At 54.2% G+C, this 57,671-nt stretch carries 43 protein-coding genes; 22 read left to right on the top strand and 21 right to left on the bottom strand.

The window, feature by feature from the left end:
- Nucleotides 1–478: 478 nt before the first annotated feature.
- The gene (locus ACYVGU_RS20815) at nt 479–1,129 is read left to right on the top strand and encodes a hypothetical protein (RefSeq protein WP_460623646.1); all 651 of its coding nucleotides are present in this window, start codon (nt 479–481) and stop codon (nt 1,127–1,129) included.
- Nucleotides 1,130–1,140: 11 nt separating this feature from the next.
- A complete protein-coding gene (locus tag ACYVGU_RS20820; protein ID WP_460623647.1) occupies nt 1,141–2,187 on the top strand; it encodes an alpha/beta hydrolase family protein in 1,047 nt (348 codons plus the stop codon).
- A 543-nt stretch (nt 2,188–2,730) separates the two neighbouring features.
- Here the strand turns inward: ACYVGU_RS20820 and ACYVGU_RS20825 are convergent.
- From ACYVGU_RS20825 to ACYVGU_RS20840, 4 genes are all read right to left on the bottom strand, one after another.
- Nucleotides 2,731–3,414 carry a hypothetical protein gene (locus tag ACYVGU_RS20825; RefSeq protein WP_460623648.1) on the bottom strand — a complete coding sequence of 228 codons (684 nt, stop codon included), beginning with the start codon at nt 3,412–3,414 and terminating at the stop codon, nt 2,731–2,733.
- A 590-nt stretch (nt 3,415–4,004) separates the two neighbouring features.
- Nucleotides 4,005–5,495, bottom strand: a complete 1,491-nt coding sequence (locus ACYVGU_RS20830) for a hypothetical protein (protein ID WP_460623649.1) — start codon at nt 5,493–5,495, stop codon at nt 4,005–4,007.
- 1,424 nt (nt 5,496–6,919) lie between these two features.
- The gene (locus ACYVGU_RS20835; RefSeq protein WP_460623651.1) at nt 6,920–7,723 is read right to left on the bottom strand and encodes a hypothetical protein; all 804 of its coding nucleotides are present in this window, start codon (nt 7,721–7,723) and stop codon (nt 6,920–6,922) included.
- A 332-nt stretch (nt 7,724–8,055) separates the two neighbouring features.
- Nucleotides 8,056–9,639 (bottom strand): hypothetical protein, encoded by a 1,584-nt coding sequence (locus tag ACYVGU_RS20840; protein WP_460623652.1) that lies wholly within the window; start codon nt 9,637–9,639, stop codon nt 8,056–8,058.
- 768 nt (nt 9,640–10,407) lie between these two features.
- Here ACYVGU_RS20840 and ACYVGU_RS20845 point away from each other — a divergent pair.
- The 4 genes from ACYVGU_RS20845 to ACYVGU_RS20860 all read left to right on the top strand — a co-directional run bounded on the left by ACYVGU_RS20845 (nt 10,408) and on the right by ACYVGU_RS20860 (nt 14,247).
- Nucleotides 10,408–11,415 (top strand): metallophosphoesterase family protein, encoded by a 1,008-nt coding sequence (locus ACYVGU_RS20845; RefSeq protein WP_460623653.1) that lies wholly within the window; start codon nt 10,408–10,410, stop codon nt 11,413–11,415.
- An 11-nt stretch (nt 11,416–11,426) separates the two neighbouring features.
- The gene (locus ACYVGU_RS20850; protein WP_460623654.1) at nt 11,427–12,167 is read left to right on the top strand and encodes a hypothetical protein; all 741 of its coding nucleotides are present in this window, start codon (nt 11,427–11,429) and stop codon (nt 12,165–12,167) included.
- A 59-nt stretch (nt 12,168–12,226) separates the two neighbouring features.
- Nucleotides 12,227–13,123: a trypsin-like peptidase domain-containing protein gene (locus ACYVGU_RS20855; RefSeq protein ID WP_460623655.1), complete on the top strand. Its 897-nt coding sequence runs from the start codon at nt 12,227–12,229 to the stop codon at nt 13,121–13,123.
- A 659-nt stretch (nt 13,124–13,782) separates the two neighbouring features.
- Nucleotides 13,783–14,247 (top strand): plasmid mobilization protein, encoded by a 465-nt coding sequence (locus tag ACYVGU_RS20860; RefSeq protein ID WP_460623656.1) that lies wholly within the window; start codon nt 13,783–13,785, stop codon nt 14,245–14,247.
- 507 nt (nt 14,248–14,754) lie between these two features.
- Here ACYVGU_RS20860 and ACYVGU_RS20865 read toward each other — a convergent pair.
- The 4 genes from ACYVGU_RS20865 to ACYVGU_RS20880 all read right to left on the bottom strand — a co-directional run bounded on the left by ACYVGU_RS20865 (nt 14,755) and on the right by ACYVGU_RS20880 (nt 17,733).
- Nucleotides 14,755–15,441, bottom strand: coding sequence for a recombinase family protein (locus ACYVGU_RS20865; RefSeq protein WP_460623657.1), 687 nt, complete (start codon nt 15,439–15,441; stop codon nt 14,755–14,757).
- A gap of 395 nt (nt 15,442–15,836) precedes the next feature.
- Complete coding sequence (locus tag ACYVGU_RS20870; protein WP_460623658.1) at nt 15,837–16,187, bottom strand: hypothetical protein; 351 nt, start codon at nt 16,185–16,187, stop codon at nt 15,837–15,839.
- Between the two features lie 577 nt (nt 16,188–16,764).
- The gene (locus ACYVGU_RS20875) at nt 16,765–17,061 is read right to left on the bottom strand and encodes a hypothetical protein (RefSeq protein ID WP_460623659.1); all 297 of its coding nucleotides are present in this window, start codon (nt 17,059–17,061) and stop codon (nt 16,765–16,767) included.
- A gap of 174 nt (nt 17,062–17,235) precedes the next feature.
- Complete coding sequence (locus tag ACYVGU_RS20880) at nt 17,236–17,733, bottom strand: site-specific integrase (protein WP_460623660.1); 498 nt, start codon at nt 17,731–17,733, stop codon at nt 17,236–17,238.
- A gap of 149 nt (nt 17,734–17,882) precedes the next feature.
- On the opposite strand from ACYVGU_RS20880, the gene ACYVGU_RS20885 reads away from it, so the two are divergent.
- From ACYVGU_RS20885 to ACYVGU_RS20900, 4 genes are all read left to right on the top strand, one after another.
- Nucleotides 17,883–18,230: a hypothetical protein gene (locus ACYVGU_RS20885; RefSeq protein ID WP_460623661.1), complete on the top strand. Its 348-nt coding sequence runs from the start codon at nt 17,883–17,885 to the stop codon at nt 18,228–18,230.
- Nucleotides 18,231–18,471: 241 nt separating this feature from the next.
- Nucleotides 18,472–18,798, top strand: a complete 327-nt coding sequence (locus tag ACYVGU_RS20890) for a site-specific integrase (protein ID WP_460623662.1) — start codon at nt 18,472–18,474, stop codon at nt 18,796–18,798.
- 322 nt (nt 18,799–19,120) lie between these two features.
- Nucleotides 19,121–20,779 (top strand): OmpA family protein, encoded by a 1,659-nt coding sequence (locus ACYVGU_RS20895; RefSeq protein ID WP_460623663.1) that lies wholly within the window; start codon nt 19,121–19,123, stop codon nt 20,777–20,779.
- A gap of 686 nt (nt 20,780–21,465) precedes the next feature.
- A complete protein-coding gene (locus tag ACYVGU_RS20900) occupies nt 21,466–22,110 on the top strand; it encodes a class I SAM-dependent methyltransferase (RefSeq protein ID WP_460623664.1) in 645 nt (214 codons plus the stop codon).
- Between the two features lie 2 nt (nt 22,111–22,112).
- Here the strand turns inward: ACYVGU_RS20900 and ACYVGU_RS20905 are convergent, their stop codons facing one another.
- The 3 genes from ACYVGU_RS20905 to ACYVGU_RS20915 form a co-directional block, all read right to left on the bottom strand.
- Nucleotides 22,113–23,852, bottom strand: a complete 1,740-nt coding sequence (locus tag ACYVGU_RS20905; protein ID WP_460623665.1) for an APC family permease — start codon at nt 23,850–23,852, stop codon at nt 22,113–22,115.
- Between the two features lie 325 nt (nt 23,853–24,177).
- Nucleotides 24,178–24,564 carry a response regulator gene (locus ACYVGU_RS20910; RefSeq protein WP_460623666.1) on the bottom strand — a complete coding sequence of 129 codons (387 nt, stop codon included), beginning with the start codon at nt 24,562–24,564 and terminating at the stop codon, nt 24,178–24,180.
- Nucleotides 24,565–24,570: 6 nt separating this feature from the next.
- Nucleotides 24,571–26,424, bottom strand: coding sequence for a sensor histidine kinase (locus tag ACYVGU_RS20915; protein WP_460623667.1), 1,854 nt, complete (start codon nt 26,422–26,424; stop codon nt 24,571–24,573).
- 529 nt (nt 26,425–26,953) lie between these two features.
- On the opposite strand from ACYVGU_RS20915, the gene ACYVGU_RS20920 reads away from it, so the two are divergent.
- Nucleotides 26,954–28,897 (top strand): LTA synthase family protein, encoded by a 1,944-nt coding sequence (locus ACYVGU_RS20920; protein WP_460623668.1) that lies wholly within the window; start codon nt 26,954–26,956, stop codon nt 28,895–28,897.
- Nucleotides 28,898–28,952: 55 nt separating this feature from the next.
- Here ACYVGU_RS20920 and ACYVGU_RS20925 read toward each other — a convergent pair whose 3' ends face one another.
- The 10 genes from ACYVGU_RS20925 to ACYVGU_RS20970 form a co-directional block, all read right to left on the bottom strand.
- Nucleotides 28,953–29,384 (bottom strand): hypothetical protein, encoded by a 432-nt coding sequence (locus ACYVGU_RS20925; RefSeq protein WP_460623669.1) that lies wholly within the window; start codon nt 29,382–29,384, stop codon nt 28,953–28,955.
- A gap of 240 nt (nt 29,385–29,624) precedes the next feature.
- Complete coding sequence (locus ACYVGU_RS20930; RefSeq protein ID WP_460623670.1) at nt 29,625–30,695, bottom strand: 3-oxoacyl-ACP synthase III family protein; 1,071 nt, start codon at nt 30,693–30,695, stop codon at nt 29,625–29,627.
- A 224-nt stretch (nt 30,696–30,919) separates the two neighbouring features.
- Complete coding sequence (locus ACYVGU_RS20935; RefSeq protein ID WP_460623671.1) at nt 30,920–32,491, bottom strand: OmpA family protein; 1,572 nt, start codon at nt 32,489–32,491, stop codon at nt 30,920–30,922.
- Nucleotides 32,492–32,753: 262 nt separating this feature from the next.
- Entirely contained in the window at nt 32,754–33,986 is a 1,233-nt protein-coding gene (locus ACYVGU_RS20940; protein ID WP_460623672.1) for a replication initiation protein, read from the bottom strand.
- A gap of 1,080 nt (nt 33,987–35,066) precedes the next feature.
- Entirely contained in the window at nt 35,067–35,768 is a 702-nt protein-coding gene (locus ACYVGU_RS20945; RefSeq protein WP_460623673.1) for a hypothetical protein, read from the bottom strand.
- Nucleotides 35,769–35,955: 187 nt separating this feature from the next.
- Nucleotides 35,956–37,068, bottom strand: a complete 1,113-nt coding sequence (locus ACYVGU_RS20950) for an efflux RND transporter periplasmic adaptor subunit (protein ID WP_460623674.1) — start codon at nt 37,066–37,068, stop codon at nt 35,956–35,958.
- A 49-nt stretch (nt 37,069–37,117) separates the two neighbouring features.
- On the bottom strand, nt 37,118–38,359 hold the full coding sequence (locus tag ACYVGU_RS20955) for an ABC transporter permease (protein ID WP_460623675.1): 1,242 nt from the start codon (nt 38,357–38,359) through the stop codon (nt 37,118–37,120).
- Between the two features lie 11 nt (nt 38,360–38,370).
- Nucleotides 38,371–39,612 (bottom strand): ABC transporter permease, encoded by a 1,242-nt coding sequence (locus ACYVGU_RS20960; protein ID WP_460623676.1) that lies wholly within the window; start codon nt 39,610–39,612, stop codon nt 38,371–38,373.
- Between the two features lie 73 nt (nt 39,613–39,685).
- Nucleotides 39,686–40,192: a hypothetical protein gene (locus ACYVGU_RS20965; protein WP_460623677.1), complete on the bottom strand. Its 507-nt coding sequence runs from the start codon at nt 40,190–40,192 to the stop codon at nt 39,686–39,688.
- A 40-nt stretch (nt 40,193–40,232) separates the two neighbouring features.
- Nucleotides 40,233–40,901 carry an ABC transporter ATP-binding protein gene (locus tag ACYVGU_RS20970; RefSeq protein WP_460615600.1) on the bottom strand — a complete coding sequence of 223 codons (669 nt, stop codon included), beginning with the start codon at nt 40,899–40,901 and terminating at the stop codon, nt 40,233–40,235.
- Between the two features lie 459 nt (nt 40,902–41,360).
- Here ACYVGU_RS20970 and ACYVGU_RS20975 point away from each other — a divergent pair, with 459 nt between their 5' ends.
- The 11 genes from ACYVGU_RS20975 (at nt 41,361) to arsB (ending at nt 57,372) form a co-directional block, all read left to right on the top strand.
- Nucleotides 41,361–44,159: a substrate-binding domain-containing protein gene (locus ACYVGU_RS20975; protein ID WP_460623678.1), complete on the top strand. Its 2,799-nt coding sequence runs from the start codon at nt 41,361–41,363 to the stop codon at nt 44,157–44,159.
- Between the two features lie 398 nt (nt 44,160–44,557).
- Nucleotides 44,558–47,725 carry a SusC/RagA family TonB-linked outer membrane protein gene (locus tag ACYVGU_RS20980; protein WP_460623679.1) on the top strand — a complete coding sequence of 1,056 codons (3,168 nt, stop codon included), beginning with the start codon at nt 44,558–44,560 and terminating at the stop codon, nt 47,723–47,725.
- 21 nt (nt 47,726–47,746) lie between these two features.
- Nucleotides 47,747–49,468, top strand: coding sequence for a RagB/SusD family nutrient uptake outer membrane protein (locus ACYVGU_RS20985; RefSeq protein WP_460623680.1), 1,722 nt, complete (start codon nt 47,747–47,749; stop codon nt 49,466–49,468).
- 321 nt (nt 49,469–49,789) lie between these two features.
- On the top strand, nt 49,790–51,115 hold the full coding sequence (locus ACYVGU_RS20990; protein ID WP_460623682.1) for a sugar porter family MFS transporter: 1,326 nt from the start codon (nt 49,790–49,792) through the stop codon (nt 51,113–51,115).
- An 84-nt stretch (nt 51,116–51,199) separates the two neighbouring features.
- Complete coding sequence (locus tag ACYVGU_RS20995) at nt 51,200–52,117, top strand: carbohydrate kinase family protein (RefSeq protein ID WP_460623683.1); 918 nt, start codon at nt 51,200–51,202, stop codon at nt 52,115–52,117.
- 94 nt (nt 52,118–52,211) lie between these two features.
- Nucleotides 52,212–53,744 carry a glycoside hydrolase family 32 protein gene (locus ACYVGU_RS21000; protein ID WP_460623685.1) on the top strand — a complete coding sequence of 511 codons (1,533 nt, stop codon included), beginning with the start codon at nt 52,212–52,214 and terminating at the stop codon, nt 53,742–53,744.
- Between the two features lie 277 nt (nt 53,745–54,021).
- Nucleotides 54,022–54,372 (top strand): ArsR/SmtB family transcription factor, encoded by a 351-nt coding sequence (locus ACYVGU_RS21005; protein ID WP_460623686.1) that lies wholly within the window; start codon nt 54,022–54,024, stop codon nt 54,370–54,372.
- 30 nt (nt 54,373–54,402) lie between these two features.
- Entirely contained in the window at nt 54,403–54,870 is a 468-nt protein-coding gene (locus ACYVGU_RS21010; protein WP_460623687.1) for a DUF6428 family protein, read from the top strand.
- 83 nt (nt 54,871–54,953) lie between these two features.
- Complete coding sequence (locus ACYVGU_RS21015; protein WP_460623688.1) at nt 54,954–55,718, top strand: metallophosphoesterase family protein; 765 nt, start codon at nt 54,954–54,956, stop codon at nt 55,716–55,718.
- A 39-nt stretch (nt 55,719–55,757) separates the two neighbouring features.
- The gene (locus ACYVGU_RS21020; protein ID WP_460623689.1) at nt 55,758–56,312 is read left to right on the top strand and encodes a GNAT family N-acetyltransferase; all 555 of its coding nucleotides are present in this window, start codon (nt 55,758–55,760) and stop codon (nt 56,310–56,312) included.
- Nucleotides 56,299–57,372 (top strand): arsenic resistance protein, encoded by a 1,074-nt coding sequence (arsB, locus tag ACYVGU_RS21025; protein ID WP_460623690.1) that lies wholly within the window; start codon nt 56,299–56,301, stop codon nt 57,370–57,372. Before ACYVGU_RS21020 ends, arsB begins: the two co-directional genes overlap by 14 nt.
- Nucleotides 57,373–57,671 lie beyond the last annotated feature (299 nt).

Raw genomic sequence — 57,671 nt, forward strand, 5'->3', positions numbered from 1 at the left:
CGTACCCTACCAGGCAGATTTTACCTCCAAATTGGTGCTTAATGCTTGACTTTTAACACAGTTCTTGTTTACTGGGGCCTTCCTTTTAGGTTGAAAATTAGGTAGTGACAAGGAGTGATTATCAAGGGCTATCACAACTGTGAGACGAGTAACTTGTTTGTGCTTACCCAGTGAGAAACGTGGTCGCTTTTAACTAGCAAATAGCTGCGGGCTTTGAGTTTTTGGGCGAAAATGTTTTCCGGTCGACGGAATTCTTTCAGTGCCAGCACTGATGTCTATTTTATATAACAAAAGTACTATTGGCCTGCCCGTTGCTTCCCGTTCTGAAGCGGGTGTTCATGTGCTCCATGCTGCCTGGGTTGGAGCCTACTGGCTGGACGAAGCCGTAGAGCATCCGTAACTGACTCGTTTTCTTCAGCTTTGTACCAAAGCCCGTCAATCCAAGACTGTCCCTTTTAACGCTTGCCAACGTAGCTCCATGTCCACACTCAAGGATTTTCGTCACCGCTACAGCGCCGAATTGCTGATGCAGGCCAATACCCAAACTGCCCCGGGGGCCCTTTATGATTGGGTGGGGTTAACACACCGACGGCTGGACCCCCTGGGGCTCAACATTGCGCACGAGTTGCTTGGGCCAGCCGAAGCCAGCGTCATGGTGGACGCCTTGCTCGCCGCTCCGGCAGCCCCGACGCAATTCGCTCATTTGGATTTGACCAACGAGGTAAAGGCCGAAGCCGACCTGCAGTTGCCCAACGTGTTGACCGCCCTGAAGACCTCCTTGGACACGAAGAAGGTCGTGTCTTTCGCCTTCGAAGGAATCACATCACGGTCTATGCCTGCGGAACTGCGCATGCAGGTTCGGGCCCTATTGGCACAGATGCGCGATAAAGAGGCCAAGAAGTACCGGCAACGTATTCGCCCCTACATGGTGGTTGACAACCTATTCTACGCGTCCAAAGTCGTCATCACCCTCAAGGCTGATACCCATTTGACGGCGGAGGCCAAGTTGGCGGCCGAGCAGGCACCGGGCGGGAAAATATCCACGTCCGCCGGATCCGACATTGTCATCAGCTACAACCAGCCCGATTGCCCGTTTGCGGCCGAATTGACCAAAGGAAAAGACCTTTAACCAACAGTCAGATGAAAAGACCTCTTCACCACCGCATTGTTAGGGTGACCGCCTCGCTTTTTGTTGCCAAAATTGTGCTGGGCTTATTCGGCGTATCGCTGGTGATCGGTTGGGTATTCGTGCGGTTCATGAGCGGCGCCTACCAAGCCGACGACCAAGCGTTGGTGATCGTCCAGCGGGACAAGCATGAGCGGTCGGTAACGCAGGTTGCTCGCGGGCAACTCACCGCGGAATTGAACGACCCGGATTATCGGCTGGTGAGCGAAATGGCCATGCTCAGCGCGGTGGTCTACTCAGGCGAGGGAGCCCCCAACCACCTGCCCGATTATGCCGACCAGGCGGATTTGGAGACGTATGCGCTGGAACGTCAATTGCTCCGAGACAGCAGCTGGCGCCCCATAGGAGTACCAGCTAACATCATGCTGGGTTTACAACCCGCCGCTGACCGCAAAAAGCTGGACGGGTTCACGTTTGACGTGTGGATGAAGCGCGCCCCCGGCCACGCGCCACTGGCAGTGTTGGTATTTCGTGGAACGGACGAATTCGCGGATTGGAAAGCCAACCTGCGGCCGCCCACGATTTCCCCCGGCAGGTGGGACCAATACGAGCAAGCGGAAGCCGTCACCAAGAAAATGATCGGCGAACTCGACCGCAAATACGGCCCGGGACTGCGTGTATTTGCGACCGGGCATTCGCTTGGGGGCGGGTTAGCGCAATGCGCGCTCAATCACAGCCCGCGCATCGATAAGGTTTTTGCATTTAATTCCTCCCCGTTAACTGGTTACCATGGCGCCCCCGGGGTGGTACGACGGGCGAAGCGCCGGACGTATTTGATTTACGAAAGCAACGAGATACTGGCCGCCGCGCGTTTCGTTCCGTTGTTCGTCAACCGCTACACTGGCCGAAAGGACGTAATCGCAGTGCGCTACAATTTCAATAAAAAAAGCAGAGGGCAACACAGCATGCAACCTCTAGTTCTCGGCCTTATTGGCGGAGACCAACGAGTAGCATTGGCCTTAGCTGAGCAAGCGGCAAAGGCTGCTCTAATCACCAACTAATAAGCGTTCATTGGGTTTTATCCAGGCGTGTTGCTTTCAATAGCCGAGCCAAGCATGCCGTTGCTCCGCGTTGTAATAGACGATATGATGGCTGATTTTGAGCTTCACTTCCGCTAAGGTGGGGTAGGAAGCGCCGTCGAGCAGTTCGGCTTTGATGCGGCTCCAAAGCACATCCTTATTCTGTCTAACTTAGCTAGACCACCTCAAAAAAATGCTTGAAGTAAGGTAGGGACTACCGACTTATCCCACCTTCGCAGCAAAGTAGCTGTTCCGTGTGGTTTACGCGAAACAGAGCCACCTGCCATTGTGTATCCTGCACCAATTGTGTGGTCCCACTAGAGTTTGAATTTTATGACCACACTCGAATTAAGAAAAGCCGTTTAACCTTCACTGACATTTGACTAAGCAGATAAGGAATTGTACACGCTTAACGATTGCTCACAGCTTAAGCTCTTCCTCCGTACTATAGGTCTGCTAGTCCCAAAAGCCTGTTCCAGGTTGGACGGGGCTACCGCAAAAGCGGTTGACAAAAAGTCCGGCTTTTCATTTCGGCGTTCCAGGATTTGTAGGAAATAACATTGTTCTACCGCTTGATTGATGATTTTTTTCGTTAGGCGTATTGGGGTAGTTGTGGAGTTCCAACAAGAACCAGGTGAAGCACAATAAACCCGCTGCCCAAAGCCAGTGCTGTAGGGAGAGCATGTAGGATAGTGATATCTTAGTAAAACCATACATTGGCAACTCGTATACATCGTAGGCGGTATCCATCTTCGGCGCATTGATAGATACTGCAGAAATCCGGAGTTCAATCGATGCTAGGGAAGATAGAATCCAAGCGCTGCAAAATAAGGCGGCGCCCAATACTAGTATGGCGGCCACTACGGCTTCTTCCTGTTCCGCGCCGCGCCGATCCTTTATGATCAATCCGATACCGCCGAGCGTGGCCGTTTGAATACCTGCCATCCACTTGGCCCAATCGGCTAGGCGGTCTAGCGTGTTCCGCGCACCTTCATAAGAGGTGCAGACCAGCCTCCCAGGGGCCAGCCATCTATCTATAGTAAGGACTAACACTGCCAAAAGCAAAATAGCACCAGACGTTATAAGTACCGAAGAGAAAGGAGCCTTGATAATGGAGGCGGCGGCCATCGGAAAAGGCAATAACACGACCAGCCCTAAGCAAAGTGCTCTTCTTACTATATGCGGATTGCTCAAATTATATATATTCATGAGCTCAATATTTAGGTATGGGGTTATTCAATATTGCTTTTTTTCAATTGAAGGCTGTCTTACTGATTCTAAAGCCAGGGCTGTTGCCTTATACTCCAGCCCAAGCTACCAGTCTATTCTGGTTGGCCATTAGGACACGTTGAATACGCGGCCACTCTGGAATTAGAAAATACTGTTTTAGCCGGTTTAGGCGTTTTTCAAGCTAATTGAGGCGAGCATTGCTGCGCAGTTCCTGAGCGTAATTAAGAGCGCCTGCGGCTTGGCTTGCTGTTCCGTTCAAGGCTGCCAGGGCTTGCCTGCCGCCTTCCATAAAGCAAATTATTAAGCTCTATAGCTCTTCTTTCGATAGTTTCTCAGCCTTTTTGCCTAGAAGGTTTTTTTACTAACATTTGGGCTTCCGTATCTTTTATACTCATGAAATATTCGATAATGAGTGAAGCCCTAAAATTTAGTTTTGATTGAATCAGCACTAAGCGGCTGTTTTCACCAAGTTGATGCAGCTGGTTATTTATACTGTTGCATTAACTTATCAGTGAACTCTTGCCTGAAATGCTATCGAATAGCTTTCATCTGGATAAGCGGTTCAGTAGTTAAGGCGTTTTAGGCATCCGTGGCGGCTTAATCCCCAAATTGCGAATGTTAACTAGCCTGCATAGTAAATCGAACCAGAACGGCGCGCCTAGCGCAAGCAATGCAGCTGTAAGAAGCCATCCTAAGCAAGTCTGTAGCGTTGATTGGGTGGAAGCCTGAGGATTAAGCCAAGGCCTTTTCAGTGCTTCCCGACGCTTCATTGCCTCCTGTTTAGCCTTGTCTTGCATCTGCCCAAGTCGGATGCTGTCTAACTTAGCAAGCACCTTAGGAGATCGGTCCTTACTTTTAGCCAAGGCTGTAGGTAGTGAATTACCAGACTTGGGTATTCTGGAAATTTTCCACTTTTTAGTTACCACCGGCAAACCGGATTCAGTTACCGTGTCCTGTTGTAACTCGTAGTGTCTATAATGAGCTGGTACGTTCACAAGAACCCATGTGTCCTCAGCTGTTTTAGGAGCTTTACCAGCTAAGCCGATCTTTAGCTTTCCGTCCCTGTCTCGAAGTCGAGATTCAGCGTGGCGTGGTATAAACTCATAGAAGTTCTGTAAAGAGGAGCTATCCACTACTGGTAGGGCAACTTTTCGCTCCGTAATTGTATCAGGCTTTTCTCTGCCTATGGGAAATCCATAACTGGATAAGTCAGTTACTCCCTCTTTAATAATCTTGAGTGATTCCTGGGCATATACCGTCACCGTATCAGTGCCGATTGGGACAGTAGGTTTAATTACAGGATTTCGTTCTGCACTCTGCGGTAACTTCTGAGTAACTAAAGAGGTAATTTGGCTGCGCTCATTGTCGTGCGTCCTTAAGTACTTGATAATATAAAGGGTATCTATATTTCCTAAGATTGCTACTACAAATCCAATCATAAACAGACGTGGTCGGACGCGTCGTTTGTACCACCCGGTCAGCCGTTCACCATACGCTTCATACCAAGCTGCTATACTATGCTGAAATGTATCGAAAGCACCAGTGTGGGTTTGATCAATAGTATGGAGCAGATTGGACAGTAAATCAATAGTTGCTTGATTGACAGGTTGGCCAATAATACTTTTTCCTGTTTGAGGATCTGTATAAGTCGGCAGCGAGGGTAGAACAGGAGCCGACAATATGCTTGCCACAGCCGCTATTGGAACTGGTGCACTACCAGCATTTGGTGCTACTAACTCTAGTAGGGTTTTGGCGAATAGGTCCGGTGCTATATAAGCTGGCAACCCATCTTTTCCAATCCACCATTTAACAGGTTCCTTCTCGGCTATAGTTGCCGGATCCTTTTGTTCAGGAGGTGATAAGGTCGCAATAGGTGCCTTAACGTATAATGCATTCGCGGTTTCTATTCCTAAAGAGCCTTGTAACTCTTGGTAAAGAAACTTACCCCGAGTATTTCGGTAGCCAGCCCATATCTCGTATATCGACAAAACGACCTGGCTACTAATCAGGTAGAGGAAAGCGAGGGAAATGGCTATTTCCAGTAGCACTGATAGTTTCATAACTCATTTTTGGATAAATACCGTTTGAAAAGTACAGTGAGTAAAATCATATTAAATCAGTGCTAGCACTGATTTAATATGATTTTATTTATTATTTTTTGTACATAAATATAAACAAGCATAAGCACACAGAAATATGATGGATAGTTTATGAGTCATGAGCGTAAACAGCAGTAAGTCCATACCGGATAGGTGGCGCAAATTCGATGATTGCTTCCAAGGTGAGGCTCTACGCCTTGCCAGCGAGAGCCGTCCAGCAGCTGGTCATCAGCTCAAGGCTATTTTGGCACTGGCAGCAGGCTCAGCTTATAGCTGAAGTAGGCAGCATAGAGGTAGCCCGCGACCCAAAGGGGCGGCAACTGCGTGCGTAGCTCAAGTTGGCCGAACAATAGCTTAATATTTTTAAAAGCTTAGGTAATCTTCAGCCTGCCAACTCGTTGATTAATTATTGACATATCGCTCACATTGTAGCCCACGCGCCCGTCCGCCAGCTCTGCCAGGCATCGCAGGTGTCCACAAGCACTTACTATGCCTTGCAGCGGAGCCAAGTACCTGCACCCCATACAGCCTGGCAGGTAGCGGTGAAGGTGTTTAGGTGGCATTCGGCTCGCTATGGCAGCCTCCGTCTGCCGGCCGAACGTCAGGCGCAAGGTCATGTGGTGGGTCGCTGGCGCATGCGACGCGCCTTTGTTGCGACGGGTCTGTGAACGCAGCGACCCACTCGTCTGTACCGCGCACCACTGAATCCAATCCATCAAGCGCGTAGCCCCGAACAGCTTGCTCGGCCAGCCCGTGCCCACCGTGCCGAATCAGGAGTGGGTAGTTGACAAGACGTATTCACCCAAGAAAGGCGGCTGGCTCTACCCAGCCTTCTGGCCCGACCGCTCCTATGACTAGGTAGTCGGCTGGGGACTGCGCTCTGGCCATAGGCCGTGCATTCCACCTTAAGTGATGCAAGGGGGAAATCTTAGACAGCCAGTACACGGCCACCCGCTTACAGGGCTTGCTGAACCGGCATGTGGGCCTGCAAATTAGGAGTCGGCGCGGCAATTGCTACGTAAACTCCTAATCTTTATTGAGCCACTTCAAATCCGAACAACTTGACGCTGGCAGTATTCCTGTACTGCCCAAAGTCAAGCTGATAATCAGCCACCATGTTGTCTATTACAATGCCGAACACCAGCAAATTTCGCTCGGCTACCTGGCGCTTAACCACTTCGAAACTTAACCTTTAACTACGTCACCACTCTCTGCGGCTCAGATAGACCACTTCAGGCGCGGCATAGTAGGATGTATCTGCTCGATTTAACTTATAGTAAACGGCATACGAGCGGTTCAGGCGTAAAAATACTGGATAATAAAAAATTAACTTTTTATACAACTATTAACTTACCATGGCTCTACTGAGTTGCCTTTTCCAAACTCTATTTATTATCAGGAGGGTTAAGCCACTTTGGTCTGCCTCCTTTATTTTCTAACACATCAAATATTAAGTATAGTAAATTAACGGGATTTCCTTCAATTGCATTGACAACCTCAATTAGTTCTTTGTCATTACTTACAGCGAGTGCAGCCTTGTCAGGTTCACTATTGTGTATAATTAAAGGGATTTTTATACCTAAGCCATACTTTTTTCTAGATTTGGCAAATTCAAGACCAGCACTAGGGTTCTCATAAATGATATATTTTTTGGTTTCATCATCAGGAATTATATCATAAATATCATCCATAAAAACTCCATATTTATCTTTAAATTTAACATCATAACGTTTTAAATCACTAATAATTAAATTAAATGGCATTAAGGTGTCTTTTGGATTTAAATTAGAAGAGTATTTCAACATTTCTAATGCCTCTCTTGTTGTCGTAGCATAATATACTGTTACCCCCATTGATTGTAATAACAGTCGAATATTATCATTCTCGGCAGGATGATCATCAACCCATAAAATAACAGCATTTTGTAACTCATCGAGAACTCTTATAGCTCGATGATCGATATACTTTTTTTCATCATTGCTAAGTTTATCAAGAGTAAATTTATTGTCTTTTTTAGGGGAATAAATTTTTAGATCTTCAATTTTTTTTAGCCTATTTTCTATGCCCTCCCATTTTAAGCCTCCAAATTCCACTTTCCTTAGTGTCATGTCTTCAAATTTTTCAAAAGTTTTAGATATAATTTCTAGTCTTACCAGATAACAAGCAAGGATTATAAAAATAACTATCAATGCAATATATTTTATTGTTGCCCATAATTTATTCGTAAATGCAACAACCTTATCAAAAAAAGATGAATCAGACGTAATGCTTGGTTGTGAAGCCGGGATATTGTTGATGTTGATATGGAAGGCCGGCGCCCTTTTATATGATCTTAAACTCGATTTTGACCGTGGATACAACATAAAACACTCACTTTATGAATTTATTAATCTTAATATTTGAAGAATACTCCAAATAAAGTTTTGTGAGACAGCAAGGAGTTTACTGTGGTCAATAGTAATGTCTTTACGTGCATCTAAGGTGTGGGACACTCGGCACTACTTACAAGTACTCTCCTTATTTACTGCGTTGCTGAGTTAAATTCACGCTCAAGAAAATCCCATGCATTCCGCCACATGATACCGCGGACCTTGCTGCGCACATCGTTTAGGCCGTAATCTACGGTTGGGGTCTCATCGGCCAGCTTAGGTAGCCATCGCAATAACCCTTCCTCTACTTCATCCAAATCCAAAGCGCTACGGCTACACACCAGCGGATTGATGATGCCGTCCAGATCCGAGCCGATACACAAGCAAGTCCAAGTATCGGATCCACCAATCCGTACCATGTGTAAAATCTGGTTGGCCAAGTGTCGCAAATGCTTGCGCCAGCGCAGCCCTTGACGTAATTGAGAATCAATTTGGGTGGAGAGAGTACCGTCAAGCTCTTGCTCATCTTCCGGCTCCGGTGCCGCCAATACCTCTTCTTCATCCTCGGGCTCGCCTTCGCTTGCTAAGTGATTGCGCAGGCTCTGTACCTTCGGTCGCTGAGGGAAAGACTGAAATTCTTCGACACTTAGAACTTCCCGGTTGGCGTGTCCCACTCCGCAAATGCGTTTGTCCAGGGACAAACCAATCAGCCCCCTGGACGCCACTATGGCGCGAATATCTTCGTCGTATAGGTTGATAGACCAAGGGTTAAAGTCGGTGTTGCGCAGGCCATCATTACGCTGCAAATAACTAACAGTGATTCGCCCATCCGCTCGCTTTAGCGCCCGTCGGAAGGGAGGATTTGTCCAGCTGCAGCCCGTAGCTGCGCCATGTGACCAGATGATGGGCACGGGTTTTCCGGCGTCGCGGCGTGCATTCACTATGTCGTAGTATTGCACACGGCTGCTCCGACTCATATGTTTGACGTCAATGAGCACCCGCCGCCCAGGGCCCGCGTCCAAGGCTGCCTCAATCAAGTCTAGCCCTAGAGGGGTGATTCCTTGGCCCGAAGGGTAAAAATCCTGGTCTTTGGTTATGGGAATCACGCCCAGTAACGCTTTCATCTTCATTCCAAAAGCGTGCGAGCAGAAAGGGTTTTGCTCCAAGTGAGCTAGGGTGAGGTAGAGAAAGCGGTAGCCCTCGTCCAGTAATACCTTAAGATTATTAGCTGCGTCGCTTCCCGTTTCATCTCCGCACAGCGAATGTGCGCCTTCAATACACCTGATTAAGTTGATGGCGTTGGGCTGGTAGTCGGCCACACTGTTAATAACGCGCACAAGCTGCTGCTTAGGCCCGTGTAGTTCTTGGGGAAGCAAGGCCAGGCTTTCTCGCAGGTGGTCGAAATACGATCGAGCCCCTGGCTTACCAACGTGGGCAATTTCGGTGAGCAACTCTTTACTCAACCATTCAGGAATGCGTTCAGCACTTCGTTGCAAAATCTTACTGGCTGCAATCCCCTGTTCAAGGGAATAATGCACCGAAACGCTAAGCGATACTTGCCCGTCCCAAAGTTGGGCCAGCGAGGCCTGAGAGTCTAAACTGCTCTTCACAGCCGCCAGGGGCAGGGTCCGCAAGGGAATATCCACCTCTCGCCATACCGTGTTGCGATTATTAGGTTGGACAGCGCTTAGCTGAGGCTTTAGGATGGGGTGAATGTGCAAGTCAAAGTACGCCATCGCTGCGGGGGTAAAGCGTGATAATCTTACCAACCAAAGTCATTCTAAGCTTGTCCAGTGCTCCATGGACGACAGAGCTGCCCATTATTTCTTAAGCAAACGGCGCCAATTAGCAAGGCCAATGAATAACATTGCAGTCAGCCCAAGAGCCATGCTGAGTTTAGAACTGTATCTAAATTATAAAAATTAATGTTAATTTTTTAATATTAAACATGTTTATATTCATTTGTATTTAAGTATATTTATATACATATCCATACAGAGGAGCTTAAGAAGCTCAGCTATATGACGGGCGCTAATGGTTAGAATCCTACTTATAAACTATGGTCTATGGGACGAATGGTGCTTTATGCTTTGGCTACCAATGGGAATAAGCTTAGACTGTGGGTGGGCGCATTGGATTATAATTCGCCACCCACCCTTGTTTGGAGCCTGGACCAACAGCCCCGGCAACCGATAGAGGTACGGCCCTTAAATCCCACCCGCAATCTTCCTGCTACAGCTACTAAGAACTTTACTGGTATTTATGAATTCAGCGGTAGCTTCATACAATCAGGTACCCCTTATCGCGTGGTAGTTACGGATGGGGACGGGGGCATGGCATCTCTACTATGCCGCACTTTACCAGCCGAAGTTCCAGGATCACTCGAAGCCCCTTTTAACGTGCTCTTGGTCTCGTGCTTCCACGCCAAGGAGGATAATTTTGGCTTGGCTGGAGCCTTAGTAGAGGAATTAAAATCAGAGCTACGCCCTCACCTAACCTTACTCATGGGCGATCAGGTGTATCTGGATCTACCAACCATCGCCGACTTTGTGGACGATCCGGTCTGGTTGAGCGAACACTTTGAACAGAGTTACCTGGAAAACTGGACCGGAGAAACTGGTTACTCCAAAGTGTTACAAGCGGCCCCTTTTGCTACTCTTCCCGACGACCACGAGTACTGGAATAACTTCCCCCACCCAAGTCCCTTTATCGGGAACACCTATTCGGCAAAAGGTCGTCGAACTTGGCAAGTTGCGGCGCAAGGCATGTATCAAGCTTTCCAGCAAGTCTCCGATGGCAATCTCAAGCAGGCAGTAGAACTTGATGTAAAGCCGCTATCCTTCTTCCTCCTGGATACCCGCACATTTCGCAAATCTGACCGGTCCCAGACGGTTGATCCGGCGATGCGGCAACAATTTAGCAACTGGGTAACAAGAATTATTGATACTGGACAATACGGCGTAATCGCTAGCGGCCAGTCCTTTTTCGACGAAGCGGCGCGTGGGCTATCCGGATCGGCTGGAGATCGGACACTAGCCAATTACAAAGATTTTGATTTGCTGTGTGATGACCTATTACGCTTGGTCCGGGCCGGTCGCCCTGCCCTTTGCCTAACCGGCGACGTGCACTGGGGAAGAGTTTTTGAAGCGCAGGAACGGTATATGGAACCTGGGAGACTGTACGAAGTAATTTCCTCTCCCTCTTCTCTAGTTACTACCATCGGCAAAGACCAAATCAAGCATGCGGTTGACTGGGTCAAATCTCTGGTCGGAAAATCCATTCCCTGGCCCCGACACGCGGAGGCAGCTGACCCGTCATCCTTGCTTTTACAAGGGCATTTGCAAGCGGTGAAAACGCTTCATAAGCAAAAGGGGAATCATGTCGTGATGCTCTCGTTTCGACGCAGCGGCTTCGGCTTAAACCTGGACATAACTTACCACCCCGTCCCCGACCGGGGCCAGCGAATGCCCCCCCTGGCCTTGCCCACGATTCAGTTTACCCCCCTCACTTAACGACCGCATCTATGTTGAATCTACGTCAATCCCTGTCTGTGGACCCCAGTTCTGCTTTCGTAAATGCACCACGGAACGGAAATGAAGATAACATGGAATGGATTAAGCACAACATAAGGCAAACCAAGGACGGCAGGGGTGTGAACCTGCTCCTGGTTGGCGGCACCCAGATTGATGATTTTCGGGTTAGGGTTGCACAGTCACATCTACGAGACGACCTCACGCCCAGTTATTGGTCACACGTGGCTTTAATAGAAGGAGGGAAAACGATAGAAGCGGAAACTTCCCTAGCTGAAATTTCCCTGCGACCGCACCTCGGCTTTGGGTTCCCGCCGCCGAGTAATGGCGTTCAGACCGGATTTTTAGGCACCTACCAGGATGCTCGCTTGTACCCCAACGTGGCCCTTATTACAGTCCCGGTAAAGCAAGATGTCGTTGCGGCAGCACTGGAAAAATTTCAGAAACAACGGTCCACCCTGGATACCATCGAGCTGCTGCTCAACTGGCTGGCTTTTGTATGGGGAGTTGGCCGAACCGGTAATCCATTGCTGGCGGGCAGTGGCCTGCCCTCTTCTGCCATGATTGAAGTGGTGATGGGGGCTGCAGGCTACGACATCACCCCCGGTTTGGAAAGCCGGGCCAGCTGCCCCGAAGCCATCTGGCAGGCCGCTAAATGGTGGCATCAATACTACCAAGATCAGAAACATGCCCCATTAATCGGCGCTTGGCATTATGAACACACACTGGTTTAGTATCCATGCACCATCTGAGTACTAACATTCTCACTGTTGTCCTTTTAAAAGACTTTTTTATGAAAAAACTTACTCTTGAACAGCAAGAAGGTTATTTGCGGGTGTTGGAGCAACATGAACCGCAACTCTTGGCCATTGACGGGGTCAAAGACGTAGCCATTGGATATCCTTCCAGGAATGGAAATACCAATTTTGACGAGATCGCCATCTTAGTGTATGTTGTAAAAAAATTTGGAGAAGAGGTGCTGTCCAAGGAGCAACTGATTCCAAAGAGCTTTAATGGTATCCCAGTGGATGTGGTCGAATCCCATCCCGAGGAAGAAGAAGTAACGCACCCTATTTTACTCGGAGGAATAGGGATTTCTAATGCCAATCTAGCTGGTAGAGGCACATTAGGAATAATCGTGAAAGATCAGGTAAGCGAGGAGTTGTGGGGATTGACGAATTGGCACGTTATCAAAAGAAAAAGAGGCAAAGCTGGCGATCCGATAGTGCAGCCGGCCTGGAAGCCGAATAATCAACAATATCGAATCGGAACCCTTTTGAAGTGGGATGAGGACCTGGATTGTGCCGTATTTAAGCTTGACACCACTCGGCAGATTGAGGCTTTTCAGTTGTCACAGGTGGCGGGGAAGATTGAGGAAATGACCATACCGCTTATGGGGACTGAGGTTCAGAAATCCGGGGCCCGAACCGGAATCACCTACGGGGTTATTAGTGGCGTGAAACGTTTAAATGTAGAAATTTCACCTAACCCCAATAAACTAGCCAGTGGAGGTGAAATTTCCCGAGCGGGGGATTCTGGGGCCCTATGGATTACCGACGAAAAAGTACCTAAAGCAGTGGCATTGCATCGGGCTGGAGAAAAAAAAGGATCCTCACGCGAGCGCGCATATGCCCGCGACATAAATACCATTGCTAAAAAATTAGGGTTCCAATTTAGCCTTGCGACCTAGCTTTAAAGTCGCGTTGCTAGCGCATCATTGTAACCCTGTCGCCACGATGTTTGACCTAATTTACAGGAGATTATGCGAGTGTAAGTGGCAATGATCATTAGCTGGTTCAAACCGATTTGTTAGGCGTAGTATAAAGGGACTCTAATAAATCTATCTAAACTAAAGATCTGGCGCACATATCGTTGCTTACAGCGTAAGGTCTGATAGGCAGCGTTTATCTTGGTTTATCACCTATTAAGAACTTGAGTGTTGCCCTATTGTGTAGTAGAGCCGCACCGATCAAATGGAACAGCGGTACTCTTGCTGTACTAAAAACAAACCTTGCTTGGCACATACTACCTCCCCGCAGAATTAAAAACTTCTTCCAACTAGAAGAGGACCTGGCTCCTCTTCATCCATAATTCCTCCTTTTCCTGTACAACCTTATTCGGAGTAAAAGTCGAAGCCCCCCAAACGAGCCGTAATCAGTTCGTTAAACTGGTACAGGAAGCGACGTACAGAATAGGTACGCGCGGGAGAGAAGCCTTATCTACGCTCGCATCCAATGACCGCCGCGAACAAGAAGACACGGCACCACCCCTGCCTTCTGCCCTACTGCTCGCCCCGGCGTGTTCTGGTGGCGCTTTTCTCCCTGGCGCCCAGCCCCCATCTTTGCGCCCATGCCTTACAAAGAAGACCGCCCGCAGATTGGCCTCAAGCTCACGCCCTCGGAATACGCCGCCTTGCAAGAAGAGGCCGCCCGCGCCGGCGTGCCCGTCAACACCTACGCCCGGCACCTGATCACGCAGCGCCCGCTGCAACCCCTGGGCGCGGAGGCCGGCGCCGTGCGGGCCCACTACCAACTGCGCGAGAGCGTGCACCAGGAATTGCTGGGGGAGTATGCCGATGCCGCCTATCAGGCTCGGGCCCTGGGAGAGCAAGTCAAATTCTTTCGCCAGCAACTTTCCTTTATCCAGTGGGAGTTGAGCAAAGGTCGGCTGGAGCACGTGGCCGACGCCGTGCAGCACGCGTTGGCCGGACCCGTCCTCTCCGTGGTGCTACCCGGAGCAGAAAAGCCCGCCTTGGAGGCGGATACACTGGCGCAAGCCCCGGTTTTACCTTCTACCACTGTGAAAAAGCGGTAACCACACGCCAAAACGGGTGAGGTTTCGACGTGTTTTTAGCCTAAAAGGCGATCTTTTCGCTCCGTTTCAGCGGGGATACTCCCGGTTTTGCTCCGGTTACAACCCGGGGATACTCCTTTTTTCAACCGGTCACATTCGGGGATACTCCTTTTTTTCACCGGTAAGCCAACCGGTTGGCTTACCGGTTGACACGCGCTCGGTGGCGGCACTGGCTAGAAAGGGCGTTTGCCGCCCCTGGACCGGCTGGCCACCGGTGCGCCGGGACCAGTTTTGGCGCGTGTACGCCCTGAAAAAGCAGAAATGCCTTCGTTTTGGGTGTTAAATAGTAGTTTATACAGAACTAGCATCCCCTGGAACGCACGAGCTAAGCGTAAAAAGGGGCATTTGGAGCCAATTGACCGGATGCGCTCCGGTTGCCACGACAGAAGAGTATAGGTAGTACTTTCCCAAGACAAGGTAGCTCCCGTTCGCAGAAGCGGTGTGCCCGCGGAGCCCGTCTCGTTTTCCCTACTGCTCGGGGGCCGCTTTTACCGGATGTCGGACGAGTAAGCGCTGCACCGACATGGGGAAGAAGTGCTTTCCCCGCCGGGTCCGGTAGCCGGCCTCATTCAGTTCCTGGGCAATCTGCTGCAGCGTGTGCCCTTTCTCGTGCAGGAGCTTGCCCAGGCGCGCGGCCTGGCGGTTCTGTTGATTCTCGCGCGCGTTCTGCTGTTGCACCTCACGCCCTTGTCGGATCACGTCGGCAGTCAGGTTCGCGGGCGTGCCGAGCACGGCACCCCGCGCCTTCTTGGCCGTGAGCGCGTCTTTCGTCCGCTTGGAGATAGTTTCGCGTTCGTGCTGGGCAATGACCGCAAACAACCCTACCGTAAGCGTGTTGGCGTCGGGCATGTCGCAGCACACGAAGTCCACCCCCGAGTCGCGCAGGGCGAAGATAAACCCCGCGTTCCTCGACAGACGATCCAGCTTGGCAATGAGTAGGGTCGCCCCCTGCCGACGGGCGGCTTCGATGGCGGCCTGTAGTTGCGGCCGCTGGTTGCGCTTGCCGCTTTCTACTTCCACGAACTCAGCCACGATGCGGGCTGGATCCAGAACAAACGTGCGCACGGCCGCCTGCTGGGCTTCGAGACCGAGCCCAGACTGGCCCTGCTTCAGGGTGGAAACGCGGCAGTAGGAAACGTAGGGTTTGGGAGTCATGCGGCCAGGAGGAAGGAGGTACTCGCTGCAAGATAGGGGGTATAACGTACTGTGAACGCACGTTTGTAGAATGTTATATACTACCACCCAGCCAGTATATCCGGTATGCCCTAACTCTTTTGGGTAGAGAAAGCCAGTAATAAAACACAACGCAAGGAACAGGTATGCTCCGGCATGTCACCTTGCTAACGTTCCTTTACAACATGTAAAATGGCTGGGGGCGGCAAAAGTATGCTCCGCCTTTTGCATCCAGCACCTGCCTCCTGCAATCAGCACGATCTCCCGCCAAAACGAGAGAACCTCGGGTGCACGTCTCTTCCTTCCCGTAGCTACCTGAGGATTTTCGTGGACATCACGTGCTTCGCTCCTGTTTCCCTTGTATAGCTCCCGTCTCGTTAATAGCCCCTGGTAAATTGCCGGTCCAGCAAGGGGGCGGGGTGCTCTTGTCGGTAGAGTTCGAGCGCCCCGTGCAGCACGCGATACAGCTGGGGATGAGATGCGGGGCCCGGGGAGTTCACGTACAGGTCCTGGATGGTGCGGGTGCCCTTTCGGACGACAAGGCGGACCGTGGTGCCATCCAGCACGATGCGGTCCCGATTCGCTTCCCGGTGGGCGGGCGCTGCGGCGGAACTGCCGGAGAGGGAATCGAGTAACTGGACAAAGGCGGGGTGGCGACTCGTGGCGACCTGCAAGCTGTCCCAGCGGTAGACTTTGTAGTGGTCCACCAAAGCCTTCAAGCGCTTCATGGTGCGGGTTCTCTCCTCCGCCGGAAGCTGATTCGCTTCCAAGGCGGACTTGTCCGTTCTGAAGTGGGGGTCCGCGTGCAGGGCCGTGTACCGGACGCTATCCAAGCGGCCACACCGCACGAGCAGAACGTCCGCCTGGCGCGTCATCTCTACCCGAAAGTCAGCCCCGCTCGCACTGGAGTGGGCACTCAGCTGCACCGAGTAGCGGGGCGGTACGTTTGGGATGCTTCCCATCGTAACAATAAACAGCAGGGGGGGCGAGCAAAGAAGTTGACAGAAGGGGTTCACAAGCAGGAGTTAGATATGTACAGCCGGGAGCGCGCGGGCGGTAGCAGGCAGGGTAAGCGGTTCCTACTATGATAGGGGGTAGCCTGCCCATAAAGCGGTGAAAAAGGACCAGACAAAACTACAGCATGGCTCCACCAGACGGTAAGTTAAAACGGCCCGAAAACCCTGCGTTTTCGGGCCGTTTTGGTGGGGTGCCAAACCCTCCAATAAACGACCGTTTGTTGGAGAACTTCTGTGATAGTTGCCTCCGTAGGTAAGTCTTTCTAGTCTGTTGGCCTACGTCAGTACATTATTGATAAATACGGTAGCCGTACATGTTTAAGGCCACATAGGGTAGTTCTCCGTGGCCTACGATAACTAGGTTGCCAACATGAAACTCGATCAGATTCAAGAAATCATACATTTCTGGTTCTGAGAGAGACGAGATCTTAAAGAACGCGGTCTGTTCCAGCACAAAGCGGTACTGCTGACCCGGGCGAACTACTGCATAGGGTGTGTTGTGCTTTACGGCTTCTTCCGTTCCACCCAATTCTGATAAAATGGTCAACGGCTGCCGGTCAAGTGCCGAACGCGCTTTGATGACCACGTACGCGTTGGTACTATCTAGGCTAGTGACCACGGCGTCAACTCGCACCACAGGACTTCCCTGCCGCACTCTACTCTCCGTGCTAGGATATCGAGCACCGGAAGTTTCCGTCAGGAAAAGGAGCAATCCTGAATAAAGAAGAGAGCTAAAAGGAATCACCGGCAACGACTAGCTTTAAATGTATCCAAAAATCGGCCGTTTCTTGGACACTTTGGCTACCCCGCTAAACAGCCCCAAAAACGCTATCGCCCGCACCAGGCGCTTGAGCTGGGCTAGGGTAAAGGCCGGCGCCTGCTTTTGCCGCAACCCGTGCACGCGGCGGATGCCGTCGAGCATGACTTGAAACTGTTTGTTGTCCGTCGGACAGTCCAGCCCCTGCAGCACATGAGCCTTGCTGATGGCCGAGAGGTGGCGGTGAATGGTCGCGACCTTCTTACCGGCGTCGGCCAGGTAGGTCACGTAGCCGGCGAGCGTGTCGACGGTAGCCGGCACCGGTTCGAGTCGGTTGGCCTCACACCAGTGGGTGTAGTGGCGCAAGTCGGAGGCGTAGGCCCGCGCCGTGTTGGGCGCGCCCTGCATGCCGGCTTCCACGTAGCGGGCCGTCTGCTCCGAGAGGCCCGCGAGCGAGTCCGTCGTTTGGGGAATTGGCACGGGGAGCGACTCGACTTTCATGTAGCCTATATAGCAAGGAGTAGCCGAGCAAAAAACTGCTAATAAAACCCACGTTATAATAAGGTCCGATAAATCTTACTTATCGGACCTTATTGTAACTTGGCTTTTGGTTGTTGTATTTGTTAGCTACTCCTTAATTATATAGGTACATGAAGCGGACCTCTGATCTGACGGTTTCCTCTCCGGCGTTGCTTAGTCTTTCTGAACTGGCCGAGCACACGGCGCGCTCTGCGGAAGCAGGCTTATCGGGGGCAAAGAATACGGCTAAAGAAAACGCCGGCGATTTAAAACGAATTGGCGCGTGGTGCCAGCAGCATGCGCTGGTGGAGTTGTCAGCATTCGTCGATACCCTGGCCGGATTCACTACGCATCTGGCCGAAGCCAACAAAAAAGTCGCAACTATTCAACGGTACTGTGCGGCTATCAACAAAGCCCACGCCCGGCGCGGCTTGGGTTCTCCTGCTGACGACAAGAAATTTAAGGTACGAAGGTATTAGCCGCCTAAAAGGTGTGCGAGAGAAGCAGGCGCGTGCTTTTTCGTTGGCATCCTTCAAACCCGTTGTAAAAAGCGTCAATACCCAAACGGTAAGCGTGACAAGATGATTTTGCTGCTGGGCTTTACGGGTGCATTCCACCGGTCCGAGTTACGGGCGCTGAATATCGAGGATTTGTTTTTTCAGAGTAAGGATCGATAATCGATCTGAAAAAAAGCAAAACCAACCAGGAGAAAACGAGGATATGGCTATCTTTTATTCTCCTGAACTGCTACAACGCCCTATTAGCTCCTCACAGGCGTTGATTAAACAACTGGGTCGGCCCATTGTCCCGCTGCTGGTATCCTTGAGCAAAGGAGGGCAGCTAACGCAACGCCGCCTAACCGACAAGTATATCAACCTGATTGTGCAGCGCTATTTGGGTAGTACATTTTCAACTCACTCCTTACGGGCCTCTTTCGTAACCGTAGCGAAACTGGCCGGGGCCGACGACTCGGAGGTGATGAATCAAACCAAACACAAAACTTCCGCCATGATCAGATGCTATATTCGCCTCGATAATGTATGCTAGCACAACTCAGCACAAATGCTGGGCTTGTAGCTTTTGTACGAAATTCATTACTATACTTGCCTACAGCGTTTAGAGAATATTATAGTTTCACTCAACCAAGAACAGATAAGTACAGTATGTAAACTTGCTGGTGCATTTAGTTTGCAACAATTGAAATACAGTTGCACTTTGTTGATATTTATAGCCATGTTGCGCGAAGAGAAACAACGATACTATCTCGTGTTAAACCATAACTAAACATATTTAATATTATATTTAAATTATATCTGCAAGAAAAAGAATAACTTCCCGTCGAAAGAAAACGCACTTAAGTAACTACCCTATGACGAAGTATCTACCTACGACGCAGGTGCTGTTACTAGCCTGTTCTTTTCTTGGATTCGTTTCATATTCTGCGTCGGCCCAAACGCCTGTGCGCAGAACCAGCATAGGCATTAATGCCAGTACGCTCCAGTACAAAGGCAACTACGGCTCGGATTACTGGAAGTTTGATAATAGCAAAATCACTCCCGGAGTTGCTATCAACTTGTACCTTACGAAAGGTCTTGATTTAACTTCCCAACTGTTTTACGGGCAATTATCAGGGAGTCGTACTACAGCAACCCACTTTACTACCACCCTGATCAATACCAACCTAGGGCTGAAGTTGAAGCTGAATAATGGCTGGGCATTAAAGGAAGGGGCACGTATTCAGCCCTACCTATTGGCCGCTTCCGGCTGGACCTATGCCAGCCGGGAAGGTCAAACGGATGGCAAGCCGGTTGATGACATCCAGAACTATGTGGATGTTATGGGCGGGGCCGGTATCGGTTTTCGGATAAGTGATGGTGTTAATTTCTTTATCCAGAGCAGCCAGCACTTGCCACTGAATGCGAACCTTGACGGCGAACCTGAAGCTAACACGCCGCGCTGGTCAGATCGGTTTTTGCAGCATACTGCCGGCCTGACGTTTAATTTAGGCCAGGCCAATGACGCAGATGAGGATGGTGTGCCGGACAACAAAGACATGTGCCCCGGGACCCCCTCTGATACCGAAGTAAATGAACGGGGCTGCCCTCCGGACGATGATCTGGACGGCGTGCCCAACTATAAGGATCAATGCCCTACCCAGGCTGGAACGGCGGAGCTTTCAGGCTGCCCCGATGCAGACAACGATGGCGTGGACGATACGGACGACAAATGCCCCGAGGTAGCAGGCAGCCCCGAACTAAACGGCTGCCCGGATACGGATAAGGATGGTATTACGGACGAGGAAGACAAATGTCCTGATACCCCTGCCGGCGCGACTGTAGATGCTACTGGTTGCTCAGAACCAGCTGCTCCTGCCCAGGTTAGCCCCACCGATACTGATGGCGACGGCGTAATCAACGACCAGGACCGTTGCCCCACCAGTGCCGGCCCTGCTTCCAATAGAGGATGTCCGGAAATACAGCCGGAAGTGCGGCAACGCTTGCAGGAGGCTACCAAACTGATTGGCTTTGAGCTTAATAAAGCTACGCTCCTGGCTTCATCCTATCCAACCCTCGATACCATTGCCAAGCTACTAGGCCAGTACCCCGACTATTCCCTGAGCATTGCGGGCCATACCGATAGTCGGGGACCAGCACTATTTAATCAGCAGCTTTCGCGGCAGCGGGCCGCGGCCGCCCGCACCTATCTGCTTGGCAAAGGCATACCTGAAAACCGGGTTGAGCTTCGCGGATACGGCCCGCGCCATCCGGTAGCCAGCAACGACACCGAGGCTGGCCGCACGCAAAACCGCCGCGTGGAGTTCGACCTATTCCTGTCGGGTGACGTGAATGCGGCCCAGAAAAAGTACGGCGCCGAGCCGCAGACTTCCGCTGCAAAGCCCCCAAAGCCAGTAAAAAAGGCCGCTGTTAAAAAGCGTACCCCGGCGAAAGCACCCGTAAAAAAGCGCCCGTCATCTGGAAAGAAAACGAAGCGTGTGGTTGCACCTTCTACCTCAACTAGGCGCAAGTAGCGTAGTGAGTTTACTAGCCCGCAAATAACCAGAAAAGCCGCAGCTACTACAGCGGCGGCTTTTCTCGTTATTCGGCCTTTAGTTGACTAGGGTCCAGTCAGCGTCAAACCGTTATAAAGCAATGGGTGCTGGCTATTTCGATGGAGTTAAACAAGCCGAAATAGCTAGCAGCCAGACTTATCTAGCGGACAAAGAAGCCCTTGGCCTCCCAAACTTTCACGTTTTGGGTCCGCACAAAGCGGGTTTCAATATGACCCCAGGCGTCCTGCTTATACATTACAGTTTTACCTTCCTCGCGGGCGTGTAATGACTGCATCTGATCAGCATGGGACAAAGCAGGAGCCGCCGATTCCACACTCTTGCGTGGACGGGGGCGTTTAGTTGATGAAGTTGACATAGGTACGGAACAGCAGGCTAGTATAAAAAGGTCCACGCTCCAAACCCTGGATGGATGAACGATCTGAAACCGCCAGAATCAAAATAGAAAAAAACACCTCAATCAAGGATAAAAATCCTCAATTTGGACAAAGTATACATTTAAACCGAGCTTATTGTTATGTTAAAGAAGTAATATCAACCACATAATTTATAAATATAGGCTTTCAGTGAGCACCAAACATTGTATTTATGCCGCATAAGCACCCGAATGGGACTTTCCGCCAGGAAATAAAAAAGTTGAAGTACTGATGGAAAAAGAACAATCATCTGCTTCCGGTGCTGTAACGCCTGAACCCATACTGGCTGCTGAGCGGGCCCGCTGGAACCGGTGTTTGCTTGACCCAACTTGGCGAAAAAACCGCTTCAACCCCAAGCCCAACAAGCTCTTGGTTGATACGCTGGAGGGCCGCATGCCCGGCAATGCACTGGACATTAATATGGGAGAAGGCCGCAATGCGCTTTACCTGGCGCAGCGTGGCTGGCAGGTCACGGGCGTCGATATTGCGGAACAGGCCCTGGCCTATGCTCAGCAACAGGCCGAAGAGTTGGGAGTATCCCTGACCCTAGTAAACCAAGATGTGCAAACCTTTAACTGGGGTTGTAATCTATGGGATGCACTTCTTCTGATGTACGCCGATGATGTAGCGCATGCGGAGCAGGCCTATGCCGCTTTAAAACCCGGTGGAATTGTGGTTTTCGAGAATTTCCATGCCGAGGTAAACCAGGTGTGGCAGGGCAAGCTCCCGCACAAGGTTGGTTTCGAGACAGATGAGCTGAAAGCATGCTACGCCCACCAGGGGTTCCGCATACTACGCTATGAGGAGCCGGTTGCTGTTGCCGACTTCACGCTGGAAACTCAGCGCTTGGTAAGAATGGTGGCGCAGAAACCGTAACCTCAGATAATAAGCCGCACCCCACCCAACTCGGAAATCTGGTACGGAAACCGGTCGCCGGGAGAGCCGATAAACATAAAGTTCTTTGGGATCTGCCACTCCTGTGATAGCTGCTCGATAAGCTCCGGACCAAAATGGCCTTCCATCGTCACAAAATCAACTTCTATTTTTTCGTACGCGCGGTCCAGCACCCGAATATCATTGAGCAGATCCTCGGGGTATTTTTCACCATCTCGCAGCAACGTAACAATCTTGAGCCGATTGGTAAACTCATTCTCGACCACGTAGGCCATGACTTTGTTGAGGTTCGACACGTTGTCGCCTTTCGTGAAGAACACAAATTCCTGTTTGGCTAGCTCCCGCAACTGGCGCTGTACCATGAGCCTACCTATGCGCGAGGCCCGCGGCAAATGACGAGCCACCTGATCGGCGGCGGAAAGCAGCAGGTTGAGTATCGCAATGCGGTTAAGCATAATTGACACGATGGCCATGGTGGGCAGGAAATACTGCAGAAACACAATCAGATATTCCGGGTGCATTTTCACGTTGCCATATAGCGCCGTCAGCACACCCAGCATGGCTAGGGCAACCGTTATGACACCGGCATACACCGGCCGGGGCAGCTTGGGCCGCTTGCCTTTCAGCAGGAAATTGCCGAGGGCGAAAAAGGCCATTACCGACAAAAACGAAATGGTGTACACGCCCGCCAACGGCCCTAGCTGCCCGTTGGTGATGAACAGGACGGAAACGCAGAGCAGAAAGAAGGTAATCAGGATGACATAGTTGCTGCCGCGCTTATTTTCCCGCAGGAAAAACTGGGGCAGAATGCGGTCCAGGGTCATGCGTTTCATCAGGCCACTGACGCCCACAAAGGAGGTAAGCACGGCCCCACTCAGTACCGCTACAGCGTTGATAGAGATGAGCGTGCCCAGCCACGGCCCGCCCGTAACAGTACCAATATGCGAGAGCAGGGTTTCGGTATGCTGGCCCACCTCACCTAGGGGCAGCACGGCAATGGCCAGAAAAGCAATGAGTGGGTTAAACACGGTAACTACCACCCACATGTTGCGGAGTGTTTTTTGAAAAACCCCGCGGGCCTGCTCCTCTACAAAGTTGGCTGAGCTTTCAAAGCCCGATATACCGAGCATGGCAGCACTGAAGCCGAAAAACAAGGCTCCCATAACACTGCCCCCTTTGATTGGAGCATGGAAATTCGCCAGCAGCGTGTCGAGGCCGTGCGTGGCTAAGTACCAGCCCGTAACTCCAACCAGCAGCGTGAGGGAAAGCAAGTGGGTAATGAAAATGAGGACAGCCACTTTTGCCGACTCCGAGATACCCAGGATGGTTAAGACCAGAAACAGCCCTAGCAGCCCAATGGTGGCCAGAATGATGGGAAGGCTATGCACGAGTGTATGCAGGTAGTGCATGGCCTCATTGGCGGAGAGCACCGCCGTGGCCATGTACGAAAGAATGGTCAGGCATGCTGCCAAGGCCGCATTCCGTTTGCTGGTCGTGTTGAGCAGCACGTTGTATGCACCGCCGTTAAGGGGCAGGGCACCCACTACCTCTCCGTATATTTTCCGAAATAAAAACAGCACGGCGCCTACCACCAGCAACGCCAGCCAGGCATATTGCCCAGCATAGGAAATTGCCAGTGCCGACACATAAAGGCAGGACGAGGATATGTCGTTGCCGCAAATGGCGCTGGCTTCCAGCTCGTTAAGTTTTTTTTCGTGGCTCATAGAGGGCTGCGCAAGTAAGCAGGAGTAGCAAATAAACGCATTCGGCTTATCAAACGGAGAAATAGCTAAAAAGGTGAAAATGCGCCACGTGCTACCCGCTCCGTGCTGCCCGAGAATGCACTAACCCCACAGCATCTGGGGTGGCAGACTTTGGCACTACCGGATACCTAGCAGCAGGAAAGCGCCGGAAAGCAGCATTCGTAAACGTAGCACTATTCTACCGGAACCTTAAGCACTGGAGCGGGGGTAGCCCAACCAGCGCTTTTGCCGTAAAAAGAACCTAGCGAGGCTAGTAGAGCAGCCCGACGCGAAGGTGCGGGTCTGATTAGCGTTTGGAGGATAGCTGCTCCTGAATGGTCTGTATTTCCCACCTATCGATGGGTTTGTGAATAAGGCCCGTTACCAGCTCATAGGTCAGGGCCTTCTGCATGTCGTCGGGGGCTAGCGATGAGGTAAGCACATAGATATGGCAACGGCCCCGCAGCGCACTACTCTGTGGCAGCAAGGCATCCAGAAACTGCCACCCGCTCATGATGGGCATATTCAGATCAAGGAAGATAACATCGGGGATACTACCGGGCTTTTCGAGTTCTGCCAGGGCGTCAGCGGCTGACTCAAATGTGCGGATGGAGCTAGCGAAGCCCTCCATCCGTAGGATGGCTTCGGTTAAGTAATTCCCCAGGTTGTCGTCGTCTATCAGGAACGTCTTCATACCTAATCAGCCAAAGGAGAGCGTAAAGCAGGTTCCCTGGTTTACCTGGCTGCTGATTTCGATGTGCCCGCCCATTGCCTCCACATGAGATTTTACCAGGAACAGGCCTATGCCTCGCCCCGTCGGAACTTTGTGAAAGCGCTTATAGAGCTGAAACACATCATTGCCCACCTGCTTCAGATCGAGTCCGGTTCCATTGTCCTGAATCTGTACCTGCACGCCTTGCGGCGTGTAGCTGGCCTTCACCTCAACTTGCAGTGGCCGCTTATCTGAGCGGTATTTGATGGCATTGGCCAGCAGGTTGAAGAAAATGCTGTTGAAATACGCCCGATACCCAACTACCTGGATGGTATTGGGAATGGCGCACTCAATGGTGCCGCCGCATTCTGCCAACGCCGGCCGGAAGGTTTCCATCACCTTACTACACACCTGATCCAGGAAAACGGGTTCCGGGCGGCCTGCCTCGGTTTTATCCCGAATCGACAGAATGGTGTTTACGTCGGAAATAATAGTGTCCAGCTGAGCTAAACTGGTTTGCAGGTGCTGCAACGACTTCTGGAATACCTCTCCGGTTTTATCCACCCGGGCCAGCAGGTCGGTAAAGCCAATTGCGTTGGCTAGCGGCGCGCGTAGGTTATGCGAAACGATGTAAGTGAATTGTTGCAGGTCGGCGTTCTGGCGGTTGAGTTCCTGCATAAGTACCCGCTGTTTTACTTCCGTTTGCCTGCGAAGGGTAATGTCCTGCATGGCGCCGATCATGCGGATGGCCGTGCCCGTCTCGTTGCGGATAATGCAGCTGCGGTCGAATACATTGGCCCAGCTGCCATCGGCCCGCCGGAAACGGTATTCCTGTTGCCAGGTATCGCCGGAGTCAGTGGCCGTGGCTTTCTGCAAGTCTTGTAAGACGTGGTCGGCATCATCCGGATGGATGTACGTGGCCCACTGTTGGAAGGTGGGCGGGTTCTGTACTACATCGTAGCCAAAAAGGGTGTTGAATCCCTCGCCCCACACTAGCTGATCGGACTGCATGTTCCAGTCATAGAGCGCATCAGTAGTGGCTTTTAAGGCGTAAGCGAACCGCTCATTGCTTACCCGCAAATCTTCCTCCACGCGCTTTTGGGCGGTCAGATCATGCACCGTACCTACTAGCTGAATGCATGTGTCCTGGGAGTCGAAGACCGGCGCTACCGAAACTTCACCGATAAGCGAGCCGGTCGGATACTCGGTGGTTTCAAGCCAGCTTACCAACTGCCTGGTTTCGGCCGCCTGCTGGTACTGGGATCGAACCAGGCTGTAGGAAGGCTCCGGAATAATCTCCTGGACCGGCCGGCCCACAACCCTAGCGTAGGGCAAGCCGGTAACCGTTTCAAATGCTTTGTTGATGTAAGTAAACCGATAGGCATTACCGGGCTCTACCTGCAGCACAAATATCACATCGGCCACGCTACTGAAGATAACCGAAAGCTGCTCCTCCCGCTCCTTCAGGCTTTCTGACGAGGAATCTTGCTGATTTCTCGGACGCGCCTCCCCACTAATGCCGGCCAGCTCTCCATGCAGCAGAAACGGTACGGTAGTCAGCTCTACCTCAAGCGGCTGGCCAGCTGAACTGGGCAGCACCAGCTCCAGTGTTAGCACCTCGCCGCGCTGGCTGTGCTGTAGCAACAGCTCGATTGCGCCTGGGTTGCTTGCGGCCACAAGTTCTGCCAGCGGGCGGCCCCGGAGCGCGGCCACCTCCTGGTTAACCAGGCGGGCGAATGGCTCACTTACCGTCGTAATGGTGCCTAGCGAATCAAGAGTGAAAACCGCCTCTCTGTGCTGTTGAACATAGGTACCCAAAGGGGTTACGCTGCGTACGTTCATCTTCTGCTGAAGCTATAATTCCAGCGCCGATTTGGGCAGCTGTATGCAATGCTGGGGAGAGTCCATAAGCCGGTTTTGCCTCCGAAAAGACTTGACCTCCTGTAAACAGGAAAGCCCCCTATTAATCCGGTAAAATTAATCTGAATAAATTCTGCTGGAAGCTTTTAGGCTGATTTTTCTAAAAGCTTCCAGCTACATACTGCTTCCTGATTACTGCTTATGGTTCAGGGGTTTATGTTAAGGCATTTCCTCGCTCATAATTTTTTGCCTGCTCTTTTAAGCTCCACAGTCTCCCGATGCCTTTTCAAAGTAATATTCTTGCAATAAATTGCTTTATTATATTCTATTTATACTACATTTAATACAAATAAATAATCATTTTTGCTGTATGCCATAGCTAGCCTAATATGGTTCAGTTGTACTGATTTCTGCTTGATTCAAATAGTGGCTTTAGGCTCATGCAGCAGCTAGCGCGCTGGTTCGGCCGGCTAGGCTACATTATGCTCTCAACCCATCCAACCTTTGCACTATGTTCTCAACCACTACTCGGCGGATCGGATGCTTTACCGTGAGCCTGCTGCTCATTTTGTTTCTGCTACGGGCGCATGTAGTCCGGATTCCGCACGCGGTTGTGTTTACTCAGTGGGAGGGATTTGTGTTTGTTTTGCTCTCCTGTTACTATGATTTCCTGCTGGCAACTGGCTTAGCGGCTGCAACCCTGATCCTGCACTGGTCGCTGGCAAAGTATCCCCGAGGGCAGCGGTTTGTAACCGGGGTTTTTATCGGCTGCACCCTACTCATCATCTGGTTTGGCTTCAGCTACATTGAGGTCAGTGAGCTGTTGGGCGGACCGTTTACGTATGCCTGGCTGTATTACTCTGACTTTCTGCAAAATAGCGACTCAAAATCGGCATTGCTGGCCAATGCATCGTGGGAATGGGCCGGCAAGCTGCTGAAATGGAGCCTGGCTTACCTGGCGGCGAGTTACGCCTTCTTCTTCCTGCTGAAGCGCTTCGATACATCCGGGCGGTTTGGACGAGTTGCAACCCTAGTGATTTCGCTGGGGCTGCTGTTCTACTTCTGGCAGGCGCCTGCGCAGGCCGAGAAACGTGAGCTAACCTACAAGCAGATGGCCAGTCCGGTGCTGGCGTTCTCGAACTCCGTGTACCAATCCGTTGCCACTACGCCCGACCTGTTCACGGTGCAGCTGCCATCGGACTTCGAGGCTTTTCCCCAGCCTTCAATGGCTACTGGGCCTAGCAAAGCGCCTTCTGACGCCCGCATTCGCAATGTGGTGCTTTTTGTGCTGGAGTCAGTGCCGGCCGAGTATGTGCCCGGCTACCAGTCGCGGTTCAACGTAATGCCCAACCTAGCACGGCAGCTGCCAAACTCTCTGCTGGTCAGTGATATGTATGCCCAGATGCCCAGCACCAATAATGCGGTAGTATCGCTCCTGGGCTCCTTGTACCCGAAGATATCCTACCAGAGCATCACGAAAGAGCACCCTGCCATTCCGGTTTCGTCTTTGAGTGGGGAGCTTAAGAAGGCTCGGCTGCGCACCGGTTTCTTCTTCTCGGCCGATACTCGTTTTCAGAATATGCGGGGCTTTCTGGCAAACCGAAAGTTTGACGTACTCAATGATTTTCAGACCATTGCGTGCACCAAACCCGTGCTTAAGGTTGATGAAAATGAGGAGGACTACCTGAGCAGTGCGGATGAGTCGTGCCTGCTGAAAGCCTGCACCACCTGGCTGCCGGCTGATGCCTCCGGTGCACCTTTTTTCGCTACAATCTGGACTTCGCAAACCCACTACCCCTACTTTCCGCAAGGAACCCAGGTTGACTACGGTGTAAAGGAACGGTACCTGAATCAGTACCTGAACGCGCTGCATTATTCAGACTCCCAGCTCGGGCTGCTGCTCGATGAGCTGAAGCGCCGGGGGTTAAGCGAATCAACGCTGGTGGTAGTGGTTGGCGACCATGGCGAGGCGTTTGGCCGGCACGTGCAGTACGGGCATGCCTCCAACATCTACGAAGAAAATGTGCGTATTCCGCTGCTGTTCATCAATCCACTGCTGTTTCATGGAGAGAAGCTGCAAGCCATTGGCGGCCAGATAGATATTTCTCCGAGCATCCTGGATATACTGCGTCTGCCAATCCCGGCCGAGTGGCAGGGAACCAGCCTGTTCAACCCCAACCGCACTGACCGGACCTATTTCTTCAGCCCTTACTCCAACTATCTGTTCGGGTATCGGGAGGGCCGGCATAAGGTTATCTTCAATGCCAGCACTAGCAAAACGATGGTGTTCGACCTGCAAAAGGACCCTCACGAGCAGCAGAACCTCGCCGACGAAATGCCCGAGTTTGTGCAGCAAAGCCACCAACGGCTGGCGCGGTGGGTTCAATACCAGAACGCGTATTTACAGCGCATTATAGAAACCCAGCCTACGGCGCCGCCTGTTGCCAGCCAGTAACAGGTTGGCAAGAATCTTTTTGAAAGCGAAAGGAAAATGAAACGGCTCCCTTTGGCTAGTTGGCGCTTACCCCGTTGGTAAGCCACTCGTAGGCTTTGGCTTCGTCGTCGAAGACGTGAGTAGAAAATTCCCGTTCCGGAGCCAGCATGTACTCCACGTACTTCCGATGCGACGGATCGTTGAGGAAGCGCTCATAGATGTAAGCCGAGTTTAGAACAGCTAGGCACAGGCGTCGAGGCTTCAGTCGCATGGCTGCCATAGGGTAAAAAACCTGGCTGGCCCAAGCACTCAGCTCAGGGTCAGTGCCTTCTCTGCGGCGTACATCCACCAGCCATTTAGCACAGTGGTACTGCTGAGCGGCAGCCAACGTCGCTAGGTAATCTTCCTGCAAAACCGCCAATGACGCATCCTGGTGCCACCGTACAATAAGTATATCCAGGTCAGGCCGGTAAGAAATGGAGCGGGTAAGAGCCAGGTTTTCAGACATGGTGGGTTTGTTCGGGGCCGGGCGAAGTGGACACTTCCGCCATCGGGCAGGGCTAGTACTTGTGCTTGATGGGCATTAAACAGTTTAGTAAGCAAATGTTTTGAGCACGAGTAGTATCAGTAACAGAACTATGCGTGGGTGCTGGCTAAAGTAAGTAGCCCACAGCCTCTGAACACAGGAAACAACCCAAGCAGAAGTGTAGCCTGCGGGATGCTCCCTTTGCTGCCGCTTTGCGGCTACTCAGAACTGGTACACCATGGCGTTGATGTTCATGCCGGCGCCTACCGAGGCCAGCAGAACGGTGTCGCCGGGTTCAATCCGATGGTCTTCCAGCTCACCTTTCAGGAGTAGGTCCAGCAGCGTAGGAATGGTTGCCACCGAACTGTTGCCTAGCCAGCCAATTGTCATCGGCATCAGCTCCATGCCCGGACACACTTCGCCGTACAGCTTAAAGAGCCGCTCCAGAATGGCCACGTCCATCTTCTCATTGGCCTGATGAATCAGCACTTTCCGGATCTGGAGCAGCGGCACATTGGCCTTCTGCAGCGCGGCCTGCAACACCAAGGGCACGTGCTGGAGGGCAAATTCGTAGAGTTTCCGGCCGTTCATTTTCATAAAGCGGTCGGGCCCCGCAGCAGCTTCCGGATGATAGGAAGGCTCCATCCGCAGCAGGTTGGCGTACTCGTAGGCGTGGGTTTGGGTATGATGGGCCAGAATGCCCTGTTTTGCATCAGTGGTGGCCTCCAGAATAATGGCTCCGCTCCCGTCGCTGAACAGCATGGAGTCCCGGTCGTGGGGGTCAATTATCCGCGAAAGGGTTTCGGTGCCGATAACCATACACCGGCGGGCATCGCCGGAGCGGATAAAGTAGTTCGCCTGAATAACAGCTTCGAGCCAGCCCGGACAGCCAAAGGCCATATCATACGCCACGCAATCGGGGTTTTTGATGCCCAGCTGGGCCTTGATGCGGGACGCCAGCGAAGGAACCATGTCTACCCGGTTGCCTCCCAGCACCACGTCACCGAAGTTATGGGCTACAATGATGTAATCGAGCGTTTCCGGATCGATACCACTTGTCGAAAGAGCTTGCGCCGCCGCCTGGTAGCCCAAGTCAGAGGCTGTTTGCTCCGGTTGGGCATATCGCCTTTCCTTGATGCCGGTTATGGCCGTGAACTTATCAATGCCAGTGGCTGCATCAATGGGAATGAATACCCTTTCCTGAGAGAAAAAGCGGGTGGTTAGGAAATCCTGATTCCGAACAATGGTATCGGGGATGCAGCTGCCGGTAGCAGCAATGATAGATCGAATCATAAAGGAGCAAGCAGTAGAAAGCAGCTACTGTAGCCGGCAAAATTGCAGCAAAATTCATTCTGATTCGTTGCCGAATGCCTTGCAAAATAGAAGTTCAGCTTGTGTGTACGCTACAACAAAAACAAAATAGTTTTGATTGGAGTGAAATGCACTAGGCTAAGTACTGCCTCAAACTGGCTTCGATTGCGTTTAGTAGGGTATTAACGGTATTTTAATCCAGTTCATTATCTCTCTCCCTTCACTCGGTTTACGAGGCGCTGAATCCATTTGCCGGTTTTGGTGCGGGGGCGCTTTTTCTCTCTTGTTGTTTTATCCGACTTGCTGCTGTATTGGTTCCGGCTTTCCGTGCGGGCAGCAGCGGTACGAGCTACCTTTCTGGCTACTGGTTTTGGCGGCCCCGTGATGCTGGTTACCGCTAAGGTAAGCCGTCGGTTCATCGACCGGCCTACGGGTCCATCGTTGGGCGCCACCATCATCTGGTCGCCGTAGCCGGTAGCCTGCAGGCGGTTGCGCTCAATGCCTAGCCCTGCCAGCGCCAGTAGGGCTGCTTCCGCTTGCTGCTTGCTGAGCTGTTGGTTCTGTTGGGGGTCGCTGGTGTTATCCGTGTGGCCCCCAATTTGGATACAAGCCAGCGGAAAGGCCTTCAGAATACCCGCTAGATTTTGCAGCTGCTCTTCCGACTCCGGCGTAAGGGTGGCCTCGCCGGGAGTAAAGTACACGCGGTCAACGGTTAGCCATTCGGGGTTACTTACACCCTCCGATAGCTCAGGCGTCAGGTGGCCATCATTCAGCAACCGGAATAATTTATACTCGGTGGAGTTAGCGCCTACCTTCTGGCTGCTCCCATCGGGCAGAATAAGGGCTAAGGGCTGACCCGTGTTGTAGATGTACGTGTCCGTAGCAGGATCATAGCCACTTGTAGTCGAAGAAGCGCCTGAGTACGGGGCATTGGCTTCAGCAGCGGGGTTTGCGGGCGGCGGAGGGGTAGTAACTTGCACAACCGGGGCCACATCAGCCTTGGCCGAGTGCTGCGCACCCGACTTATCCGGAACTAGGCGCATATAGGCACCCACGCAAAGTAGCATGATCAGGAGGGGAATAACTACGGCCCATTTGCTTATAGGCAATTGAGCAGGAACTTTTGGGCCGGCCGTACCGGGGGTAAACGTGATGCCCCCCCCTACCTTCTCCCAGGTTCCGGCCCCAGATACCGTAAAGCGCTGTAAAACATCTTTTTCCGATATATTCGATGAAGTATTCGGTTGGCTATCGGGTTCCGGCAGGGTTACCGGCGAGGGAGCGTCCGGGCTAAGAATGGTATTAGCGCTCACTACTTGTTGTTCCTGTTGCAGCCACTGCACCAGTTCGTCATTGGTTAGTTGGTCTGTTTCGGTTTGTCGGCCCAACACCCCTAGTACTATCTGCACTGCTGTTTCCAGCACCAGGTCGCGCGTGGGGCCGGGCAGTTCCGGGTGAAGCCGTTGAACGGTTTGCTCATATCTAGCACCTAGTAAATCCTGGATCAGCTTTACGCCACGGCGTGTACTTGGGGGCTGGGTGCGCAGAGCGTCAGGTGCGCCTGCTTGCCGGGCCTGGCGCGCTAGGGTAGCAACTGCTTCTGGTCCGTTAGCGCGGACGGCGCGCTCCTGCAGCACGCGCATCACTAGGTGCATAAACTGGTTGAAGGTGCGCTTCAGCAACTCCTGACTTACATTCAGATGAGTGCCCAACTCTGTTAGGTACGCATCAGTTAGCCATTCCTGCGCAACTTCTACTACCGGTTTATTCTGTCGCATAGCCTCACCGCCTGGGTCTATTCTAATTTACAGACTTTTTTCAGGAAAAAATCGTCCGGTATGGCATACGATATTCTTCCGGCGGCGGTGAGCCCAGCTACAATAAGTTATAAATAGTACAAAATGCTATTAAAGTTTATGCTTTTAAATACCTTCCCGAGCATTTGCTATCATATCCGATTTTGACTGATTTACCTATCTTTTATATCCTGCATCAATGCTTGTGTTTTGTACCATTCAAGCCGATGATCCTGTTTTTGTGCTATTTCTTAACTAGCCACTCTGTGCCGTTACTCTCCCGTATTAGCTCAAACCCCTGCTTAAGATACACTCGCTCCTCGTGCAGCTCAAAGCTTGGCTCCTTGTTGAGCTTTTTCAATACCAATGTATCAAACATAGCGCGCACTTCATCGCGCCGGAATTGCACTACTTCCTGGGGTTTCGCCTTGGCATCAGAACGCACCGGCAAGGCCTTCAGCAACTCAGCTTTCCCTTGCTGGCGCGCTACTGCCTCCTGGTATTCGGTTACCAAATGGCCTTTGGTGATGGCTGTAAACACGGATCCGGGCAGGCTTTTGACTTTGCCTAGACGATATTTTTCCTGCTGTGCACGTACAACAAACAAAATATACCCAGGCTCTACCTCCCCGCGGGCTACCATTTCAGCTACCGTTGCCTGACTGCTGGCCGCTAGCCCTACTTTTTGCAAGGCGGCATCCCAATCAGAAGTGGGGCCTAAGGGAAGCGCATCTAGTTCCCCCGCAAACGGCGGAAAATGAAACCGGATCTGCGACACAGCTTTGCCATCGCGCAGGAGCTCATACTCAAAGGGCAAATCGGTTTTGCTCAGCTCCATCTGGGCCCTGTCCAGTACGCGCAGCTTAAACAATGGAAACTGCTTGTATTGGCCTTCCAGGCTGAGCAGCGCCTTCAGCTCATCGACCTCCACGGTGCGGGTGCCAAAGGCGGCATATTCCTTTAGCAGCCAGTAGATGCGATACGAGTGCGGGCTTTTCAGCTTCAGCAGCTGCACCACCTGTGCTTTGGTAAAATTGCGCTGCAGTTGCAGCAGGTAGGGCATTACCTCATCATTAAACCGGACGTGCAATGCGCCTTCCTCCCCCCGATACTTGGCGTATGCCATCAACGGAATCTTATCAAAGTCAGGGGAGTGGCTGCGCCGCGACCCACGCCGGGTGGCACTAGGACGCTCAATGTGCAGAATCCGGCTCACCAGCTGATCACACATGCCAGCCACCTGCTGATAATCTTTGCTACTGGGGCGGCGGCCCGACAACGCCACTACTTCAGTCAGTGGAATGCGCATCTCACGAAATTCGCTGTCGTCGCGCCCAATCCGGGAAAGCATGGCCATGAACAGCCGCATTTCAACCGTAGACAGGTCAAACCGAGCATTTACCAGCGCATTGTGCTGAACAACTATCTTGCTGACTGGCTCTTCCAAGCCCGGCTGATCGAATAAGGAAGGTTGCATACACTAGCAATGCTAAATGGAATGGCTAAAGATGCAACATAGCGGCTGCTATTACAAACCCAATGCTTTGTAATAGCAGCCGGTAAAATGAGGTGTGTTTCAGGTGCTTCGTGCTTTTGTAATAGGTCGTCGTGGTTTTTGTAATAGGCCTTCGTGCTTTTGTAATAGGTTGTCGTGGTTTTTGTAATAGATAGGGCTTTGTTTGTCGTGGTTTCTGTAATAGCAGCGTCGTGGTTTTTGTAATAGCAATTCGTGCTTTTGTAATAGATCCTCGTGGTTTTTGTAATAGATGGAGCCTGTTATCGACTTGTAGTCAGGTATTTACAGACCCCCTAAACCTATAAACCTTATAAATAAGGTAACAACCAGGTTTAAACAGGGCGTTTTTTTGAAAATGAAATTTAGGGTGATGTTCGAATTGAACGGAAAAAACCAACCAACCCAACGCCAGGGAGGTCTGCTACAGGGCGCGGCCCGCGGCTGTCGTGGTTTTTGTAATAGATAAGGCTTCTTCATACGGGCTAACCTGGCCTTAATAACAGAAAACAGGATATAGTAACTTGCTAAATTGTACATGGTTAGCAAATGTTCTGGCAGCATACCAGCTCTTCCCTGGCTCGATAGTATCCGGTTCGTATCTATTACAAAAACCACGAGAGAACGGAAGCCACAACTTACCCGCAGTGCCAGAAGGCTGCCTAACGCAAAGCACGTATTACAAAAACCACGACAGCCGCCTTGGCTTTGCTAGTAGTAGCGGAAAAATATGCCGCCTTGCGAAGATAAATGGGTTTCCTACCGCCAAAACAACACTTGGTCTCGTGGTTTTTGTAATGGAACCCTGCCTGTTTCCTTTCGCTAAGCCACGCAGGAAGTACAGCTACGTCCCAGAGCGGGCAACACATTAGCTACCCAAAACCGTCGTGGTTTTTGTAATAGATGGCCGAAAAGCTAGGGCGTTGCTGGTGGCAAAGTGCTAGAGCGAAAGCCACTAGCGGTGCCTTAGTGGGTCTTCTTTACCAACAAGAAAGCAAATGCCTTGGAGCCGTTGATTTACTACCGGAAGCTGCCAGCCAGACACTAGGTTAGCTGCAGGAGCGTGCTCTCGATAATGGCTTTTACTTCCTGCCACAAACCAGCACGTTGCTCATCGGTTTCTGCTTTGCGCAGGCGGTTGGTAGTAATACGCATGCGCATCAGGGGCAACAGCATAAGCTGCTCTACCTCAGTCCATAAGCTTTCCGGAGAATCTGGGGAGGCAGATGGCGGTTTAACTTCCATTTCAGTGGCCGCCTCACGCAACTCCGTGAGTACCATAACCACCTGAGCCAGCAGATTAAGAATACCCCACTGCATAGGACCAAACTCGCGCGGGTGGTCATCAAGCACGCATAGGGTACCCAGGTATTTCCCCTCGATGGTAGTCAGATCCTGGCCCGCGTAAAATTGCAACGGTAGGTCCCGGATAATGGACATGGACAGGGCCTCGCCTGCGTCATGCGGTATCTTCTCCAGCAGTTCTTCCCTCTCATGCAGCAGGGCGCCAAAGCAGAGCTCCCGTTGCCGCTCCTCCCGCGTAAGCCCCACCATACTTCCTGCCTCGCTAACCCAGGTAAAATCCGGATCAGCCAGGGATAAGAAGGCCATGGGCATATCAAACAAGCGGGCCGTAATGAGCACCAGCTGCTCAAAGATTTTCTCCCGGCCACTACTGATAACCCGGTAGCCCCGGTACCCCTCAAGCCGCTCAGGCGCATTATCCGATACCGTACCAGTAGGCATGAGCGAAGGCTATGAGGGTGAATTCAGAAGGGAATATTAAATATAATTATTAGTAAATAAATACTAGCCCTTAATTGAATGCTAACTCAACAACGTTCTAGTTACGAATTATTTAACCAGGAATTTGCTAGCCCGCAATCCAGCCTGAAGTGGATGTAAGTTCCCCGAAAAAGTGCCGGCTAGGCTACTAGCTTTTCTTCTCTGCCTCCGCCGTTGGAGCCATTACTTTCACTTTATCGGTCTTGCCCAGCCCGGAGGTTACTTCCACGTTTATGCCGTCGGATAGGCCCGTTTTTACCAGGCGTTTCTCGAACTGCTGCGGAGCCGTTTCCACTTCCACGAACACGCTGTCTTTGTTTACGCGGCCGAACTGCAAGAGGCTTTCCCGGATGGCCAGCACTTTTTCCCGGCGGCCCAGCACAATGTCGCCGTTGGCGGAGTAGTTGGCCCGCAGGAACTGACCAGGCTTTAGGTTGAGGCGGGCGCGGACCTGAAACTTGATGGCGCCTTCCTCGGCTAGCCCCTTTGGGGCAATGTACTCCAGCGTCGCCGGGAAAATTTGGTTTTCCAGCGCCCCAATGGTCAGGTTCAGGTCCATGCCCTCGCGCACTTTGCCTACCTCGCTTTCGTCAATTTTTCCCTCGAACACCAGGCTTTTCATGTCGGCTACGGCAGCAATGGTGGTGCCTTCATTGAAGTTATTGCGCTCCACCACCGAGGAACCCACCTTCACCGGCAGATCCAATACCAACCCCGTGATGGTGGAGCGCACCAGGTTAAGCGAGCCGCCCGTGTTGCGGGAGGCTCCTTTCTGGGCAATCTGCAGATTGCTTTCGGCGGCGCTCAGGGCCTGGCGCTTGGCTTTGTAGTCGGCCAGATAGTTGAGGTACTCCTGCTCAGCAATCACCTTCTGCTCATACAAGGACTTTTGCCGATCTAAGGCAATTTTGCTGGTTTCCAGGGCAATGCGGGCGGCCTGAATTCCGGTTTGGGCACTGTTTACGTTGCCAGCATTAGCTACCGTACGGATACGGGCAATCAGCTGTCCTTCCTTCACGGGCTGCCCGGCCTCGATGTACAGCTCTTCCACTATACCTGACACCTGGGGCTTGATGAGCACTTCCCGCCGCGGCACAATGCTGCCCGTCGCAACCGTTTTCTTGACGATGTCCGTCACGAAGGGCGCTTCAGTGGTGTACGTGACGGGGTCCGTGTGCGCTTGTTTCCAGAAGTAATAGCCCAGCCACCCAAACCCGGCCAGCAGCAGAAGCACCAGCACCGAAAGAAAAACGCGTTTCATAGAAAATCAGATAGGAAGTTGAGGTAATCAGCTGTTCCTGAGGAGAAAGTTATTCGTCTTTGAGGGCCACAACGGGCTGCACCTGAGCGGCTTTCAGCGCCGGCACCAGTCCGGCCACAGCCCCGGCCACAACGAGCAGCACCACGGCCGTAATGGCCACCCCCACATCTACCTGAGGGTTGGCGAAAAAGCCCACGTTCTGGCCCGCAATCAGTTGGTTGATGCCGGCCATCAGGGCCGTGCCAAACAACAGGCCCAGCAGCCCGGCGGCGGCGGTAATCACGATGCTTTCCTGCACAATCAGGCTCACGATGCTCCAAGGGGTAGCGCCCAGGGCCTTCCGAATCCCGATTTCCTTGGTGCGCTCCTTTACCACAATCAGCATGATGTTGCTAACGCCGATAATGCCGGCCAGAATGGTACCGATGCTGACAAGCCAACTGAACGCTGAAATACCGGTGAACAGCCCCTGCACCCGGGCGTACTCTTCTTCCACGTTCGCCGAGCCAAAGGCTCGTTCATCGGAAGGCGCCACCTTATGCTGCCGGGCCAGCACCTGTTTGGCTTTGGTTTCCACCACTTTGGCAGGTACGCCAGGCCTAGGGATAAAGGCAAAGTAACCCACTTGGTTGGGCTGGTTGAAAGTTACTTGCAGGGAGGTGAGCGGAATGATAATCGTTTGGCTGTCCTGCTCCGCATTCTCGGGTTGGCCCTGGGCCTGAAATACACCAACAACTTGGAAAAACACCCCCTTGATGCGGATTTCCTGTCCTATAGGCGACTGGTCGCCGAACAGCACCTCGGCCACCCGGTTGCCAATCACGGCTACTTTGCGGCGCTCCTTGATATCGGGCTCGTTGATGAAACGGCCGCCGGTCAGGTAAAGGGGTTTGATGGCCGGATAGCCCGGATACTCGCCATTGACGGAGAAAGAGGAGCTTTTGGTGCCGTACTGCACGGTAAAAGTGCCGTTCAGGGAGCTGCGGGGCAGAATCACGCCGGCCTCCGGGACTTCCTGCTCCAAGGCCCGCACATCGTCATTGGTCAGCTGAATAAAGCGGCCCACTTTCAGGCCGGCATAAGGCACGCTGGTGCGCTGGGTCCAGAGAAACACGGCGTTCTTGGCCACGTCAAACTCCCCCTCCACGCCGTTGCGAAAGCCCTTGCCTGCTCCTAGCAGCACCACCAGCATAAATATGCCCCAGAACACGCCAAACGCCGTCAGGCCCGTGCGCAGCTTGTGCCGGCGCACGGTAGCCCAGATTTCACTCCACTTGTCGAGGTCGAACATGGCTGGGAAAGTTAGTCGGCCCGAAGTGCCTCGATGGGTTTGACGTTGGCGGCCTTCATGGCCGGAATCAGGCCCGCTATAGCACCGGAAACAACCAGCAACGCCGTGGCGGCCAGTGCTACTCCCACATCTACCTCGGGGTGGTCGAAGTAAGAAGAGGTGCCCCCGGCCTGCTCCAGGGCGTAGCGCACGGCATCCAGCAGCGCTACCCCGGCCAGCAGCCCCAAGTAGCCCGCCAGGCTGGTAATCACCACCGACTCCTGCACAATCATGCTGATAATGCTCCAGGGCGTAGCCCCCAGGGCTTTGCGCACACCAATTTCGCGGGTGCGCTCTTGCACAATAATGAGCATGATATTGCTGACCCCTACTACCCCCGCTACCAGGGTCAAGACCCCAATTACGCTTACAAACAACTTGATGCCCCGGAACAGCCCCTCAAAGCGGGCCACTTCTTCCTCGTTGTTATCCAGGTCCAGGGCCTGTTTGTCGGCGGGGTCAAACTGGTGGCGGCGGGCCAGTAGCTGCCGGACCTGCTCTTCCAGCACTTTTACCGGGGTGCCCTTGCGGCTGCTGATGCCGATGCGCTGCACCTGGTTGTACTGGTTGAACGTGGTTTGGAAGGTAGTAAAGGGCACGAAGGCGCGCTCCTCGTTGCGGCCGTTGTTGCCCGTATTGGTGAAGGTGCCGACCACCTTGAAAAACACACCTTTCACTTGCACAAACTTCCCGATGCCGCTGCTGTCGCCGAACAGAACCTTGTGCACTTTCTCGCCCAGGATCATCACCTTGCGCTGCTCCAGGCCATCTAGTGGGTTCAGGAGGCGGCCCCGGGCCAGCTTTTCGCCGCTGAGCTGAAAGAACTCGGCATTGGCCCCGAACACCTGATAGGAGCCGTTCTTGGTGCCGTTCATGATGGTGTACTCGCCAAACAGACGGTTGCGGGAAGCCATCAGCTCCACCCCGTCTACCTGCTGCCGAATAGCTTCCAGGTCTTCGTTGGTGAATTTCAGCTCCCGGCCCGGCTTCATACCCTGCCAGGGCAACGACGTTTTGCCGGCACTCACGAACAGGCTGTTCATGGCCCCGCCCCCAAACTCCTTCCAGATGCCGTTTTCCATGCCCTTGCCGGCCCCCAGCAGGAGCACGAGCATGAAGATGCCCCAGAACACGCCAAAGGCCGTCAGGAAGGTGCGCAGCTTGTTGCGCCGCATCGTCCCAAGGATTTCCTGCCATTTGTCGAGGTCGAACATTTCGTACGGAATTAAGCCCTAGTGTTTACTAGCCCTGGTAATGAACCAAACCGCCTGAGGCTGATAGCTAGCCTTACTTGCCGCCGCAGCTTTTGCGGATTTTCTCCAGGCGGCGCACCACGTCTTTCACGGTGGCTTCATTGGTGGTGTAAAGGGGCAGCTCGAAGTTGGAGTGGGTGCCTTTTCGGTCGCGGTTGATGCTGATCTGGAAGTGCTTCTGCTGCTGGTCGTCGGTGGTCATCTGGTAGGTGAGCGGACTTACATCGGCCCACTCAAAGCCCATTTTCATTTCAAACACGCCGTTATCCATCTTCATGGCCCAGCCAGAGTTGCCGCTGCCAAAGCTGACCGCCACCGGGTTGCTCATCTGCACGTCGGCGTCCCGGTCCCTAATCAGCTGCTCGGCGTGGCAGCCCTTTAGGGTCAAGTGCACGTCCTGCTTGGGCTTTTTGGGGTTGCGCATCAACTGGTCAAGCTGCTTGGTAAGAGCCTGCACTTCGGCAGTGGTGGCCTGGGCCTGGGCGCTGTGCCCGAGGCCTGTGGCCGCCAGTAGAAGGGTGAGGAGGAAAAAGGATTTCATGGCAGGTTCAGGCTAAGTACAGGGCTAGTATTGGGCAGCGTTATTCCGACACAATCATGCCGTCGCGCACCCGAATCATGCGCTGGGTTTGGGCGGCAATGTCGTTTTCGTGGGTCACGATGACCACAGTCATACCCTCGCGGTGCACCTGCTTGAAAATATCCATCACCTCCTGGGTGGTGTGGGTATCCAGGGCGCCCGTGGGCTCATCGGCCAGAATCAGCTTGGGCTGGCTGATCAGAGCCCGGGCAATGGCCACGCGCTGTTTCTGCCCGCCCGAAAGCTCGCTGGGTAAGTGCTCGGCGCGGTCGGCCAGCCCTACCCTATCCAGGTATTCCAGGGCCAAACGGTTGCGCTCCCGCCGGCTTACTTTCTGGTAGTACAGCGGCAGCGCTACGTTTTCCAGGGCGCTTTTAAAGCTTAGCAGGTTAAACGACTGGAATACAAACCCCAGAAATTGATTGCGGTATTGCGCCGCTTTGGTCTGCGAGAGGTTCCGGTCGATACGGGTGCCAGCCAGGGTGTAGTCGCCCTGGTCGTAGTCATCGAGAATGCCCAGGATGTTGAGCAGGGTGCTTTTGCCGGAACCCGAGGACCCCATAATGCTCACCAGCTCTCCTTCCCGAATGTGCAAGTCGATGCCCTTGAGCACCTCCAGCCGGTTGTGGCCCACGGCGTAGCTTTTCCGGACGTTGTGCAGTTTAATCATGCGTGGCAACGAGGAGTGTAAGTGCAAGAGAAACAAGCAGAGCCAACCGCGGAAGCCCCGAGCAAACTACTAGGCCTGCTAAGCCGGCAAAGCCCCGCAGAGCTCGTCTTTCTCATAGATGCCAACCACGGCAGGTCAGTTGCCTCGCTGCGGAGATAAAGCACTGTTATATATTTAGATTAGCCTTAGCACCGCAAGTACAACCTTAGATACTACTCCGGTTGCGGCAAGCAAAGTCCCTAGTCAAGCAGCAGGGTAGCTGGCCGCGCGTTACCTGACCAGAACACAGCCCCAAGCTAATGCAATAGTCAAATATATAGAAAAACATATGGTGAAAAGGGGGCTAGGTATGCTGCGAGGCCGAGCCGTTCGGGTGTCATTTCTTCTTTCCATATTTGAGCAGCTGTCCATGGAGTTACTAGGCCAGCACTTGCCCGCAACCGATTCCTTCCCCCTCCCATGCTACTTCTGCTCACGTTGTGGAGCCATCTTACTTTCCGGATGCGCCTGGCGGCATTCCTGGGATTGGGCTGCCTGCTGGCGGGCACGCTGGGGCTGGCAAGCTGCACTTCCTCGGCACCGGCCCGTACCTATACCATTGGCTTTTCGCAGTGCACCAACGGCGATGCCTGGCGCCAGGCCATGCTCACGGGCATGAAAAAGGAGCTTAGCTTCCACCCCGAAGTTAGCTTCCGCATGAAGGATGCCCGCTACAACAGTGCCCTGCAGGAGCAGCAGATTAAGGAGTTCTTGCGGGAGGGTATCGATTTGCTGATTGTATCCGCCAACGAAGCGGAGCCCATAACGCCGATTGTGGAAGAGGTGTACAACCGCGGCATTCCCGTTGTGATTCTGGACCGGCGTACTACCTCCAAGCTGTACACGGCCTACGTGGGCGGCAACAACGTGGAGGTAGGCCAGACGGCCGCCGACTACGTGGCCAACCTGCTGGGGCGGCGGGGCAACGTGTTGGAAGTGCTGGGGGCGCCCGGCTCCTCCCCCGCCCGCGACCGGCACCAGGGGTTTGCCCAAGCCCTGGCCCAGTACCCGGAGCTGCAGCTCGTGGCCCAGGTAAACAGCAACTGGGAGCGCCCCTCGGTGCTGCAGAAGCTGCCGGCAGTTCTGCGGGCTCAGCCCGATGTTGACTTGATTTTCGCCCACAACGACCGTCTGGCCCTAGGGGCGTATCAGGTGTGCAAGCAACTGGGCCGGAAAACCAGGATTGTGGGCGTAGATGGGCTGCCGGGAGCTCACGGTGGCATTCAGCTGGTGCAGGATGGTATCATTGATGCCTCCCTGCTTTACTCGCCGGGCGGTGAGGAAGCCATCAGGACGGCCATGAAGATCCTGCGCAAAGAGCCCTTCGATAAAGAAAACATCCTGTCCACGATGGTCATCGACTCGACCAATGTGCTGACCATGAAGCTGCAAACCGAAAAGCTGGCCAGCCAGCAGCAGGACATCCAGCGCCAGCAGCAGCTGCAGCGGCAACTGCTGGCCACCTATACCAGCCAGCAAACCGTGCTCTATACCCTGGCCGCGGCTTTGCTGGTGGCGGCCGTGCTGGGGTTGCTGGCCTGGCGGGCTTTTCAGGCCAACCGCCGTATCAACCGGCAGCTGGAGGAGCAGAACCAGGAAATCCTGTCGCAGCGCAACCAGATTCAGGATTTTGCTGAGCGCGCCCGCGTCGAGACCGAGGCCAAGCTGCGCTTCTTCACCAACTTTTCCCACGAGTTGCGCACCCCGCTGACTCTGATTCTGGGTCCCGTGGAGGAAATGCTCACCGGTGGCCCCGAGTTGCCCCCGGCCCAACGCCACGACCTGGGGCTGATCCGGCGCAACGCCCAGCGGCTGCTCCAGCTCGTGAACCAGCTCATGGACTTTCGCAAGATTGATGTGGGCAAGATGCCGGTGCGCGCTACGGAGGGCAATTTGGTGGCGTTTGTGCGCGAAATCATGGATGTGTTTGAGCGGCCCGCCCGCCAGCGCGGCATCACCCTGCGGTTTCTGCCCGCCGAGCCCGTCATTCCGCTGTGGTTTGATGTAAACATCCTGGACAAGGTGTTTTTCAACCTGCTCAGCAACGCCCTCAAATTCACGCCCGACCGTGGCCAGATTACCGTTTCGATTCAGCCAGTGCCCACTGAGGGTACCGTGCGCGTGAGCGTGGAAGACACCGGCCGCGGCATATCTGACCAAGACAAAGCCCACATATTTGAGTGGTTTTACCAGGGCAACCAAACGGTGGCTCGCGGCTCGGGCATGGGACTAGCCCTCGCGCTGGGCCTAACCCGCCTGCACCAAGGGCAGCTGTCGTTTACCAGCCAGGCCGGGCAAGGCAGCACGTTTACCGTAACGCTACCCCTTGATTTGCCACAAACCCTGCGCTCAAACGAGGCACCTGCACTGGCCTCGCCATCCTTTGCCCTGGAGGAAGGAATTACTTCCCCTACCCCGGCCGATAACCCTGGGTTCGCCACCGGCGCGGGCAGTGAGGCGCTGGTGTTGGTGATTGAGGATAACCCCGAGGTGAATGCCTTTGTGGTGCAGAAGCTGCAGCCCCACTTCCAGGTTAGCGCCGCCACCGACGGCGCCACCGGCCTGCGGCTGGCCGCCGATACCATTCCTGACTTGATTATCTGCGACGTGATGCTGCCCGAGCTGAGTGGCCTGGAGGTGGTGGCCCAGCTCAAGGGTGACTGGCGAACTTCGCATATACCCGTGGTGCTGCTCACGGCCCGCAATGCCCCGGAGCAGCAGGTAGAAGGCGTGCAGGCCGGCGCCGACCTGTACCTGACCAAGCCCTTCAACCCCACGTTTCTGCTGGAAAGCGTACGTACGTTGCTCGCCAACCGCGAAAAGCAGCGCGAGCATTTCCGCCGCGAGCTTTCGGTGGACACCGCTACCGTGGCGCCGCAGCGCGTAGACCAGAAGTTTCTGGCTGACCTTACGGCCATTGTGGAAGCCAACCTCTCCCGCTCCGATTTAAGCGTGGAGGATGTAGCCCGCAGCCTGGGCATTTCGCGGGTGCAGCTCTACCGCAAAGTGAAAGCTGTGCTCGGCACAGGGGTCACCGATTTCATCCAGGGTATCCGGCTGACCAAGGCCCGCCAGCTCCTGCTCGACGACGAGCTAAGCATTGCCGAAGTAGCCTACCAGCTGGGCTTCTCTTCGCCCTCCTATTTCTCAACCAGCTTCAAAAGCCGCTACCAGGTGTCGCCCTCTGAGTTCCGGGCGATGCACACCACTGCTGGCTAACGCGTCCTTTCCAACCCGGTCCTGACGGTCCCGCTCCTTGCTTCCTCTGAAGCCGGGGCGGGACCGTTCACTTTTGGGTCTATTCGGGGCTAGTCTCGTGTATCAAATTCGAAAATCAGGTATCAAAATTTAAGATAAAAGACTGGGGAATATACATAAATGCAATGTAAAATACTTATTATCAATAAGTTATAAGTAAAGTGAGAAATGAGCTATTTGTGAAAGTCTTTGAGTGAATACAGCAAGCCGGTAGGAAAGTAGTGGCGGATATTTGGAACAGTTAGCCGGCTCAAGCGGGCTAGTAAAAAAAGTAGCTCGGTGCTGCCGCAACTTTCCAGCCTGGGCTTCCCTAGCCCTCCGTGTTGCTGAAACCTCCCACCATTCTTTTCAATTCCCTCATGAAAAACGCTGTACCCACGCTGCGCCAAGCCGTCGGGCTGACGCTGCTCTCTACCTTGCCTCTGGCGGCGGCGGTGCCCGCGCCAGCCGCTGCTTCCGAGCCCGTACGTACCTCACCGGCGGCTTCCGTCGACAAGACCATTTCGGGCCGGGTAGTTGATGAAAAAGGTGCCGGCATGCCCGGCGTGACGGTGGTGGTAAAAGGCACGGCGCTGGGCACCAGCACGGGCCCCGATGGGGAGTTTTCCATTGCCGTGCCCGACAACGCTACCTCCCTGCTGTTCTCCTTTATTGGCTACAAGTCGCAGGAGGTAAGTATAGGCGCTACTACTACCTTCAACATCTCCTTGGCCCCGGATGCGGCCGCCCTGGATGAAGTAGTGGTAACGGGCTACCAGACCCAGCGCAAAGCTGACCTGACCGGAGCCGTAGCCGTGGTGAAAACCGACGAAATCAAGGACATGGCCTCCAACGATGTCACGCGCAACCTGCAGGGACGGGTGGCGGGCGTGAACATCACCACCGATGGGGCCCCCGGCAGCTCGGCCACCGTCCGCATTCGGGGCTTCGGCACCCTGGGCAACAACGACCCGCTCTACGTAATTGATGGCATCCCCACCAAGGAAGGCATCAACCAGATCAACCAGAACGATATCGAGTCGATTCAGGTCCTGAAGGACGCCTCGGCCGCCAGCATCTACGGCTCCCGGGCCGGCAATGGCGTTATCATCATCACCACCAAAAAAGCCAAGAAGGGCGACACCCGGGTTGACTTCTCCACCTTCTTCAGCTTGCAGGAGCCCGGCCCCCACCTGAAAATGCTTAACACCCAGGACTACGGTCGGGTGTACTGGCGCGCCGCTACCAACGATGGCTCTACGCCCAACCTGCCCTACTACAGCTTCCAGTCGACTACCGGCCCGGACGGGCGCCCGGTGCTCAGCCAGGTGATTGTGCCGGAGTTTATTGACGCCGAGAAAACCCAGCGCTCGGCCGACACCGACTGGTTTAAAGAAACTCAACAGAACGCCCTGATTCAGAGCTACAACCTGAACGTGAGTAGCGGCAGCGAGCGAGGCGGTGCCTTGTTCTCCCTGAACTACTACGACAACAGCGGCACGCTCAAACACACCAGCTTCGACCGCATCACGGCCCGCCTGAACTCGGATTACAACTTTCTGGGAGGCAAGCTGAAAATTGGGGAAAACCTCACCATTGTCAAGTCGCAGCGGGCCGAGTTTGACTTAAACCTGGTGCGCGACCGCACCACCCAGCTGCCTTCCATTGTGCCCGTAAGAACTGTAGATGGCATTGGCTGGGGTGGCCCCGTAGCGGGCATGAGCGACCGGGATAATCCCCTGCGCCTGCTCACCGACAACAAGCAGAACCGCTCCAACACCGGCCGCGCCTTCGGCAACCTGTTTGCCGATGCCGAGGTGCTGCCCGGCCTGCACCTGCGCACCAGCTTCGGCATCGACTACAGCCTCTACAAGTTTCGCCAGATCTATAAAACCTACAAGGCCGGCTTCCTGTCGGAGGCCAACAACCGGGTAACCGACAACCAGCGGTTTTGGGGTAACTGGGTGTGGCAGAACACGCTCAACTACGACATGACCCTGGGCGGCAAGCACCAGCTGGGCTTTGTAGCAGGTACGGAGCGCATCAGCTACTACGATGAAGGCTCCTACGCCTCGCGTACCAACTTTGCCAGCGAAGACCCCAACTACACCTTCCTCGATGCGGGTGCCGCTAACAAGGACAACGGCGGCTCGGGCACAGCTTACCGCCTGGCTTCCTACTTCGGCAAGTTTAACTACTCGTTTGCCGACCGCTACCTGGCCTCGGTCACTCTTCGTCGCGACGGTTCCTCACGCTTTGGCGAAGACAACCGCTTTGGGGTGTTTCCGGCCCTTTCCGTGGGCTGGCGCCTAAGCGAGGAAACCTTCCTGAAGAACACCGTGCCGTTTATTTCCGACCTGAAGCTGCGCGCCGGCTGGGGCCAGACCGGCAACCAGGACATTGCCAACTTCGCTTCCCGCGGCCTCTACCAGTCGCTCTTGGGGGTCCTGGACCCCAACTTCGAGTATGACCGCGGCACGGCCTACGACATCTACGGCAACGATACCAACCTGCCCTCCGGCTACCGCCGGGTGCAGCGCGCCAACCCCAACCTGAAGTGGGAAACTACCACCCAAACCAACGTCGGGGTTGATTTCGGCTTCCTGGATAACCGCCTTTCGGGCTCCGTGGATTACTTCGTCAAGAAAAGCGAAGACATCCTGGTGAACCTGCCTTATTTGGCGGTGGTAGGCGAAGGCGGCGACCAGTTTGTGAACGGCGCTTCCATTGAAAACACCGGTTGGGAGTTTCTGCTCGGCTACCAAAACAAGCTCGATAACGGCCTGACTTACAACATCTCCGGTAACCTTTCCTCCTACCGCAACAAGCTCACCTACCTGCCCGATGAGGTAATCAATGCCTACGGCGGCAACGGCCAGGACGTGACGCGCCTGGGCCACTCCATCAATGCCGTGTACGGCTACGTGGCCGACGGGCTGTTTCAAAACGAAGGCGAGGTGACGGGCCACGCCACGCAGGTGGGGGCCGCCCCGGGCCGCATCCGCTACAAAGACCTGAACGATGACGGCAAAGTCGACAACTTCGACCAGACCTGGATTACGGAAGGCGTGCCGGACTTTAGTTACGGCCTGAACCTGGGCACGGGCTACAAGGGCTTCGATGTGCAGGTGTTCTTCCAGGGCGTGCAAGGCCTGGATGCCTACAACAACGCCAAATTCCGCACCGACTTCTCCTCCCTGGCCTCCGGCGAAAACTGGGGGCAGCGCCTGCTCGATGCCTGGACGCCGACCAACTCCGGCTCCACCATTCCGGCCGCGACCCTCATCAACACCAATAACGAAGGCCGAGCCTCTACCTACTTTATCGAAAATGCCTCTTACCTGAAGCTGCGCAATCTGCAGGTGGGATATTCGCTGCCCGAGGGCCTAGTAAGCAAGCTGCGTCTGCAGGGCGTGCGGGTGTATGTGCAGGGCCAGAACCTGTTCACCGTCAAGAGCAAGGAGTACACCGGGCCCGACCCCGAGGTGACCAACTACCAGTATCCGGTGCCCCGCATTTTCTCCACCGGCCTCAACGTTTCCTTCTAACCTCTCGCCCACGCAATTCCCATGAAACTAGTTAAAACCAGCGTGTTGGCCCTATCGCTACTCGCATTCGCATCCGGCTGCAACGACAACAAATTCCTCGATGTACAGCCCACCGGCGCCCTTTCCGACGACCAGCTGAATACGCCTGCCAACATCGAAAAGCAGGTGATTGCGGCTTACTCCCAGCTCGGCAATGATGTGTACCGCGCCCCCTACACCTCCATGTGGCCCTACGGCAACGTGCGGGGCGGCGACGCCTACAAGGGCGGCAACGGTACGGCCGATGTGGATGCTTTCCACTTCTATGAAACCTTCACCTTTAACCGGGTGGATGTGGGCAACACCGATGAGCTGTGGTTCCTGATATACATTGGGATTTCCCGCACCAACGATGCCCTGCGTCGCCTTCAAACGGTTGACGCGGCCGCTATGCCTAGTAAAACGGTGCGCGAGGGCGAGATGCGCTTTCTGCGCGGGCACTTCTACTTCTTGTTGAAAGAGCTGTTCAAGCAGGTGCCCTACATTGATGAGACCGTGCCCACCGACAAGTACGCCGAGGTGTCGAACGTGGCCCTGACCAGTGACGCACTCTGGAGCAAGATTGCCGACGACTTCCGCTTTGCCGCCGCCAACCTGCCCGACACGCAACCCGAAGTTGGGCGCGCTACCAAGTCGGCCGCTCAGGCCTACCTGGCCAAAACCCTGCTCTTCCAGGCCTACGTGCAAAGCGAAACCCACGCGGTAACCTCCATCGACCAGGCCAAGCTGCAGGAAGTAGTGACGCTGACGGACCAGGTAATCAGCTCCGGCAAATACGCCTTGCATCCGGATTACGCTACCAACTTCCTGACGGCCGGCGACAACGGGGTGGAGTCGGTGTTTGCCATCCAGTTTTCGCGCAACGATGGCACGCCCAAGGGCCGCACTGACCGCGGTAACCAGCTCAACTACCCCATGAACCCCGACTATGGCTGCTGCGGATTCCACCAGCCCAGCCAGAACCTGGTGAATTCCTACAAAACCGATGCGCAAGGGCTGCCCTTGTTCACTACCTTCAACAACTCCGACCTCAGCACCCCCGCTGATTTCCAGACTAACACCGTAGACCCGCGCCTCGACCACACCGTGGGCATCCCCTCGCACCCCTACAAGTACTCGCCCACGTTCGTGTTCGAGACCTCCTGGCTGCGCGATCAAAACACGTACGGGGTGTTTATGTCGATGAAGGAAAACGTGCTGCCCTCCGACCCGAGCTTCCAGAAGACGCCGCCTTTCATGAGCTCCTCGAAAAACTGGGCCATCATCCGCTATGCTGATGTGCTGCTGTGGAAAGCGGAGGCCCTCATCGAGCTGAACCGCGCCTCCGAGGCCCTACCCCTGATCAACCAGGTTCGGGAGCGGGCCCAGAACAGCACGGCCAAGCTCAAAAACGCGGCCGGTGGCAACATCTCCAACTACAAGATTGGCTTGTACAGCCCCGGGCAGTGGAGCCAGCAGTACGCCCGCGAAGCCTTGCGGTTTGAGCGCCGCCTGGAGTTTGCCATGGAGGGCTACCGCTTTTTTGACCTGGTGCGCTGGGGCATTGCCGCCCCCTACCTGAACACCTACTTCGACAAAGAGAAAACCAAGCGTCAGTACCTGCAAACGGCCCGCTTCACGGCCGGCCGCGACGAGTACTTGCCCATTCCGCTCAACCAGATCAACTTCAGCAAGGGCTTGTACAAGCAAAACCCTGGCTGGTAAGGCCCGCTCTGAAAGGGAGAGGTTTGAGGTTGGGGTGGGGCTAGTACTACCCGCCCGCAAACCTCTTCCACTGGCACAAGGTGGTCCGAGCGCCGCCAGAACCATCATGCTGGGTTAGGTTGGGTTGTGGGAATGGCGTGAGCTAGCACGGTGCCTGCCGGCTGTGCTGCTGCCTGGTGCGTACCACGGCAGTGCCTGCGGCGCGCGGTGCCCTAACCAGCTCAGTATGATGTGTTTTTTGCGTATCATTTATAGTTAAAGTTTACCCTCTTCCAGAGGGCGTTCTCCCCCGCGGAGGCGCGCTCTACATTCTTCTCCGCCGTGAAAAACAGCAACGTCTTTTTCTGGTCCCTCGTCGTGGCGTTGGGGGGCTTTTTGTTCGGCTTTGATACCGCCGTGATATCCGGGGCCGAAAAGGCCATTCAGCAGCTCTGGGGGCTGAGCTCCGTGGAGCACGGCTTCACCATTGCGGTGGCCTTGATTGGCACTGTGTTCGGAGCCATTTTCGGCGGCATTCCGTCGGATAAGCTGGGGCGCCGGCAAACCCTGATTGGCATTGCGGTGCTTTACCTGGTATCGGCGCTGGGCGCGGCCCTGACCAACAGCTGGGTGGCGTTTATGGTGTTCCGGTTTCTGGGCGGACTGGGGGTAGGCGCGTCTTCGGTAACGGCGCCGCTCTACATTTCGGAGGTAGCGCCCGCCGCCAAGCGGGGCCAGATGGTGGCCATGTTTCAGTTCAACATCGTGTTCGGGATTCTGGCCGCCTACCTCTCCAACTACCTGCTAACCGGTAGCGGCGAGCAGGACTGGCGCTGGATGCTGGGCGTGCAGGCCGTGCCCGCCCTGGCGTTTTTCCTGCTCTTGTTCCGGGTGCCCGAAAGCCCGCGCTGGCTGCTGGGCAAAGGCCGCGTAGAGGAGGGCCGCGCCATCATGCACCGCATTGACCCCGCCATAGCCGACCAGGAAGTAGCCAACATTCTGACGGCTAATGCGGCCGACGAAGCGGGCGGCGGCGAGTCGTTGTTTGCGCGCCAGTACCGCGGGCCGGTGATGCTGGCCATTCTGTTTGCCGTGTTCAACCAGGTGTCGGGCATTAACGCCATTATTTACTACGCCCCGCGCATTTTCGAAATGACGGGTTTGGGCAAGGGCTCGGCGCTGCTGTCCTCGGCTGGCATTGGGTTGGTAAACTTCCTGTTCACGCTGCTGGCCATGAACTTTATTGACCGCTTTGGCCGGCGCAAGCTCATGCTCATCGGCTCGTTTGGGTTGATTGCGACCCTCGGGCTGGTGGCGCGCGCCTTCTACACCCAGCAGTTTGGCGGCATGATGGTGCCCGTGCTGCTGTTCGTGTACATTGCCTTCTTTGCTTTCTCGCAGGGCGCCGTTATCTGGGTATTCATTTCTGAAATCTTCCCCAACACGGTGCGGGCCAAAGGGCAGGCACTCGGCTCGTCCACGCACTGGATTATGGCCGCCATCATTGCCTTCACCTTCCCGTATTTCGCTGAGAAGCTGGGCGGGGGCCACACCTTCCTGTTTTTCTCCGTCATGATGGTGCTCCAACTCCTGTTCGTGTGGCGCATGATGCCCGAAACCAAAGGCACTTCCCTGGAGCAGCTGGAAAAAACGCTCGTCATTCACTAACCCCGAGCTGGCTTTGAAAATCACTAGGGTCCGGGGGGTGGTAAACCCTCCCCTACTCTACCACTTGCTTAGCGCATTATCACCATGACTCAGATTCGTAAAGATCCTCCTAGTACCCCCGCCATTGTCTGCTTCGGAGAAGTGCTCTGGGATGTGCTGCCTACGGGCAAGCAGCCCGGGGGGGCACCCTTTAACGTAGCGGTGCACCTGCACCAGCTGGGCCTTACTGCCGACCTGATCAGCCGGGTGGGCGACGACGACCTGGGCACCGAGCTGCTGGACTTTATTGAATCGAAGGGCTTACGCACCGACTTTGTGCAGCGCGGCAAAACCCACCTTACCGGCGTGGTAAAAGCCAACGTGGATGATGCCAATGAGGTAGTCTACAAGATAGTGCAGCCCGTGGCCTGGGACTATGTGCAGTACGATGCGGCGCTGGAAACGCTGGTGGAGCAGGCCGATATGTTTGTGTTCGGTAGCCTCTCGGCCCGGCAAGCGGCCACCCGCGAAACCCTGTACCGCCTGCTGGCCCATGCCCGCTTCAAGGTGTTCGATGTGAACATGCGCCCGCCCCACTACACCAAGGAGGTAGTTAAATACCTGCTCGAAAAAGCCAACCTGGTGAAAATGAACCACCACGAGCTGGGCGAAATTATGGCGTGGTTTAGCCAGGAAACCGACGAGGCAACAGCCGTGCAGTGGCTGGCCAACCGATTCGATCTGGAGGCCGTGTGCGTTACCAAAGGCGCCGAGGGCGCTATCCTGTGGGCCAACGGGCAGCTGTATCGGGCCGCAGGTGTGCCGGTGGCGGTGAAGGATACCATTGGCAGCGGCGACGCTTTTCTGGCCGCGCTGCTGAAAGGCTGGCTGCAAGGCCAGGAACCCGGCGAGGCCCTGCGCTTTGCTTGCGCCACCGGCGCGCTGGTAGCCACGCATTTGGGCGCTACGCCTACCATTTCGGAAACCGATGTAGCAGAGCTGCTGGAAGCCCGGACGGTGTAGCCCTACCCCTTCGCGTCTTCTAAACCGTGCTAAGCAGCAGGTTTTTAGGTAGTGCTTATCCTCTCTCCTCTCCCACCTCCCACTTTCCATTTTTATGAAAAAGGCATTTGTATTGGCCGTGTCCTTGCTGGCGCTATCGGGCGTTAGTCAGGCCCAGACCCAACCGGCGGCGGTAATTCCTCCCGCTACTCCTCAATACCGTCCGGCTTACCATTTCAGCCCCGCCCGGATGTGGATGAACGACCCCAACGGCATGGTGTACTACAAGGGCACCTACCACCTGTTTTTCCAGCACTACCCCGAGGGGATGCAGTGGGGCCCTATGCACTGGGGCCACGCCACCAGCCCGGATATGGTAACCTGGAAAGAGGAGCCCATTGCCCTGTTTCCCGACAAGCTGGGCATGATCTTCTCGGGGAGCGCCGTAGTGGATGAAAACAATACCACCGGCTTCGGCAAAAACGGGAAGGTACCGCTGGTGGCCATCTTCACCCACCACAACCCCGAGGAAGAAAAGAAGGGCACCAACAAGCACCAATACCAAAGCCTGGCCTACAGCCTCGACGAGGGTAAAACCTGGACTAAGTATGAAGGCAACCCAGTGCTGAATAACCCCGGCATTCAGGACTTCCGCGACCCCAAGGTAAGCTGGCACGCTCCCAGCAAAAAGTGGGTGATGACCCTGGCGACTAAAGACCGCATCACGTTTTTTTCTTCACCCAACCTCAAGGAGTGGACCAAGCTAAGCGAGTTTGGCGAGAAGCTAGGTGCCCACGGCGGTGTGTGGGAGTGCCCCGATCTGTTTCCGATGACGCTGAATGGCAAAACCCACTGGGTGCTGCTGGTCAGCATCAACCCCGGCGGGCCTAATAAGGGCTCGGCCACCCAGTACTTTGTGGGTCAGTTTGATGGCAAAACCTTCACGCCGAGCAGCACCCAAACCAAATGGATTGACTATGGCCCCGATAACTATGCCGGCGTAACCTGGGGCAACACGGGGGCCCGGAAGCTGTTTCTGGGCTGGATGAGCAACTGGGAGTATGCCAATCAGGTGCCTACCTCGCCCTGGCGCAACGCCATGACGGTGCCCCGGGAGTTGAGCTTAAAGCAAGTGGGCTCCGATATATATCTGGCCTCAGAACCGGTAAAGGAGGTTAGCAAGCTGTTGCAGCCTAGTAGCGTAACGCTTCAAAAGCTGTCGGTGAAAAAGGAGCTGGATCTCACCAGCCGCCTAACGAATTTCGGAGACAAGTTTCAGCTCAAGCTCAGCACGGCCCAGCTGCAGGATTTTGCCCTAGTACTTTCCAATAGCCGCGGTGAGGAGCTACAGATCGGGTACGACAAGAAGGCCAATGAGTACTTCGTGAACCGAAGCAAAGCAGGCAATATGAGCTTCAGCGACAAGTTTGCGGGCAGGCACACTGCGCCGCGCCTGGCCACCTCCCCCGCCGCCAACCTGACCCTACTCTTCGATGCTACTTCCGTTGAGCTGTTTGCCGACAACGGCCTGACCACGATGACGGAGCTATTTTTCCCCTCGGAGCCATTCACGAAAGTGAGGTTTACCTCCGAGCCAGGGCTAGTAATCAGCGAGCTGCGCTACTCCGCACTTGCCGTCAAGATGTAGCGCAGCTACCAGCTACCGTCCTGCTTCTAGCTGGAATTCAATACGAAAAGGCCATACTGCATGCAGTGTGGCCTTTTTTGCGTGCTGCTAACCTGGCATCTTACTAGACCTGCTGTGAGAGTAAACCGGTAACCAGCTGGACATTTCTTGGCCCCGATACCCATGATTGCTTTGGTAATGTAAGGGCTATATAGAACGAGCTGAAAAAATAAATGATGTATGTCGTAAACTTGCGTCATAATATGTCGTATATTTGCGTCATACAATATTACTAGCCATGACGTACGCTAAAACCGCCGCTTTCACCCCGGAGCAACAGCAGCTGGCCCGCGTGGCCAAAGCGCTGGCCCACCCGGCCCGGGTGGCCATTATCCAGTTTCTGGCCTCCAAGCAAACCTGCATCAGCGGCGACATTGCGGCCGAGCTACCGCTTTCGCGCACCACTGTTTCTCAGCACCTGCAGGAGCTCAAGGCCCTCGACCTGATTCGGGGCGAGATTGACGGGCTCACCGTCTGCTACTGCCTGAATACGGAGCTGTTGCAGCAGGTGCACCAGCAGTTTACCGCCTTTTTCCTGGAGGCCACCACCAGCCCTGCCTGCGGACCTACTGATACTTGCGCCTGTTAATTCTTCCCGTTCACTTTACTCTTTCCTACTATGAAAATCTCTGAAATGAAGCAGTCCCTGTTGGGGCTCGACGCCGTTAGCTTCCGCTTGCCTTCCGGCGAGTACCTGCCCGCGCACTTCCACGTGACGGAAGTGGGCCTGGTGAGCAAGCATTTCATTGACTGCGGGGGCGTGGAGCGCCGCGAAACCGTAGCCAACTTCCAGCTGTGGGAAGCCGGCGACTATGACCACCGCCTGGCGCCCCAGAAGTTCCTGCACATCCTGAACCTGTCGGAAAAGATTCTGGGCTCCGAAGACCTGGACATTGAGGTAGAGTACCAGCAGGCCACCATTGGCAAGTTCGGCCTCGCCTTCGATGGCAAAGATTTCGTGCTGACCCCAAAACAGACGGCCTGCCTGGCCCAGGATGCCTGCGGCATTCCGGCGGCCCAGCAGATTGCCTTGCCCCAGTTGCAGGTTGCTGGTTCCTGCTGCACTCCCGGCGGCGGATGCTGCTAAGCTTTTTCGCGGCGCTGCCTCTGCGGGTAGGGCCGTTGGGCTTATTCTAACTTTCCCTTGCCCAGGCTGATTTCTGCTTTCTCATGACGATTGCCTTTTTCTCCGACGTGCACGGCAACCTGCCGGCCCTGGAAGCCGTGCTGGCCGATATAGAACAGCGCCGGCCCGACATGATTTTCTGCCTCGGCGACCTGGTCGGCTACGCTCCCTGGCCCAATGAAGTAGTAAACGAGGTGCGCCGCCGCGGCATTCCTACCCTGGCCGGCAACTACGACCAAGGCATTGGCCTGGCCAGCAACAACTGCGGCTGCGCCTACAAAACCGACACCGAAAAAGACCTGGGCGCCCAAAGTATTGCGTTTACCAACCACGTAATTGGTTTGGAAGAGCGCCGCTACCTGCCCAAACAGATGCGCCTTGATTTTCAGGTGGAGCCCTGCACGCTGAGCTTGCTGATGGTGCATGGCTCCCCCCGAAAAATCAACGAATACCTGTTCGAGGACCGGCCGGAGGAAAGCTTTCGGCGGGTGCTCGCCGATGCCCACGCCGATATCCTCCTGTTTGGGCACACGCATAAGCCCTATCATCGCACGTTTGCTTATGAGCACGAGGGCGAAACGCGCTACCGGCATGCCCTCAACATTGGTTCGGTGGGCAAGCCCAAGGACGGCGACCCGCGGGCGGCCTACCAGCTGCTGCACCTGCACGAGAACACCACGCTCACTGACCCCAGCAGTGTGCGCTCCGAGTTGATTCGGGTGGCCTATGACGTAGAGAAAGCGGCCCAGGCCGTGGAAGCGTCGCCGTTGCCCAATGAATTTGCCGCTATGCTGCGGGGGGCTTATTAGTCCGGTCTTTCTTTTTTCTTTATCTGAGCACGTTTCGTTATGACCATTCAACCGTTTACTGCGGCCCATTGGCCCGAAGCAAAAGCTATTTATGAAGCGGGGCTGGCCACCGGCAATGCCACCTTCCAAACCAGCGCGCCCACCTGGGAAGAATGGGACCAGAGCCACTTGGCGCACAGCCGCTTAGTCGCCCTCGAGGATAACGAAGGATGCGTGTTGGGTTGGGCGGCCCTCTCGCCCGTATCGGGGCGCTGCGTGTACGGGGGCGTAGGCGAGGTAAGCGTATATATAGCGCCGGAAGCCCGTGGTGAAGGCGTGGGGCAGCAGCTTCTGGCGGCCCTGGTTGCTGCTTCTGAGGCCCACGGCATGTGGACGCTGCAAGCCGGAATTTTCCCTGAAAACACTGCTTCCGTTAAACTACACGAAAGGGCCGGTTTCCGCCTGGTGGGTCGGCGAGAGAGAATTGGTCAGCTCCACGGTGTCTGGCGCGACACGGTGCTGCTAGAGCGTCGTAGCGCGGTGGTAGGGGCCGCCCCTCCCCTACTCACGGCTACTGGCAACTCTACTACCGCTGCTGCCCATGCCCGTGCGTAATCAGGCGGCTCCGACGGCAGCAGTAGCTCAGAAAAAGCTTTCCGGACTGGATCGGGGCCTGACTCTGTGGATATTCCTGGCTATGGCCTTGGGGGTAGCCCTGGGCTACTACGTGCCCGGAGTCGAGCAGGCTATTACGTATTTTTCAGTGGGCACCGTGAATGTGCCGCTAGCCATCGGCCTGATTCTGATGATGTACCCGCCGCTGGCCAAGGTGAAATACGAGCAGCTGCCCCGCGTATTCCAGAACACCCGCATCATCGGCCTCTCGCTTTTCCTGAACTGGGTGCTGGGGCCACTGTTGATGTTTTTACTGGCTATCTGGCTGCTTCCTGATAAGCCGGAATACATGATGGGGCTGATCCTGATTGGTATTGCCCGCTGCATTGCCATGGTGCTGGTCTGGAATGATCTGGCCGATGGCAGCCGGGAATACGCCGCTGGTTTGGTGGCGCTCAACTCTATTTTTCAGGTGCTGTTTTATTCCGTTCTGGCCTGGCTGTTCATCACGGTGTTGCCGCCTTATTTTGGCCTGAAGGGATATGCAGTGAACGTCGGTATCCAGGAAATTGCGCAAAGCGTACTGGTGTATCTGGGCATTCCGTTTGCCGCTGGCTACCTCTCCCGCTACCTGCTTCGCAAGGCCAAAGGCAACGAATGGTATGAGCACGTGTTTCTTCCGGCCATCAGCCCTATTACGCTGGTAGCGTTGCTCTTGACCATTGTGTTGATGTTTAGCCTGAAAGGTCAGCTTATCGTTCAGATTCCGCTGGATGTGTTGCGCATTGCCTTGCCTCTGGCGTTGTATTTCGGCCTTATGTTCGTGCTCAGCTTTGCGGCCGGCAAGTACCTAGGCGCCGATTACCCTGAAAATGCCTCCATTGCCTTTACGGCTACCGGCAACAATTTTGAGTTGGCTATTGCGGTAGCCATCGGCGTATTCGGGTTGAATTCCGGTCAAGCCTTTGCCGGCGTTATTGGCCCCCTGATTGAAGTTCCGGCCCTGATTGCGTTGGTAAATGTGGCTTTCTGGTTCCGGCGGCGCTGGTACAAAGGATAGTTTGCGCGCTATTTAGTATTACCTAGTAACACGTATAACATCGTGTTACTAGGTAATATTTTTTTTGACAATGTCTGAAGTGCAATAACATCAGTAACACTAGTAACAGTTGGTTGCTGATAGCACTTACACCAGTACATCCTAATGAGTGGAGCCGAAGTATCCCGCTTGAATCGTTGTTGGAAACAGAACGCCCTGCTAAGCTTGCTGAAGCAGGGCGTTCTGTTTCCTAGGGCAGCGTATTATCCCAACCTCAGCACTATAAGCGCTTTGCCTGCACAGATGCTAAATCAAGCAGA

It is taken from the genome of Hymenobacter tenuis (assembly GCF_054780495.1).

Excerpts from the sequence above, each read along its gene's own strand:
- ACYVGU_RS20815 (WP_460623646.1), top strand. The coding sequence starts at position 479 with ATGTCCACACTCAAGGATTTTCGTCACCGCTACAGCGCCGAATTGCTG.
- ACYVGU_RS20820 (WP_460623647.1), top strand. The coding sequence starts at position 1,141 with ATGAAAAGACCTCTTCACCACCGCATTGTTAGGGTGACCGCCTCGCTT.
- ACYVGU_RS20825 (WP_460623648.1), bottom strand. The coding sequence starts at position 3,414 with ATGAATATATATAATTTGAGCAATCCGCATATAGTAAGAAGAGCACTT.
- ACYVGU_RS20830 (WP_460623649.1), bottom strand. The coding sequence starts at position 5,495 with ATGAAACTATCAGTGCTACTGGAAATAGCCATTTCCCTCGCTTTCCTC.
- ACYVGU_RS20840 (WP_460623652.1), bottom strand. The coding sequence starts at position 9,639 with ATGGCGTACTTTGACTTGCACATTCACCCCATCCTAAAGCCTCAGCTA.
- ACYVGU_RS20845 (WP_460623653.1), top strand. The coding sequence starts at position 10,408 with ATGGGCGATCAGGTGTATCTGGATCTACCAACCATCGCCGACTTTGTG.
- ACYVGU_RS20850 (WP_460623654.1), top strand. The coding sequence starts at position 11,427 with ATGTTGAATCTACGTCAATCCCTGTCTGTGGACCCCAGTTCTGCTTTC.
- ACYVGU_RS20855 (WP_460623655.1), top strand. The coding sequence starts at position 12,227 with ATGAAAAAACTTACTCTTGAACAGCAAGAAGGTTATTTGCGGGTGTTG.
- ACYVGU_RS20860 (WP_460623656.1), top strand. The coding sequence starts at position 13,783 with ATGCCTTACAAAGAAGACCGCCCGCAGATTGGCCTCAAGCTCACGCCC.
- ACYVGU_RS20865 (WP_460623657.1), bottom strand. The coding sequence starts at position 15,441 with ATGACTCCCAAACCCTACGTTTCCTACTGCCGCGTTTCCACCCTGAAG.
- ACYVGU_RS20870 (WP_460623658.1), bottom strand. The coding sequence starts at position 16,187 with ATGAAGCGCTTGAAGGCTTTGGTGGACCACTACAAAGTCTACCGCTGG.
- ACYVGU_RS20880 (WP_460623660.1), bottom strand. The coding sequence starts at position 17,733 with ATGAAAGTCGAGTCGCTCCCCGTGCCAATTCCCCAAACGACGGACTCG.
- ACYVGU_RS20885 (WP_460623661.1), top strand. The coding sequence starts at position 17,883 with ATGAAGCGGACCTCTGATCTGACGGTTTCCTCTCCGGCGTTGCTTAGT.
- ACYVGU_RS20890 (WP_460623662.1), top strand. The coding sequence starts at position 18,472 with ATGGCTATCTTTTATTCTCCTGAACTGCTACAACGCCCTATTAGCTCC.
- ACYVGU_RS20895 (WP_460623663.1), top strand. The coding sequence starts at position 19,121 with ATGACGAAGTATCTACCTACGACGCAGGTGCTGTTACTAGCCTGTTCT.
- ACYVGU_RS20900 (WP_460623664.1), top strand. The coding sequence starts at position 21,466 with ATGGAAAAAGAACAATCATCTGCTTCCGGTGCTGTAACGCCTGAACCC.
- ACYVGU_RS20905 (WP_460623665.1), bottom strand. The coding sequence starts at position 23,852 with ATGAGCCACGAAAAAAAACTTAACGAGCTGGAAGCCAGCGCCATTTGC.
- ACYVGU_RS20910 (WP_460623666.1), bottom strand. The coding sequence starts at position 24,564 with ATGAAGACGTTCCTGATAGACGACGACAACCTGGGGAATTACTTAACC.
- ACYVGU_RS20915 (WP_460623667.1), bottom strand. The coding sequence starts at position 26,424 with ATGAACGTACGCAGCGTAACCCCTTTGGGTACCTATGTTCAACAGCAC.
- ACYVGU_RS20920 (WP_460623668.1), top strand. The coding sequence starts at position 26,954 with ATGTTCTCAACCACTACTCGGCGGATCGGATGCTTTACCGTGAGCCTG.
- ACYVGU_RS20925 (WP_460623669.1), bottom strand. The coding sequence starts at position 29,384 with ATGTCTGAAAACCTGGCTCTTACCCGCTCCATTTCTTACCGGCCTGAC.
- ACYVGU_RS20930 (WP_460623670.1), bottom strand. The coding sequence starts at position 30,695 with ATGATTCGATCTATCATTGCTGCTACCGGCAGCTGCATCCCCGATACC.
- ACYVGU_RS20935 (WP_460623671.1), bottom strand. The coding sequence starts at position 32,491 with ATGCGACAGAATAAACCGGTAGTAGAAGTTGCGCAGGAATGGCTAACT.
- ACYVGU_RS20940 (WP_460623672.1), bottom strand. The coding sequence starts at position 33,986 with ATGCAACCTTCCTTATTCGATCAGCCGGGCTTGGAAGAGCCAGTCAGC.
- ACYVGU_RS20945 (WP_460623673.1), bottom strand. The coding sequence starts at position 35,768 with ATGCCTACTGGTACGGTATCGGATAATGCGCCTGAGCGGCTTGAGGGG.
- ACYVGU_RS20950 (WP_460623674.1), bottom strand. The coding sequence starts at position 37,068 with ATGAAACGCGTTTTTCTTTCGGTGCTGGTGCTTCTGCTGCTGGCCGGG.
- ACYVGU_RS20955 (WP_460623675.1), bottom strand. The coding sequence starts at position 38,359 with ATGTTCGACCTCGACAAGTGGAGTGAAATCTGGGCTACCGTGCGCCGG.
- ACYVGU_RS20960 (WP_460623676.1), bottom strand. The coding sequence starts at position 39,612 with ATGTTCGACCTCGACAAATGGCAGGAAATCCTTGGGACGATGCGGCGC.
- ACYVGU_RS20965 (WP_460623677.1), bottom strand. The coding sequence starts at position 40,192 with ATGAAATCCTTTTTCCTCCTCACCCTTCTACTGGCGGCCACAGGCCTC.
- ACYVGU_RS20970 (WP_460615600.1), bottom strand. The coding sequence starts at position 40,901 with ATGATTAAACTGCACAACGTCCGGAAAAGCTACGCCGTGGGCCACAAC.
- ACYVGU_RS20975 (WP_460623678.1), top strand. The coding sequence starts at position 41,361 with ATGCTACTTCTGCTCACGTTGTGGAGCCATCTTACTTTCCGGATGCGC.
- ACYVGU_RS20980 (WP_460623679.1), top strand. The coding sequence starts at position 44,558 with ATGAAAAACGCTGTACCCACGCTGCGCCAAGCCGTCGGGCTGACGCTG.
- ACYVGU_RS20985 (WP_460623680.1), top strand. The coding sequence starts at position 47,747 with ATGAAACTAGTTAAAACCAGCGTGTTGGCCCTATCGCTACTCGCATTC.
- ACYVGU_RS20995 (WP_460623683.1), top strand. The coding sequence starts at position 51,200 with ATGACTCAGATTCGTAAAGATCCTCCTAGTACCCCCGCCATTGTCTGC.
- ACYVGU_RS21000 (WP_460623685.1), top strand. The coding sequence starts at position 52,212 with ATGAAAAAGGCATTTGTATTGGCCGTGTCCTTGCTGGCGCTATCGGGC.
- ACYVGU_RS21005 (WP_460623686.1), top strand. The coding sequence starts at position 54,022 with ATGACGTACGCTAAAACCGCCGCTTTCACCCCGGAGCAACAGCAGCTG.
- ACYVGU_RS21010 (WP_460623687.1), top strand. The coding sequence starts at position 54,403 with ATGAAAATCTCTGAAATGAAGCAGTCCCTGTTGGGGCTCGACGCCGTT.
- ACYVGU_RS21015 (WP_460623688.1), top strand. The coding sequence starts at position 54,954 with ATGACGATTGCCTTTTTCTCCGACGTGCACGGCAACCTGCCGGCCCTG.
- ACYVGU_RS21020 (WP_460623689.1), top strand. The coding sequence starts at position 55,758 with ATGACCATTCAACCGTTTACTGCGGCCCATTGGCCCGAAGCAAAAGCT.
- arsB (WP_460623690.1), top strand. The coding sequence starts at position 56,299 with ATGCCCGTGCGTAATCAGGCGGCTCCGACGGCAGCAGTAGCTCAGAAA.